This window comes from Pantoea sp. XY16 (assembly GCF_025153065.1).
In the GTDB taxonomy this organism is placed as follows: Bacteria; Pseudomonadota; Gammaproteobacteria; order Enterobacterales; family Enterobacteriaceae; genus Pantoea; species Pantoea alfalfae.
In genome coordinates, this window is sequence record NZ_JANZNP010000014.1 from 1 (window position 1) to 57,671 (window position 57,671).

Annotated in this window: 47 protein-coding genes and 1 pseudogene (1 of these 48 running past the window's edge); 30 read left to right on the forward strand and 18 right to left on the reverse strand. The window is 52.0% G+C overall.

Annotated elements, in window-relative coordinates; translation table 11 throughout:
* The coding region (locus N1689_RS18250) for a S6 family peptidase (protein ID WP_260059690.1) at positions 1-2,942 on the reverse strand (2,942 nt) is incomplete at its 3' end.
* 692 nt (positions 2,943-3,634) lie between these two features.
* Positions 3,635-3,883 carry a DUF333 domain-containing protein gene (locus tag N1689_RS18255; protein WP_161736942.1) on the reverse strand — a complete coding sequence of 83 codons (249 nt, stop codon included), beginning with the start codon at positions 3,881-3,883 and terminating at the stop codon, positions 3,635-3,637.
* 619 nt (positions 3,884-4,502) lie between these two features.
* Here N1689_RS18255 and N1689_RS18260 point away from each other — a divergent pair.
* Together N1689_RS18260 and N1689_RS18265 are read left to right on the forward strand one after the other, a co-directional pair.
* Positions 4,503-7,430: an autotransporter outer membrane beta-barrel domain-containing protein gene (locus tag N1689_RS18260; protein ID WP_260059691.1), complete on the forward strand. Its 2,928-nt coding sequence runs from the start codon at positions 4,503-4,505 to the stop codon at positions 7,428-7,430.
* 58 nt (positions 7,431-7,488) lie between these two features.
* Complete coding sequence (locus tag N1689_RS18265) at positions 7,489-7,785, forward strand: NirD/YgiW/YdeI family stress tolerance protein (protein WP_260059693.1); 297 nt, start codon at positions 7,489-7,491, stop codon at positions 7,783-7,785.
* Positions 7,786-8,332: 547 nt separating this feature from the next.
* Here N1689_RS18265 and N1689_RS18270 read toward each other — a convergent pair.
* Together N1689_RS18270 and N1689_RS18275 are read right to left on the reverse strand one after the other, a co-directional pair.
* Positions 8,333-8,968, reverse strand: a complete 636-nt coding sequence (locus N1689_RS18270) for a LuxR family transcriptional regulator (protein WP_161736945.1) — start codon at positions 8,966-8,968, stop codon at positions 8,333-8,335.
* Between the two features lie 36 nt (positions 8,969-9,004).
* Positions 9,005-9,595 (reverse strand): helix-turn-helix domain-containing protein, encoded by a 591-nt coding sequence (locus N1689_RS18275; protein ID WP_161736946.1) that lies wholly within the window; start codon positions 9,593-9,595, stop codon positions 9,005-9,007.
* A gap of 1,047 nt (positions 9,596-10,642) precedes the next feature.
* Here N1689_RS18275 and N1689_RS18280 point away from each other — a divergent pair.
* From N1689_RS18280 to N1689_RS18330, 11 genes are all read left to right on the forward strand, one after another.
* Positions 10,643-10,960, forward strand: a complete 318-nt coding sequence (locus N1689_RS18280; RefSeq protein ID WP_161736960.1) for a hypothetical protein — start codon at positions 10,643-10,645, stop codon at positions 10,958-10,960.
* Positions 10,961-10,969: 9 nt separating this feature from the next.
* The gene (locus N1689_RS18285; protein ID WP_260059695.1) at positions 10,970-11,191 is read left to right on the forward strand and encodes a hypothetical protein; all 222 of its coding nucleotides are present in this window, start codon (positions 10,970-10,972) and stop codon (positions 11,189-11,191) included.
* A gap of 104 nt (positions 11,192-11,295) precedes the next feature.
* Complete coding sequence (locus N1689_RS18290; RefSeq protein ID WP_161736962.1) at positions 11,296-11,826, forward strand: fimbrial protein; 531 nt, start codon at positions 11,296-11,298, stop codon at positions 11,824-11,826.
* 61 nt (positions 11,827-11,887) lie between these two features.
* Positions 11,888-12,625: a molecular chaperone gene (locus tag N1689_RS18295; RefSeq protein ID WP_161736963.1), complete on the forward strand. Its 738-nt coding sequence runs from the start codon at positions 11,888-11,890 to the stop codon at positions 12,623-12,625.
* 26 nt (positions 12,626-12,651) lie between these two features.
* The gene (locus N1689_RS18300) at positions 12,652-15,237 is read left to right on the forward strand and encodes a fimbria/pilus outer membrane usher protein (protein ID WP_260059700.1); all 2,586 of its coding nucleotides are present in this window, start codon (positions 12,652-12,654) and stop codon (positions 15,235-15,237) included.
* 12 nt (positions 15,238-15,249) lie between these two features.
* On the forward strand, positions 15,250-16,311 hold the full coding sequence (locus tag N1689_RS18305) for a fimbrial protein (protein WP_161736965.1): 1,062 nt from the start codon (positions 15,250-15,252) through the stop codon (positions 16,309-16,311).
* A gap of 56 nt (positions 16,312-16,367) precedes the next feature.
* Entirely contained in the window at positions 16,368-17,030 is a 663-nt protein-coding gene (locus N1689_RS18310; protein WP_260059703.1) for a response regulator transcription factor, read from the forward strand.
* 39 nt (positions 17,031-17,069) lie between these two features.
* Positions 17,070-18,392, forward strand: a complete 1,323-nt coding sequence (locus N1689_RS18315; RefSeq protein ID WP_161736323.1) for a TolC family outer membrane protein — start codon at positions 17,070-17,072, stop codon at positions 18,390-18,392.
* A 25-nt stretch (positions 18,393-18,417) separates the two neighbouring features.
* The gene (locus N1689_RS18320) at positions 18,418-19,677 is read left to right on the forward strand and encodes an HlyD family secretion protein (protein ID WP_161736322.1); all 1,260 of its coding nucleotides are present in this window, start codon (positions 18,418-18,420) and stop codon (positions 19,675-19,677) included.
* Positions 19,678-19,694: 17 nt separating this feature from the next.
* Positions 19,695-21,878 (forward strand): peptidase domain-containing ABC transporter, encoded by a 2,184-nt coding sequence (locus N1689_RS18325; protein WP_161736321.1) that lies wholly within the window; start codon positions 19,695-19,697, stop codon positions 21,876-21,878.
* Complete coding sequence (locus N1689_RS18330; RefSeq protein WP_161736320.1) at positions 21,871-22,302, forward strand: DcrB-related protein; 432 nt, start codon at positions 21,871-21,873, stop codon at positions 22,300-22,302. Before N1689_RS18325 ends, N1689_RS18330 begins: the two co-directional genes overlap by 8 nt.
* A 76-nt stretch (positions 22,303-22,378) precedes the next feature.
* On the opposite strand, the gene N1689_RS18335 is transcribed toward N1689_RS18330, so the two are convergent.
* Positions 22,379-22,876 carry a FidL-like protein gene (locus tag N1689_RS18335; RefSeq protein ID WP_161736319.1) on the reverse strand — a complete coding sequence of 166 codons (498 nt, stop codon included), beginning with the start codon at positions 22,874-22,876 and terminating at the stop codon, positions 22,379-22,381.
* On the reverse strand, positions 22,873-23,706 hold the full coding sequence (locus N1689_RS18340; RefSeq protein WP_161736318.1) for a transcriptional regulator: 834 nt from the start codon (positions 23,704-23,706) through the stop codon (positions 22,873-22,875). The genes N1689_RS18335 and N1689_RS18340 overlap by 4 nt, the downstream gene beginning before the upstream one ends.
* 318 nt (positions 23,707-24,024) lie before the next feature.
* Here N1689_RS18340 and N1689_RS18345 point away from each other — a divergent pair, with 318 nt between their 5' ends.
* From N1689_RS18345 to N1689_RS18355, 3 genes are all read left to right on the forward strand, one after another.
* Positions 24,025-24,639 (forward strand): TetR/AcrR family transcriptional regulator, encoded by a 615-nt coding sequence (locus N1689_RS18345; protein WP_161736317.1) that lies wholly within the window; start codon positions 24,025-24,027, stop codon positions 24,637-24,639.
* A gap of 237 nt (positions 24,640-24,876) precedes the next feature.
* A complete protein-coding gene (gene fabF / locus N1689_RS18350; protein WP_222925656.1) occupies positions 24,877-26,160 on the forward strand; it encodes a beta-ketoacyl-ACP synthase II in 1,284 nt (427 codons plus the stop codon).
* 239 nt (positions 26,161-26,399) lie between these two features.
* Positions 26,400-27,287: an ROK family protein gene (locus N1689_RS18355; RefSeq protein ID WP_253418603.1), complete on the forward strand. Its 888-nt coding sequence runs from the start codon at positions 26,400-26,402 to the stop codon at positions 27,285-27,287.
* A 104-nt stretch (positions 27,288-27,391) separates the two neighbouring features.
* On the opposite strand, the pseudogene N1689_RS18360 reads toward N1689_RS18355, so the two are convergent.
* From N1689_RS18360 to N1689_RS18370, 3 genes and pseudogenes are all read right to left on the reverse strand, one after another.
* A pseudogene (locus N1689_RS18360) lies at positions 27,392-28,341 on the reverse strand (Rpn family recombination-promoting nuclease/putative transposase).
* Between the two features lie 330 nt (positions 28,342-28,671).
* A complete protein-coding gene (locus tag N1689_RS18365) occupies positions 28,672-28,794 on the reverse strand; it encodes a hypothetical protein (protein WP_254920079.1) in 123 nt (40 codons plus the stop codon).
* 8 nt (positions 28,795-28,802) lie between these two features.
* Positions 28,803-29,588, reverse strand: a complete 786-nt coding sequence (locus N1689_RS18370; protein WP_161736314.1) for a MipA/OmpV family protein — start codon at positions 29,586-29,588, stop codon at positions 28,803-28,805.
* A gap of 129 nt (positions 29,589-29,717) precedes the next feature.
* Here N1689_RS18370 and N1689_RS18375 point away from each other — a divergent pair, with 129 nt between their 5' ends.
* The 4 genes from N1689_RS18375 to N1689_RS18390 all read left to right on the forward strand — a co-directional run bounded on the left by N1689_RS18375 (position 29,718) and on the right by N1689_RS18390 (position 35,847).
* Complete coding sequence (locus tag N1689_RS18375) at positions 29,718-30,413, forward strand: response regulator (protein WP_222925660.1); 696 nt, start codon at positions 29,718-29,720, stop codon at positions 30,411-30,413.
* The gene (locus tag N1689_RS18380) at positions 30,410-31,579 is read left to right on the forward strand and encodes a cell wall metabolism sensor histidine kinase WalK (RefSeq protein ID WP_161736312.1); all 1,170 of its coding nucleotides are present in this window, start codon (positions 30,410-30,412) and stop codon (positions 31,577-31,579) included. The genes N1689_RS18375 and N1689_RS18380 overlap by 4 nt, the downstream gene beginning before the upstream one ends.
* Positions 31,580-31,672: 93 nt before the next feature.
* Positions 31,673-32,806, forward strand: coding sequence for an efflux RND transporter periplasmic adaptor subunit (locus N1689_RS18385; protein WP_260059715.1), 1,134 nt, complete (start codon positions 31,673-31,675; stop codon positions 32,804-32,806).
* The gene (locus N1689_RS18390; RefSeq protein ID WP_260059716.1) at positions 32,803-35,847 is read left to right on the forward strand and encodes an efflux RND transporter permease subunit; all 3,045 of its coding nucleotides are present in this window, start codon (positions 32,803-32,805) and stop codon (positions 35,845-35,847) included. Before N1689_RS18385 ends, N1689_RS18390 begins: the two co-directional genes overlap by 4 nt.
* 62 nt (positions 35,848-35,909) lie before the next feature.
* Here N1689_RS18390 and N1689_RS18395 read toward each other — a convergent pair whose 3' ends face one another.
* Both N1689_RS18395 and N1689_RS18400 read right to left on the reverse strand, forming a co-directional pair.
* Complete coding sequence (locus N1689_RS18395; RefSeq protein WP_013356609.1) at positions 35,910-36,155, reverse strand: hypothetical protein; 246 nt, start codon at positions 36,153-36,155, stop codon at positions 35,910-35,912.
* Positions 36,156-36,226: 71 nt separating this feature from the next.
* Positions 36,227-37,132, reverse strand: coding sequence for a LysR family transcriptional regulator (locus tag N1689_RS18400; protein ID WP_161736309.1), 906 nt, complete (start codon positions 37,130-37,132; stop codon positions 36,227-36,229).
* Between the two features lie 104 nt (positions 37,133-37,236).
* Between N1689_RS18400 and budA the strand changes: the two genes are divergently transcribed.
* The 8 genes from budA to N1689_RS18440 all read left to right on the forward strand — a co-directional run bounded on the left by budA (position 37,237) and on the right by N1689_RS18440 (position 45,484).
* Entirely contained in the window at positions 37,237-38,019 is a 783-nt protein-coding gene (gene budA / locus N1689_RS18405; RefSeq protein WP_161736308.1) for an acetolactate decarboxylase, read from the forward strand.
* Between the two features lie 14 nt (positions 38,020-38,033).
* Positions 38,034-39,713 (forward strand): acetolactate synthase AlsS, encoded by a 1,680-nt coding sequence (alsS, locus tag N1689_RS18410; RefSeq protein ID WP_161736307.1) that lies wholly within the window; start codon positions 38,034-38,036, stop codon positions 39,711-39,713.
* Between the two features lie 21 nt (positions 39,714-39,734).
* Positions 39,735-40,508: a (S)-acetoin forming diacetyl reductase gene (locus tag N1689_RS18415; RefSeq protein ID WP_260059718.1), complete on the forward strand. Its 774-nt coding sequence runs from the start codon at positions 39,735-39,737 to the stop codon at positions 40,506-40,508.
* Positions 40,509-40,712: 204 nt separating this feature from the next.
* The gene (locus N1689_RS18420; protein ID WP_161736305.1) at positions 40,713-42,167 is read left to right on the forward strand and encodes a flagellin; all 1,455 of its coding nucleotides are present in this window, start codon (positions 40,713-40,715) and stop codon (positions 42,165-42,167) included.
* A gap of 337 nt (positions 42,168-42,504) precedes the next feature.
* A complete protein-coding gene (locus tag N1689_RS18425; protein WP_161736640.1) occupies positions 42,505-43,818 on the forward strand; it encodes a CitMHS family transporter in 1,314 nt (437 codons plus the stop codon).
* 165 nt (positions 43,819-43,983) lie between these two features.
* Positions 43,984-44,823, forward strand: coding sequence for an MBL fold metallo-hydrolase (locus N1689_RS18430; RefSeq protein ID WP_161736639.1), 840 nt, complete (start codon positions 43,984-43,986; stop codon positions 44,821-44,823).
* A gap of 158 nt (positions 44,824-44,981) precedes the next feature.
* Positions 44,982-45,233: a YoeB-YefM toxin-antitoxin system antitoxin YefM gene (gene yefM / locus N1689_RS18435; protein WP_222925667.1), complete on the forward strand. Its 252-nt coding sequence runs from the start codon at positions 44,982-44,984 to the stop codon at positions 45,231-45,233.
* Positions 45,230-45,484 carry a Txe/YoeB family addiction module toxin gene (locus N1689_RS18440; RefSeq protein WP_161736637.1) on the forward strand — a complete coding sequence of 85 codons (255 nt, stop codon included), beginning with the start codon at positions 45,230-45,232 and terminating at the stop codon, positions 45,482-45,484. Before yefM ends, N1689_RS18440 begins: the two co-directional genes overlap by 4 nt.
* A 73-nt stretch (positions 45,485-45,557) precedes the next feature.
* Here N1689_RS18440 and N1689_RS18445 read toward each other — a convergent pair whose 3' ends face one another.
* The 4 genes from N1689_RS18445 to N1689_RS18465 form a co-directional block, all read right to left on the reverse strand.
* Positions 45,558-48,095 carry an excinuclease ABC subunit UvrA gene (locus N1689_RS18445; protein ID WP_260059719.1) on the reverse strand — a complete coding sequence of 846 codons (2,538 nt, stop codon included), beginning with the start codon at positions 48,093-48,095 and terminating at the stop codon, positions 45,558-45,560.
* 220 nt (positions 48,096-48,315) lie between these two features.
* The gene (locus N1689_RS18450) at positions 48,316-48,708 is read right to left on the reverse strand and encodes a type II toxin-antitoxin system HigA family antitoxin (protein WP_222925669.1); all 393 of its coding nucleotides are present in this window, start codon (positions 48,706-48,708) and stop codon (positions 48,316-48,318) included.
* Between the two features lie 354 nt (positions 48,709-49,062).
* The gene (locus N1689_RS18460; protein ID WP_260059720.1) at positions 49,063-50,526 is read right to left on the reverse strand and encodes a YsnF/AvaK domain-containing protein; all 1,464 of its coding nucleotides are present in this window, start codon (positions 50,524-50,526) and stop codon (positions 49,063-49,065) included.
* A gap of 276 nt (positions 50,527-50,802) precedes the next feature.
* A complete protein-coding gene (locus N1689_RS18465; protein WP_260059721.1) occupies positions 50,803-51,372 on the reverse strand; it encodes a pyridoxamine 5'-phosphate oxidase family protein in 570 nt (189 codons plus the stop codon).
* Between the two features lie 253 nt (positions 51,373-51,625).
* On the opposite strand from N1689_RS18465, the gene N1689_RS18470 reads away from it, so the two are divergent.
* Complete coding sequence (locus N1689_RS18470) at positions 51,626-52,204, forward strand: GNAT family N-acetyltransferase (RefSeq protein ID WP_260059722.1); 579 nt, start codon at positions 51,626-51,628, stop codon at positions 52,202-52,204.
* Positions 52,205-52,263: 59 nt separating this feature from the next.
* On the opposite strand, the gene N1689_RS18475 is transcribed toward N1689_RS18470, so the two are convergent.
* The 3 genes from N1689_RS18475 to N1689_RS18485 all read right to left on the reverse strand — a co-directional run bounded on the left by N1689_RS18475 (position 52,264) and on the right by N1689_RS18485 (position 56,858).
* Entirely contained in the window at positions 52,264-54,393 is a 2,130-nt protein-coding gene (locus tag N1689_RS18475; protein ID WP_260059723.1) for a bifunctional diguanylate cyclase/phosphodiesterase, read from the reverse strand.
* Positions 54,394-54,820: 427 nt separating this feature from the next.
* A complete protein-coding gene (locus N1689_RS18480) occupies positions 54,821-55,060 on the reverse strand; it encodes a transcriptional regulator (RefSeq protein ID WP_161736630.1) in 240 nt (79 codons plus the stop codon).
* 415 nt (positions 55,061-55,475) lie between these two features.
* Positions 55,476-56,858, reverse strand: a complete 1,383-nt coding sequence (locus tag N1689_RS18485; RefSeq protein ID WP_161736629.1) for a methyl-accepting chemotaxis protein — start codon at positions 56,856-56,858, stop codon at positions 55,476-55,478.
* A gap of 347 nt (positions 56,859-57,205) precedes the next feature.
* On the opposite strand from N1689_RS18485, the gene N1689_RS18490 reads away from it, so the two are divergent.
* A protein-coding gene (locus tag N1689_RS18490) for a GGDEF and EAL domain-containing protein (RefSeq protein WP_222925675.1) crosses the window boundary here: on the forward strand, positions 57,206-57,671 show its 5' portion. Its footprint extends 1,316 nt past the window's final position; the window shows 466 of its 1,782 coding nt (coding positions 1-466); it begins with the start codon at positions 57,206-57,208; its stop codon lies off the right edge, out of view.

A 57,671-nucleotide genomic window follows, 5' to 3' on the forward strand; every position in this document is an offset into this window, starting at 1 on the left:
GCTGGCGTCGGTTCCGGCTCAGGGGTAACTTCCGGCGCTGGTGTCGGTACCGGCTCAGGCGTGACTTCCGGCGCTGGCGTCGGTTCCGGCTCAGGCGTGACTTCCGGCGCTGGCGTCGGCTCTGGCTCTGGGGTAACTTCCGGGGCTGGCGTCGGTTCCGGCTCAGGCGTGACTTCCGGCGCTGGCGTCGGTTCCGGCTCAGGGGTAACTTCCGGCGCTGGCGTCGGTTCCGGCTCAGGCGTGACTTCCGGCTCAGCCGACTTGTTACTTTCCAGCACCCACAAAACACGGTTGTTATCGTCTTTCACCTGATAATTGGGGGTGTAAACGCTAAATCCGCTGTAGCTGTCTGCAAAAGAGAAATAGCTGTGAGACGTGCCAGCAGGTGCATCAACCATCACCAGATCCTGGGTCAGCGCAACGTCCTCTTCACTTCCGATTAGCAGACTTACGTCCAGCAGGTTGTCGCCACCACTCACCGAATTTTTTACAATCAGTTTGTCGCTTTCCAGTGTGGAGGGTTTAACGCCTAACATCAGATTTAACCCGGTCGCATTCAGCGTATCGACATTCAATGTTTTGGCGCTCCAGTTGCCCGAAGGCACCATTGAAAGTGTCGAACCACGTTTCGCCAGAAGTGAACTGACATTACTGTTGCCGGTCATCGTCCAGTTCGCAGTGGCATCCAGCGTCATAAGGTTGCTGCCCGTTGATGTCACGGCCCCCTGATAGTTAACCTTCCCAAGATAAAGTGAGGCGTTGTTCGCCAGCTGAACATCACCTTCCACTTCACTGGCGGGCAGCAGTGCCAGTGCATCCGCGCTTCGCAATGGCTGACTGCAGGAAACATCATCAGAATAGATGGCAGAATAGCAACGCCAGCTTTTCTCGCCTGCCAGCTCGCTATCGTTATAGCCAAAAGAGAGCGTTGACGAATCAGCAGCAACAATGTTGGCTTTCACACCAGCGTATTCTCCCACCTGGAAATGCGCACCAGTACCTACATTGATCTGATCGGCTTTAAACAGTGAAGTGTTCCAGTCGTCATCAATGACAACGCCTCCCGCATGTGGAACCGGCTGACCAGATAACACCACCGTACCGCTATCAACGTTGAGATTGCCGTTCAGGTTCATACCGCCGGTCAGTGCGGTAATCGCGGTGGCGTTACGCGGTAGAATGTTAACGTTCATCACGCCATTCAGCGCATTTTCCAGCGTTTCACCCAGAAAACCGCGGAACACCTGAACGTTCAGCTGTGTCAGGCGATGATTGATGGCTTCATCCGCATCGGTACCCAGATACGTCCAGATAGAGGTTGAGCTTTTATCAGTAGGGAAATAACCATAAGATGTCGTATTTAACTGAAAATACTCCGTATCTTTAGTGTAGGGATTTTTGTAAACATAAACAGATCCCGGCGTACCTGTACGATTGCTGCCGGTATAGCTGTAAAAAGGAACATCTGCGGCGGTATAGCCGGTAATATTGAGCGTTGCTTCATTATCACTGTGGTTAATCAGCGTAGCGCCGCTGTCGGTATGGTTGATCTTTTTAAAACTCAGCGCGTTACCATTTAAATCTAAACGACCACCGCGGTAACCAAAGAAAATCTGGTCAGTCGCGACCTGATTTTCATCGTTCAGTATAACGGTTGGCCGCCCACTCACTAAAGTGACTGACGAAAACGCCTGTTTATTGCCCGAGGCATCAGCTTGTTGATCGAGGATAACGGTACCCTCTCCCACATTCAGCGAACCCGGGTTTGTACCTACAGCATTGATATGTAGTGTACCTGCGCCGATTTTATGCAGCGCATCGCTTGCCAGGCCATTAACCTGCCACAGGACTTGTTTGTCTGCGTCAACTTCAACACCGCCGCCTGCCCAGGTTGCATTCACGCCCTCTTCTGAAGCCACGGTATAGTTATTAGAAAACTGAAGTTTACCTGCGCCCATATTGATTGGTGTATTCAGCGTAATCAGGCCGCCAGCGCCGTTGAAGCGCAGATCTTTGGTGGCATCAAGTTCTTCATTAGTAGACTGAGAAGGGGCAATACTCGCATATTTTTTATCAAGGCCACTCCATGACCAGGATGCATTATTTTGGGTTATGCCCTGGGCGTCCCAGAGAATGGAGCCTGCACCGGCAATGTCTGTAACATCTGGCGAGGTATTGATAGCGCTAATGGTCTGAATATACCCATCAGGGATATATTCCCACATAATAGTACTGCCATAACCTGCCGCAGTGGTTCCACCATGTAATACGCCCGCCACTTTCCATTTCTGATCAAATTCGTCAAAGGCTAAAATCGGGCTGCCGCTATCACCGCTCAGGGTACCAATCGCGAGCGGCGAAGTAAGTGGATTGTCTGGACCGTAATTAATCGCGCGCAGGGTTCCGGACGGCGTCGTTATCGTATCCGCATTAATGGTGCCGCCGCTTACCCAGTTGTAGGCACCGCTCAGCGTAATCTGTGTTGTTTGATCCTCACTGACCTGACTTTGTGTCCCCCCCCCGGTTCGGGTATACCAGGAAAAGCGTGACTTATCCGCAGTGCGCATAGTCGTCTTATCGAGCACTTCTGCTGGCGCGGCCTCTGTAACAACTTTATTTAAACGCGGGAGGTGAAAATCAACATCTGAGATCGTTGATTCATTGCGGTTAATTAGCTTATAGGTGGCGCCATACTGTGCACCGTTGCCAAATTTCAACGACTGATAGCCGGTGTTGTGACGGGCACTGGCAACATACGAGGGTGCTACCAGCGTGCTGTAGCCATAGGTCGCTACCATACCGAAATCAGGCATGGCGAAATCAAGATAGCCTGATAAAGAACCATCCATTTTATAGACAGGTATATTTGTCAGACCAACCGAATAATTTCCCAGGTTTTCAGCGAAATCACGATATTCCTGTACATCAATATCGTGTCGCATTATGCCCGCATAAGATTTGGTGCAGATAAAGAAGGTGCAACATAACGCTGCGCTTCCAAAATGTTTCAATGGATTATCCTCATGAGGCTATTATTATTTAAGAGAAACACCTTAATTAATGAAATAGTATCATTATGACAATCGGTAACAGAATCTGAGTTTTATATAGATATTGATTCAGATCAAATAAAGGAGGCAGGTTAGCGTAAAATTTGTGATAACTCATTGTATTAAAAGGCTATAAAAACCCATTATCAAATTGGATTACAAGCTTCAGATTTAATATTTTTCTTGAAAACCATGTCAGGACAATTGCCAAATGAGATCAAAATAGATATAAAAAAACACTTACTGATAAAAAATAATTTATTAATTCAGAAAAGTCACTTCCTCTACCTTGATATTAATTCTTACCTAAAAAATCTTATAATACTTTGTAGAAATAATATTCATTATCATTCATGGGATTAACCAATTCAGTGTCTGGTGTACATAAAACACGCGGTTAACCCCATTCATGGAGTCAGAACGACACGAGACATCCGTAGCAGTCCACAAAAAAGGACTGCGATAAATGATCGGGTGTCTTGCAAAGATTTAGCCAGCATTGAGCTAAGACAGAGCCTCAGGTTAATTATCTTTGCATTTCAATGGCTTTCGTTAACCCTACTGGCGGAAAAATTGAAAAGTGATTATTGCGGATGATCGCGATGATACAACGCCCACTGCTCAATCCTTTCTCCTGAAGGTAACAGGCAGTAGAGTGTGCTGGTGCTCAATGATTCATCCTTTACCTGCTGTCCGCCACGCTGCAGGCACCATTGACTTGCAGGATTTTGCATTACCAGGCGCTGTGGCTCAGCATGATGGGGCGTGCAGGCACTAATGTGTAGCGTGGCCAGCATCAGGGAGCCAACTGTTATTCTGTTTATGATTTTCATATAACCCTCTCTCAGCATCAATTTCAGGTCGGTGAGACTTCGCTTCTCATGCTTACAACGCTTATGGCACAAAGCGCAATAACGATTAGCGCATTAATTAATTCGCTCTTTGTCATACGTTTTTCATCGGCGATGGCTTCAGATTCCTTTCTGACCAGTTTATGGAAAAGTCTGGTATGTATCTGAGCGTGTAATAATGATAGCACCCACGCGCTAAACCCTCTCTTAACAACACCTATTGCTACCAGCATTCTCATTACTGACCTGCGAAACACAACAAATAAACACCAAAAGAGAATGACTGTAATAATAAATAACAAGACTTCCCGAGTGACAGTTAGCACATAATCTTAATTTTCAATGGAAATTCCTTTGTGGTGCTTCGATTCTTTTAACCTGTTGTCAAAAGACGCATACTTTCACTCTCTTTACATAATTAACGCCTGACCTGCATAATCCTGCCGCCCTAAGTAAAAATGCTGTTATTAATGGATTCTATTAACAAGACATTTAATTCGTATCGGGCCTGAGAAGCGTATGAAGTGCGAAATGGCATGCCTGTTTAACACTTTCAGAGTCCCCCGGCCCTTTAATAAAACCTTAAGGAAGAGTCACAGATATGAATAATAATACTGACTTAAATAAACGCGTAAAAGCGATGGTACTGGCGGGTGGTATGGGTATGTTGCCTCTGGTCAGTCCGGCGGCTATTGTCGGAAGCCAGAGAGGCGGAGATATTACGCTGGCAGATGGCACCACATTAATCGCCGATCAATCATCTGGCGATGGTTATTATGGCATTCTTGTAACAGGTGCAACCGCTGCTGAAGTGACAGCCGGTTCGGGCAGCACAGTTACGGTGAAAGACCCTGAGCATTACGCTAAGGGAATTTTCATCCAGGCTGCGAACAGTCACTTTACTGCTGATAAATTAATTCTCAATGTTTCAGGAATATCCGCAGTGGCGATGGAGCTCAGTGGAAAGCAGGTTACTGCCAATCTGGGATCAGGTAGCTCCGTCACATCGATTGGATCAGGTATTGCTTACGCAGAGGGGGTGGTTGTAAGCAATCAATCCTCGTTGCAGGCCGAAGCATCGAGTATCAGTACCCAGGGCACCAACGGTATTGCACTGCGCGTCAGCGGTTACGGGTCAAACGTTGATTTAGGCCGTGACAGTAGTATACAGACCAACGGGACCAACAGTCATGGCGTACAGGTGGATACACTGACCGGTGATGCGATGAATGGTGCCGCAACGCTTAAAGCGGAAGCGCTGACCATTAATACTCTTGGCGACACCTCGCAGGGCATCAATATTCAGGATAATGGCTCGGTTGATCTGGGCAGCCACTCAACCATTATCACCACAGGTCAGACTTCTGCAGGCATCTGGAGCCTGGGTGAACTGACTGCCGATCATCTGACAATCAGCACATCTGGCACGACTTCTCCTGGCATTTCAGCCAGAGAAAATAGCCTGATAAATGTCGGCGCATGCAGCGTGATCTCATCAGCGCAGACTGGCGGCCTTGTTGCAATGGATAATAATGCCATCCTCAACTTTTCAGGCAGTGAAGAGGAACGCAACATCATTCAGTCTGGCGGTTATGGCGCATCCGCGCAATCGACAGGTGCAGTGATCAATCTGGCAAACACAGATATTGTTCTTAAACAATCAGATATGGTCGGCAGAGGCCTTTGGTCTCTGGGGGGAGGCGTGATTAATGGCGAAGACATCAGCATCACCGGCCCTGATACAGGAATCGGTGTTGTCGCCTGGAATGGTGGCCAGACCAATCTGACAGGCGATCTCTCTATCAATATGGCCTCTCCGGACGGAGTAGCAATAGCAACACTCTACGCCGAAGGGTTTGCCCCGGGCGTTATTACTTCTCAGGGGAAAGCGGAAATCACCGGCAGCGTGGTATCGCTGGGGGGCCTGATCGATCTTAATTTAGAGCCGGGTTCACTGTGGTCCGGTAGTGCTACCAGCGATAATGTGAATGGCGGTCATTTAAACGTCAGCCTCACTAACAGCACATGGAACGTTAGTCAAACATCTAATCTTGATAACCTGACATTAAATAACTCACTGGCAGACCTTTCAGCAGCAACAGACGATGCGACCTACTCCACTCTGACCATTGCTAACCTGAGTGGTAGCGGCAACTTTACCCTTCGTACCAATCTGGTCGGCGATGGTGAAGGGGTAAATAATACTGGCGACAAAATCGTGGTGACCGAAAGCAGCGCAGGTGAATACGGTCTGAATATTCTGAACCGCGGCAGTGCCATTACCACAGGAAATGAAGTGCTGACCGTTGTTGAAACTACCGATGGTATCGCGACGTTCAGGGGCAACACCGACGTTGAACTGGGTGGCTATGTCTATTCGGTCAACAAACAGGGAACTAACTGGGTTCTCTCATCGCCAAAAGCGCCTGAAGCGCCTGCTGCAGATGAGCAACCCACTATTCCAGCGGATAACAACATTCAACCTGCTTCTGATGAGAAACCCTCAGCAGACCAACACCCCGTAGCCCCAACGGATAACAACATTCACCCGGCTTCAGATAAAGACATTAAAGAAAATGGAAATCCTACACAGCCAGCAGAACAAAATCACAATTCAACAATCACCACCACAGCGAATGCAGGCGCCAACTTCCTTAACATCGGTTATCTGATGAATTATGCCGAAATGCAGACTCTGATGCAGCGTATGGGTGATGTGCGCCAGGGAAAGACGAGCGGCAATGTCTGGCTGCGCGGAATGGATGGGCGTTTTAGTGGTTTTGCCAATGGCAAGCTGAGCAACTTCAGCATGAATTATTCAGGCTATCAGTTTGGGGTAGATAAACGCCTGTCCGATGATCTGCCGATTTATCTGGGCTTGTTTATGGGAGCAACAGAGGGCTCGCCTCATTATCGTGCTGGCGATGGCACGACTAAATCTGAACATTTTGGTATCTACGGCACATGGCTGAATGATGCAGGCTTCTACCTGGATGGCGTACTGAAATTCAACCGCCTGAGAAATCAATTTGATGTCAGCGATACGCAGAATAATCGCGTATCCGGACATGGTGTCTCATCAGGCCTGAGTGGATCACTCGAAGCCGGCAAGAAGTTCAGCTTCTCTGACGACCTTACTGGCTTTTACCTGGAACCACAGTTTCAGCTGACTGCCGGTCATCAGGATGGAACCTCTGTACAGGCGTCGAATGGCCTCAACATTAATCTCTCAAGTTACAAATCCATGATGGGAAGAGCCAGCGTACTGGCAGGTTATGAAGTCAATCAGAGCAACTACAAACTCAATGCTTATGTCAAAACAGGTGTTTTGCGCGAGTTTGACGGGGATGCTGCTTATGCTCTGAATGGTTCAGATGAGCGCCTCTCGTTTAAAGGTAATGGCTGGAATAACGGTATCGGTGTCAGTGCGCAAATCAGTAACCATACCCTTTTTATTGAAGGAGATAGGGTAAATGGAAATCGCTTCAACCAGCGCCAGGTTAACGCCGGTTATCGTTTTAGTTTTTAGTCAATAAACCAACAAATGATGGGTATTAAAGGAGACGTAAATGAAGAAAATATTATGAATGATCCTGGCCTTCATCACTTCAGGCTCGGCATATGCCCGGCAGGAAGTCACGGTCGCAGTGGCGAAAACCCTGCGCGACGATCGTCAGGTTACGCTCACGGGAACGATCACTGGCAGGGCCGATGATGATCACTACTGGTTAAAAGACCCGACTGGCCGCATCCGTGTCGATATAGACGATGATGATGACGATGATCGCTATCTGATTGGTAAAAAGGTACGGGTCAGCGGTGAAGTTGACCGGGATGATGGCTACAGCGAAATCAACGTAGATCGTGTTTATATTCTGAAATAAACATCTGAAAAAAAAGCCAGTGGCAGCACTGGCTTTTTACTTGTCTTAACTTATCAGAAGCTTCAGGTTCCTTACCGTTTGTAAAAGTAATTAGTACAAACAGTGTACCCATGTACCGATAGCGCCTGAACGTCATTATTTCTCAAAACCATTGATTTCAAATGCTGGTTAGCCATCCGGCTGAGCATTCACGCGTTTGTCCGGAAGATTTCTGTGTACTTATGTGCGTTTCTTTGAGTGTCAGCGCTGACTAAGAAGGATAACGGCTTCCCACGCCTGACTGAAACGCATCGGGAAGATGAAGTACGGGTGCAGCAACCACATCGTTACTGTAAATACAGATAACCTTCCCTGACATGAGTGCCGTTACCCTTTTAAAAGGGATGACCAGGGATTGATTTTTTCGCGGTTCTTTTTTCACATAAACCTCTCAACCCTTAACGACCAGAAGACAGCCTGTGAATGCCGTTATGCATCACAGAAAACCCGGACATCAGAATTAACGCTGTAATTTGCAGGATCACGGACATATGAGATGCATAAGGAGTTAAAATTTTGCAGACTCAATAACCCCCTTATAAAGCTCAAGCAGCGTCAGATCATTGATGAAGGCGTTAAAGGCCATATCACCACTTAGCGAAAACTTCTTCATGACATTGTATTTATGTGCATAAATTGTTTTAGCGGAGAGATTCAGCCGTTTAGCTGTCTGCCCTACGCTATACCCTTTCTTAAGAAAACTTAGCACCTGCAGCTGGACTACTGTAATACGCGCGAAATCGCAATGTGAGCAATCCGTGGGTACAAATCCTCTGGCGCTCCCCTGATTTCCCAGCCAGAACCGGATGATTTTATCAGCAATATCGCGAACAGAATCCCTGCGCGAAATGATAATCAAAGAACGATAGCAGAGAGGCAAATGCTCAGGAGTGATGTCTTCAATATCGTCAACAAAGACCATTAAAATGCTACCGGGCTTCCGATCCCGGTAGGCAGGCTGACACATATAAAGGCGCCACTGTGCAACACTAATCAGTATAAAGTCCGCCTGACATAAATTTTTCGCGTCATAGGCGGGTAAGAATTCTACTGACGTATCTGATAACAGTGCCTCCTCAATAATTTTGGAGATGCCCAGCCGAAAGAAGTAGTTCTCATTTGTACAAACGACTTTAAAATGCATTTTTCCCTTAAGCATCCCAAAAGTTAAATAAAAAAATCAGGTAAACTTGCCATTAACCAGGGTCAGTTCACCTTTCTCTTTTAATTCTTTCAAAACCCTGCAAATGGAGCTTTTTGAAAGATGAGAACTGTTTTCAATCAGGTAAAGTGCCGAAAAGCGCTTCTTAAGATGCGGTGGCAATTTTTCCCAGCGACCAATTAAAGAAATCACTTCATCATATGAGTTATTCTTGGGTAGCTGAATGTAGTTCATCAGGTCTGAGTACTGGCCCGAAAGAATGGACATGGCATCGTTAAAGAGGTCTTTCTCAAATACCAGTCGCCAGAACACATCGTAATCAATGAAACTGACCTTCCCATAATCGATTCTTTCCAGATAGACAGGAGGTTCATCGAGTGCCGGTGTGACACCGACAACAAAGGGAGCAGACAGAATATTTAAGACCTTATTTTCACTCTTTAATTTCAGTAAGAAGTCACCATCAAGAATGAACATTACACGGCGTACATTATCTTTAGTGAGATGATAACGACGCTTACCGCGTGAAATCTCATCTGGATTAGCAACCTGGGTGTACCCGGCCAGCGCATCGATGATCCGCTCATGATTCTCAGTCACTCTATACATAATAATTAACTCAATCTAACTAACACGAAGTTAGTGATTAGTAGAAAAATTAGTAAAAATCCGTTTGTTATAGTCTCTTTTTTTCGCCTGGTGTATTTCTGATCTCTGGCCTTCCCCCGGATATAAGCCATAGAAGAGGTCGTTATTGGTTTCACTATAGTAAAACCATTGCGATAAAATTCAACACCACAAACATGCAAAAAGGAAGAGCATTAAGCCAGCGAATGGCATAACAACCAGATATTTCACCGCTTTAAAGTCATTTAATCAGTAATTCAAACTAACAAGTAGAGACTTACTGATAGGGTTATAACTTTTTTCTTAAAAAAGGAATCAATCATAACCATATGGAAATTAATGTTATAAAAACACCGTATTAAAAAAACAAGTACGCAGTGGCATTTTAAAAACCTGTAATAATCTTCACATGGTTACTCATAATAGAATCATTGTTAATTCCTCCGTAAAAATAAAAAAAACCAACACAGCACCTGATGGCATAAATTAAACCATAGCATTCCCATAACAGACATTTAAATCGACAAATTATTAATATATAGATTTAAATTCTATTTTTTTATATTTTTTAAGCATTATACTCCATTAATGGATAAGGCTCTAAGCGCCAGGATTTTACCTTACGCTTCATATGAATCTCACTTACTCAGAATCAGGCTGTTTTAAGAAACCCCTATAGATTATTCTCAAAGCCTTTACATCGCAGAATGTGTACCATTCTCACCGCCTGAAATTGATAGTGCCGCCTCAACGCAAGACACCTCAACAAATATGAAGAGAAATAACTTATCCATAATATGAACAACCTCACCCCACCCGTCCAAATTATAAAGAATGTAAAAAAAATGTAATGAATTCAAACTTTATATAGCCAGTGAAAACCGCACCAAAAATCAATTATGGATACTTTACTATTTTATTTTTTATGGCCTCCGAATCTAATAACGCCGTTCGCTTGAAGCGGCATTTTAAAAAATTCATTACTGAATAACTGAATAACTGAATAATTGATTAATCGTGGAGATATAAATGAGAGAGTTAACATCTGTTGAAATGCAGACCGTTTCAGGCGCAGGTTTTTTTGATTTCATCGGTTCAGTCGTTGTAGGTGCAGCTGCAGGTATTACTGCTTTCGGTCTCAAATGGGCCATGAGTGGCGGTAGTGCGGGCGGCTTATTGGGCGTTGGCTTAGTTTCAGGAGCTGGCGGCCTGGTTATCGGTGCCGTTGTAGGTCTGGTTGATGGCGCACTTTATGGTGCAATGAATGGCTGGGAAACAACTGCAGGCTGGTTCAATAACATCGTGGAAAACCAGTTTGACCTGGGCACGCCAGTAATTACTGCATAAGGAAAAATCATGCGTGAATTGAAAACTAATGAAATTGAAGGCGTCAGTGGCGGCTCATTAACTTCCGTAATTTTAGATTTCTTCAAACAGATTGGCGGAAGCTCCAAAGAAAAAACTGAGTGGGTACGTCCGGAATCAATACCAGAAGCTAACCCGGTTAGCGGTACTGCTTTTGGCATGGGTGTTGTCGGTGTTGCTGCGGCCGTAGTTTTCGGCCTGCTGATGTTCTGATTTACCAGGAAGGCGATAGACTTCCGGAAAGGAATGGGCGCTTGTCATAAAACTCAATCGCTCATAATTAAATGTTGTTCACTATTTTATACAAAGGAAAGTATATGAAAAAGGTATATATGGTTGCTATGGGTCTGCTGCTGACAGCGGCGCAGGTTAATGCAGCAGAAGCTTCAGATGGCACCCTTAACTTCACCGGTACCATTGCATCTCAGACCTGTACCGTAAGTGTTAACGGCGGAAGCAGTACTGCCACAGTTACCCTGCCGAAAGTAGCAGCCGGTGTATTAAATGCGGCAGGTGCCGTTGCGGGCAACACTCGCTTTACTCTGGCGCTGAGCGACTGCTCTGCAACAACGGGCGATGTCTACGCTTACTTTGAGCAGGGCGCTGGTGTGAACGCCAACGGTCGCCTGACTAACACGGGTACCGCTACCGGTGTTGATCTGCAACTGCTGGACAGCGCCAACAAAGCCATCAATGCAGGCAGCACTGAACAGTCTACCTCTCCTGCCACTGTCGCTCTGACAGCAGGGGCTGGCACCCTGTCTTACTCAGCTCAGTACTATGCAACTGCTGCTGCAGAAGCGGGTACCGTTGCATCAACAGTAAACTATTCAATCAATTACCTGTAATTGATTATGGTGAGGGCAGTGCCCTCACCACTCTTCCCCTTTCATCACTTCAGTTAATATCATGAAAAAAAAAAGTTTTAAATTTTTAATCTCCTGCTTGCTCACTTGCGCAATGACTTCGTCTGCCTTTGCCAGTGTGACCATTATTGGTACCCGGGTAATCTACCCTGCCTCCGAAAAAGAGGTTACCGTTCGTCTGGATAACCGCGGCGATCGTCCCGCACTTGTTCAGGCATGGGTTGATAACGGCAACCCTGACGAAGCAGTAGATAAGATAAATGTTCCTTTCGTTTTATTACCTCCGGTTTTCCGTATGGAAGCGAATAAAGGGCAAACGTTACGTATTGTTTTTACGGGCGCCAATTTGCCAACCGATAAAGAATCTATCTTCTGGCTTAATGTCCTTGATATACCTCCTCGAGATAAAAGCCTGGCTAACCAGAACCAGTTGCAAATGGCGATCCGGAGTCGCATCAAGATTTTTTATCGTCCAGTTCAGTTTGATACAGCGCAGGCCAATAAAGCTGCGTCAGGGCTGGTATGGCGCCACGGTCAAAAGCCTAATTTTCTTTCCGCAACTAACAACTCACCTTTCTACGTTAACGTCTCACAGATTAATGCAGAAGATAACTCAGGTCATAAATTAGCCAGTGAAAAAGGGGAAATGCTGGCACCAGGCGAAACAAAAGAATTCCCGCTGAAAGGCATGAGCACAAGTCAAATAAAAACAACATTTAATTATCAGTATCTGGACGACTTTGGTGCAGCACGTAAGGTTGAAAGCAAAATAAACGAGTAGCTTTTGGTAATTATCCAGGGGAAATTATGATGGCAAGGACGGTATTTTTTAATAAATCAACTGGCAAAATTTGTTATCGCTCTTTTTTGGCGCTGTTTCTGACCGCAGCAACTCAGTCAGCGTTTGCTGAAACTGCTTATGATTTCGATGAATCATTTGTAAAAAATTTAGCTGGCGTAAAAGTAGATGTTTCCCGCTACGCAACAGGTAACCCCATTGATCCCGGCGTCTACACGCTGGATATCTTTTTAAATGGCCGTCAGATTAGTCGGGAGAATGTTCAGGTTGTACGTGAGGGAGCAGGTACTAAGGCCTGTCTTTCCTATGATCTGGTAAAAAGCCTTTCCATTAAAGATACGGTATTCAGCTCTGAGCAAGCTGAAGAGTTACGTTCAGGTAAGCAATGTATAGCACTGGAAGATGTGGTTAAGGAGAGTCATGCCGCAATCAACTCCGCTGATATGCAGATGGACATCTCAATTCCACAGATTTATCTGCTGCGCTCAGCACGTGGCTATGTCGCTCCAGAATTCTGGGATAAGGGTGAAACGGCGTTAACACTTAACTATGATACCAACTATTACCGCTCTGTTAACGACGGACGTGAATATGACTCTTTTTATGGCAGAGCGCTGGCAGGTTTTAACCTTGGCGGTTGGATGTTTCGTCATGATGGCTCATTAAGCTGGCGACGCCAGCAAGGTAAGGAGTCTCATCATTATAATGCCATCAACACCTATGTTCAGCGTGATATCCCGCAACTGAAATCACGCTTACTGTTAGGTGAAGGTAATACGAGTGGCGAGCTCTTTGATACCCTCTCATTCCGCGGTGCACAGATATCGACTGTCGATCAAATGTGGCCTGATTCACAACGTGGTTACGCACCTGAAATTCGTGGCGTTGCGCGTACTAATGCTCAGGTAACTGTATCGCAAAACGGCAGTAAAATTTATGAGACAACCGTTTCGCCAGGCCCCTTTAACATCTCTGACCTCTACCCTACCGGCTACGGTGGCGACTTAGATGTCACTGTAAAAGAAGCTGACGGCAGCGAAACGCGTTTTTCAGTACCTTATGCAGCTATGACGAGACTGAAGCGCCCGGGCATGACGTTCTACTCTGTGACGGGAGGTGTGTCGCGTAAAGACAACATGGCTTATACGCCTTCTGTTTATCAGGGCACCCTTCAGCATGGCTTTACCAATAGCCTGACCGGTTATACCGGTATTCTGGGATCAGATAACTATATCTCAGCGCTGTTAGGCGGTGCATTTGGGTTACCGATCGGCGCTATCTCTCTTGATATCACCGGTGCTCAGACAAAATATGGCGATGAGAAAAAACAGGGTGTGAGCTATCGTGCAACCTACAGTAAAAAAGTTTCTCAGACTGACACCAACTTTACCCTCGCAGCGTATAGATTTTCGTCATCAGGCTATTACAGCTATGACAATGCCCTGCAAATTAATAACTATTATAAAAAGAATAAAACTAACGGAGCACAATATCTCTCCCGGCCTAAACAACGCTTTTCACTGACTGCCAGCCAAAATTTTGGAGAGTCATATGGGAATATCTATCTTACTGGTTTCGTTCAAAATTACTGGAACAGTACCGGTACAAACACCCAATTTCAGTTAGGCTATAATAATAGAATTGGTCGCGTGTCCTATACATTATCAGCAAACCGATTATTATATTCAACCGGTGGGCATGACACGCAACTCTCACTCGACTTCTCTATACCACTTGGTAGTGAAAGTAAAAATTATGTAACCGGAAGCGCCACACATAATAAAGATGGTGTAACTGCGCAAACTGCAGTTAATGGCGTACTAGGGGAGAATGATCAATATAGCTATAACGTAGGTGCTGCACGCGATATCGATAATAAAAAATCAGGTTCGATCGGTGGTCAATATCGTTCACCTTACAGCATGCTGACAGCGTCATATACCAAGGGAGAGGACTATTATTCAGCCTCAGCAGGTGCCAGCGGAACTGTGGTTGCCTTGCCTGATAGCATTAACTTTAGTGCCTATCAGTCAACTACGTATGCTGTAGTCAGTGCCGCTGATGCGGAAGGTGCTCGGGTGCTTGGTTATCCAAATATAGTGTTAAACGGAAGCGGCAGAGCAATAGTACCTAATCTTAACCCGTACAGGATAAATGAACTGGCGATTGATCCGAAAGGTATTCCGCTTGATGTTGAGCTGGAGTCAACTCAACAGCGAGTTATTCCTGTTGAAGGTGCTGTAGTCAGACTGGACTATAAAACCACTAAGGGAAAACCACTTTTAATAAGGGCAAATCAGCCTAATGGCAATGCCTTACCTTTTGGTGCATCAGTTAATGATGAAAATGGCAATCTGGTAACTACTGTTTCACAGGGTGGTCAGATTTACGTCAGGCTGAATAAAGATGTCAGCCGCCTGCATGTTTCATGGGGGAAAACGGCAAATGACAATTGTCTGGTTAACCTTGAATCTGGTGCCGTTCAGTCCAGTGAGAATCAGACACTGGCGAGACTGACGACAACCTGCAGTAGCGATCAAATGCAGCCGGTACGGTACGCTTCTAATACCGACAACAAAGATACACAGGGTTAATGAGGTAACATCATGTTTTTAATTTCAGGAAAGAAAATAATTCGCCTCATTGGCTCAGTTTCATTAATGTTAAGTTTGATGCTGATGGCTACTTTTAATGTTAATGCAGCGGGCACATCAACGGATGTCACACTGACGTGTAAAATGACCAAATCCCTTTCGGTGGTCGACGTTATGTCATTAGGCATTAATATTTCAGCAGCTGTACCGGTGGGTACGATCGTTTACAGCGGCACGGCAACGGCTAACTTCAAATGTGCGCTGGACAATTTGCAGCAGTTCGTAGATGGATTATCCGGTGAAGTCTATTTTAAGCGCAAAGCGATTGACGCGGATGCACTGGGCTATGGATTGACATTATATACCGGCTATGGCGGTGACATGGGTACCGAGGTGGCAAACATTCCAACCGGGATAATGATCAGTACTTATGCTTTAACCAGCGGTGGGACCGTGGGCGCCTATACGGATGTTTCTCTGGACGTGCCTTATCAGATCGTTAAGACATCTAATTCTATGACACCATCAAAGTCACTCAAAAACTATGTAAACCCCTTTGATGTCGGTTCGTTAGTATCTGGAAGAGATGAGACATTCCAGTTTACCAATATTAAAACAGGTATCACAGTTAAAGATCAGACTTGCTCAGTCGCCGGTGATACCAATCTGCCTGTACCATTAGGTAGTTACACGACAAACCCCAGTAGCGGTTTAGGATCAGGAATCGGCCAGACTAGCGCTACAACCGCGTTTAATATTCAGCTTAACTGTGAAGCACTTCTTTCGGGTTCGTTTGATGTGATGATGCAGTTGGATGGTGACGCGTCTGGCGGATTATCCGATTTGGGTGTGGTAGCACTTAATTCGACCTCAACAGCGAGTGGTGTCGGTGTACAAATCCTTAATGAAAATCAGCAGCCGATTGCACTTGCTACTCCATTTAACATTGCGACTTATCCGCTCTCATCTGCATTAATCACGGTGCCACTCTATGCACGTTATTATCAGACGGCTGCGAAAATAAATCCTGGCACGGCCAATGCAGTAGCAACGTATACGCTTAGTTACCAGTAATCAGCAGGGCTCTGCGGAGCCCTTCTTCATATTTTATCTACAGAAAAGGATTATCTGTGAATAAACCTAGGGAAAAAAACAAGCTCAGACTTGGTGTATCAGATGAAAGCCCATTTATTCTTTACTCCATTCAAAACATACTCGTAAAGGAGTTTTTAGAACTTGATATTGTTGCTTATCCGGTTGAAGCTTATCATTTACTGTCTGTTATCAGAGAGGATATGCCAGATATATTAATAACGGACTTTTGCTTTAATTTTGAGCGTAATGATGTCAATGGCGTGAGGAAAATAGAACAGATACATAAGCAAAATCCGGATTTAAAAATTATCATTTTTACTGCACAAAACAGTCAGGCTATTTTGAAAAGTATATTACAAATCCCGGTCAATGCCATTGTGCACAAACGAGATGACATTCGTGATTTGGTCAAGGCATTCAATTGGGTTTGCTCATCCAATTCCGGAATATACTACTCAGAACAGATGAAGAATTTAATGCTCTCTGCACCCGCAGATCCGACACAAACACTTTTATCGCCTTCAGAAGTAGAGGTTATTCGATTGTTCGCCATTGGATATAGCCTGATGGAAATAGCAAAAGCGCGTAAACGTAGCATAAGCACCGTTGCAACACAGAAATACAATGCTATGCGTAAGCTTCAGCTGCAATCAAATACAGATTTGATTAAGTATGTTTTTGCACAGGAACTCATTTAACTCCCCTAGCACAAAAAATTTTTATATACAGCGAAAATCATGAACTTTCATAATCTGAATATAGCAGTACTGGCACTCACCTGTGCTCCATTTTGTACATTCGCAACTAACCTGCAGCAAGCTGCTCAGGCTGCATTGAGCTATGACTCTGCACTACAATCCAGTCAGATGACCAGTGCAGCAGATAAACAAAAATACTGGCAAGGTATGGCCGGAATGCTGCCAACATTAACCCTGGAGGGAAACTGGGATCGTCAGGAACAACCTGATAAGAAATATCAGAGTGGGGTAACCAACCACAGCTACGATCTCAGCGTCAGACAACCGCTGTTTGATATGAGCAAGTATGCCGGATGGCGTAAAGGTGTTGCTATTGCCAACACGGCTGAAGCACAGGCAAAACAGGCTGAAGAGAAGTTACTTAGCGCTATCAGCAATGCTTATTTTACGGTGCTTTATCAGCAGGAAGTTTTGCAGGCCGCAAAAGCCGCCAGTCATAACTTTAAGCAACAAGAGCAAAAACTTCAGACCGGCTTAATCAATGGACAGAATACCCGCACTGAACTGGACGAGGCAAAAGCTAACTACGCTCTGGCACAGGCTAAGGAAATAGAAGCTGGCAATCAGCTATTGCTGGCAGGCGAGGCATTTCGCCGTTTATCAGGTATCAGTCCGGACACTGTAGAACCGGTGAATTTTCAGTGCCTGAAAGCATCGCCCTATTCTTCTCTGACCGATGCAATTAATGCCAGCCAGCAGCGTAATACTGATATTAAAATTGCGCTTTTTCAGAATGATCAGGCAGATGCAGATGTTCTTGCGGCTGACGGCGCACACATGCCCGTGGTCTCGCTCTATGCGCGATACGGCAAGAACTGGAGTCGTAATGACGACGACGACAATATTCTGTATGACGCAATCTTCGGGACGAACTCAAAGAGTAATAACCTGCAATATGGCGTAAACGTTTCTGTTCCGTTGTTTGCCGGCGGCAGTCAGGTTTCACAATCTTTTGAAGCAGCTTATCGTCGTCAGGCAGCAAAGTATTCCACGATGGAAGCACAACGCAAAGCGGCAACCGATACCCGTTCTGCCTGGCTTAGCCTGACCAATGGCAAAGCCTTAATCAGTGCTCAAAAGAATGCCGTCGACTCAGCACGTGAAAAAGTGGTGTCGGTCCAGTATGGCCGTGAAATGGGCTTCCGCACCGTTAACGATGAACTGGATGCTCAGCAAAAATATTACACCGCACTCAAAGATCAGGCTGAAGCACGATTAAGTTATCTCAATGCCCTGATCAATCTGGCGCAAAGCACCGGATCGTTATCACTCGACATGCTGAATTTTTTTCAGTGCCGTTAATCCCTTAATTATGATGAATCTATAAATGGAACAATCACTTTTCCGTCAGGAGGCGCTTGATGCCGCTAACCGGGGTAACCTGGGTATAGTGGCACTTTATTGTCCGCCCTATCGCTGGCTTGTTATTTCTGTGGTGATTTTTATTACTGCCGTTACAGCCCTGTTTTTCATTTTCGGCAGCTATACGAAATATGAATCTTCTACCGGAGAACTGCTGCCTGAGAATGGCATGTTAGTCGTTCCTCCGCCTGTAAGCGCAACCGTAGTGGATATTCCGGTTAAAGAGGGACAACTGGTCAACAAAGATGATGTTCTTATGGTGTTGTCATCCGAAGTCTCCACACAGATGGGACAGACGCGTCAGGTTATCGCCGAAAATCTGGTGGCTCAGCGGGAACGACTTCAGCAGGATCTTCAGACGCTTGCCAAATTACATGACGTCGAAATGAAAGGGTTATCCGACACCATCGCCAGTCTGAAACTCCAGCAGGAACAGCTGAGACTTCAGCTGACACACCGTCGCAAGCAGGTGGCGTTAGCGAAACTGCAACTGGATAAACTCAACGCTATGCACCTGGAAGGGTACGCCTCAAATCGTCAGCTGGAAGAGCAGGAATCCAATCTGCTCGACAGTCAGGCACGTTACCAGGAGTACCAGCGTCAGCTGCTGGACACGTCGCAAAAAATTGTTCAGGCGGAGCAGCAACTACATGAAAAGCCGCTGGATGATGAGAAAAAACGCAACGACATCGAACGGCAACTGGCAGATAACCGTCAGTCAATGGCAGAGAATGAAGCGCGCCGATCCATTGAGCTTCGTGCGCCGAAGAGTGGTTATGTCGGCATGATCATGGTCAAAAATGGTCAGATGCTAAACGCCGGTCAATCGGCAATCGCGATTCTGCCTCACAATACTAATCTTGTTGCCCGCATCATGGTCAATACGCAATCCATTGGCTTTATCCAGCCAGGTCAGCGTGTTGTGCTGCGCTATAAAGCCTTCCCTTACCAAAAATTTGGCCAGCAATATGGCAAGGTGATCGAGGTTTCGCGAACCGCCCTCTCTCCTCAGGAAGTCTCCACCTTAACCGGTAAAAATAATGTTCAGGAACAGCAGTACCGGGTTCTGGTCTCTCTGGATAAACAAACTATTTCTGCTTATTCGCAGAATGAAAAACTGAAGCCAGGTATGGCGCTGGATGCCGACTTTATTGTCGACAAACGTCGTCTCTATGAATGGGTACTGGAGCCGATTTTCGCGCTGGGACACAAAATTTCTCTCTGATTTAGAAGGTCTGTTCTGTGTTGTTATTAGAGAAACTCAATTTTAAATGGTTTAACCGCTTACCGATAATTCGTCAGTCACAGGCAGCCGAGTGTGGGCTGGCTTGTCTTGGCATGGTGGCTAATTATCACGGTCATCAGATCGACATGATCACGTTACGTCGCCAGTTCGCCACATCACTCAAAGGTGCCACTCTGGCAGATGTCATCGCTATGGCACAACAGCTCAATATGACTTCCCGCGCACTGCGAGTAGAAATGGAAGAGCTGTCTAAACTGCGCATGCCCTGCATTCTGCACTGGGAACTGAACCACTTTGTAGTGTTGAAGAAAGTACGCGGCAATAAGATCACCATTCACGATCCCGCGCGCGGGATCCGCGAACTGACATTTAAAGAAGCATCGACCGCCTTCACCGGCGTCGCGCTGGAGTTGGTTCCCTCTTCCACCTTTGAAGTAAAAGAAGAGAAAGAAAGCATCTCCATGATGAAGCTGGTGGGCAGCGTGACGGGGGTAAAGTCTGCCTTTGCTCAGGTGCTCATTCTCTCAATCGCACTGGAGCTATTCGGCGTCCTCGGCCCCTTCTTTATGCAGTGGGTAATGGATATGGTGCTGGTTTCTGCTGACTATTCTTTGCTGTCGCTGCTCGGTGTAGGCTTTATCATGATCGCGCTGTTTCAGACTATCGTTACAGCGTTGCGCTCATGGGTAATGAGCTGGTTCTCAAGCCAGCTCAGTGTGCAGTGGACCGTAAACGTCTGTCACCATATGTTAAAACTGCCGCTGGAATGGTTCGAATCACGCCACGTCGGAGACATTCTCTCTCGTTATGGTTCGCTTAATACCATCCAGAGTACGCTGACTTCCCGTTTCATCAGCACCGTACTGGACGGTGTCATGTCAATCGTCACGGTAGTGATGCTTTTCATCTATAACGCGCAACTGGCGTGGCTGGTCATTGGACTTTTTCTCGCCTATGCACTGCTACGTTTCATGGCTTACGATCCGGTTCGCCGCGCCAATGAAGAACAAATCATCAGCTCGGCCCGTACCCAGTCGTCTCTGCTTGAAACGCTGCGCGGGATCCAGGCAGTTAAAACCAATAATAAACAGGTGCCCCGCCTCTCGGCATACATGAACTTTCTGGTGGATACCACCAATAAAGGCATCGTGATACAGAAGCTCAATATCCTGTTCGGTTCGGCTCAGGGACTGCTAACCTCAGTGGGCCGTGTAGTTCTGGTCTGGCTTGCTGCGCTGCAGGTCCTGGATGGCAACTTCTCTGCCGGTATGCTGACCGCCTTTATCAGCTTTTCCGATCAATTCATGAGTCGTGGTTCAGGTTTGATCAATGCCATCATCGATTTTCGTATGCTGAGAATGCATGGTGAACGCCTGGCCGATATTGTTCTGTCTGAAACAGAAGCCAGTTCTGAGGGCAATCGAGGTCTGGTTAGTAAAGAAACCGACAAGGAGACAGACGTACCTCAGGATATCAGGCTTATCAATATTCGTTTTCGCTATGCGCCGACTGAACCCTGGGTTGTCGATGGTGCGAATCTGGAGATTAAAGCGGGTGAGAGTCTTGCCATCGTGGGGCCATCCGGCCAGGGCAAAACTACGATGGCCAAAATTATTCTTGGCCTGCTACAGCCGGAAGAAGGCACCATCACCGTGGGTGGCATGGACATCACTCAGACCGGACTTGAACATCACCGTAATCGTATTGGCTGCGTAATGCAGGATGACATTCTCTTTTCAGGTTCAATCAGCGAGAACATCAGCTTCTTTGATAACGAGCCCGATCACGCAAAAATTACCCGCGTGGCCCGTCTGGCTCAGATTCATGGCGATATTATGAAAATGCCGATGAATTATCAAAGCCTGGTAGGTGATATGGGCTCGTTTTTATCGGGTGGCCAGTTACAACGTATCCTGCTGGCGCGCGCACTCTATCGTGAACCTAAAATCCTGGTACTGGATGAGGCCACCAGTCATCTGGATATTTATAACGAGGCGCAGATCAACAATGCAATTAAACAGATGAAGATCACCAGAATCATCATTGCACACCGTCCGGAAACTATCCGAAGTGCCGATAAAATCGTCCTGTTAAATAACGGTACGCTCAGCGAAGTCACGGCAGAGCAGTTATTTGGGCAGACAAAAACCCATAATGAAACGGAGATTACCCATGGATAAGACTATTTGCCGCTTCACTGAAGGCACAATTACCTTGCCGGAAGGCTACTGCGAGCGAACACTGAATACGCTGGCTGATACACGATCTGTTCTGCCACCAATCACTATTTCCCGTGATAAGTTAGGCGATCATAACAACCCGGAAGAGTATATCCTTAGCCAGCTCGCTATCCTGCAAAAACAGATGAAAGACTGGCAACAGGAAGCCCATCAGCCAGTGGTTTTGGGGGATAACCTGACTACGGGAATCATGATCAGTTATGACTTCCTGCGACCAGATAATCTTCGTCTTTATCAGAAACAGGCTTTATTCACGCTTAATATGGAAGATATATTGATTTTCTCTCTGTCGAAAGCGAGCCCCATAACCTCTACCGATATGCAGCTTTTCTCAGATACCCTGAAAAGCTTCCGTACCTGGTAATCTGCAGTGTACAGATAAAATAATCCGGAAGAGCATGTGCTCTTCCGGATTGCGTTTCAGCTTTCAGTCGATGCGTTCAGTAACGTTGACAGGTGAAGAGATAGGAGAGCGGCCCGCCAACCAGATAGGCCTTTTTATCGACCCTGATGATATCAAGCTGAAGATAACCAGGATCGAGAGTGATCTCAGCCAGCAGCAGATTAAACACGGCATCCGGCGTTGTATCATTAGTCGAAGTAATAATTTCTCTTATTTTGTAGCGGTAAGTGTCACTATCAATTTTATTACCGGCACTGAGCGCAATACGTCGATTAACCGTTGTTACTTCATCACCAAAAGTTACCTGCCCATTCAGTAATAAATATCCCGAATCTGAATTAATAAAACGTAAATCCTGGGAAACAGCAAACTCAATTTTTTTATTATCGTTGCGACTAAGATCGTAGCGGCTAAATGCTGAGCAGCGGAAAGGCAGCTCGTTTGTCCGGAGTTTAAAATAGTTAATGCCTGCAAAGATCCCCAGCAACAGCATAGCCAGCGTTAACGTCAGCGTAAGAGTGGCTTTTCGTTTCAAAACATTCTCCAGTCAAGATAGTAGAAGTTTTCGCAGGAAACGATATGACCACTGCTGTTCAGGTTACATGTGGAAAGAATGGTCCGGCCATAATCTTTAGTTGTGAATGCCGTGTTTTTATCGAAATAGATGCGCCGACCTGGTACACAGGATTGATTATTCTCTTTAAGCATTTCAAGAATTTGTTTATCCAGTGACTTTTGTTCGAACACATCTAATCCCGGAATAATAACCGCTTCGCAACCGCCTTCCAGTTTGATGTTACTCATAGAAGCACTCTTTTCAGCAGGCTGACGTACAGTGAAGTACCATAAAGCACTTCCAAGCAGCACCAGCATGATTAGGGCGAACAGGAGCTGTCCGAGATTCAGAGCCGATTTTTCAACAACATGCTCTGCGATAACAGGATTGGGTAGCATGGGCTGACTATCTGCGACAGATACCACCTGCTCCGCTGACATTTCATCAGCCTGAACCTGCGTCTCAACAAAAGCCGGAGAGGATTCGCGTTCTATTTTGATTTCAGTATTAAGTCGGATGCCAATTTTCGGAATGGTGATGATCAGGTTTTCACAGCCATACGCTGCAAGCGCTCTGCGCAGAATGCTCAGATACTGATTCAGATTGCTGTTTGATCCGCGCAGACCATATTTATCCCATACTTCGGTCAACAGGGTATCGCGCGACAGTATCTCACCTTCAGAATTCAGTAACTGTTCAAACAGCCGACCCGATGAAATACTCAGGCTCAGCGTTTCCTGAGTGGGAAGATGGCTTAGCGTACAGTCATCTGAATTGTAACTAATCTGATCATCGATAATGTAAATCATTAAGAAATCACTGAATTTGCGCTCATTTCCGACAGTATAATTCAGCTTATTTAAAGAAGCACTAAAGAGACCTGATAACCGGCCTTAAAGGCAAACTCCCCGGAAGAATGCAGGCTTCAGACTCACATTAATACTAATCAGTTAAGACAATATTAGCCTCAACCTCGCCAGCCTGGAACCTGTGCGGGTTAAGTGCGGTCAACCCTCTTAATTTGTTGTGAACCATAGATTTTAATCGCATCACGGCCTAAAATGTGACCATCCCTAACAGTGGTCACTGAATTTTTTAACCCACCTTTAATCTGCCAGGTTCTGACAATGACTCAATCCGTAACAGAAAATGGCACACGAGGCCCGCTCGGGCACAATGTGCGTGACCAGATTGTCGATGCTGCCATGCAGCACTTCGCGCATTATGGTTACGAAAAAACCACCGTCTCCGATCTCGCCCGTGCTATCGGCTTTTCAAAAGCGTATATCTACAAATTTTTTGAATCAAAACAGGCGATTGGTGAAGTGATCTGCTCTACCCGGCTGGCGATGATTATGCAGCACGTCGAAGCCGCGATCGCCGATGCGCCTGGAGCCTCGGAACAACTGCGGCGACTGTTCCGCACGCTTTCCGTCACCGGCACTGAACTCTTTTTTCACGAACGTAAACTGTATGACATTGCTGCCGTTGCGTCGCGTGACCGATGGCCGTCAGCAATGGCACACGAAGTGCGACTAACGAACCTGATCCAGCAGATCCTGCGACGGGGTCGTGAATCCGGTGAGTTTGAACGTAAAACCCCGGCAGACGAAGCGGCGGAGGCAATCTATCGGGTGATCAAACCCTATGCCAGTCCGGTACTGCTGCAATACAGCCTTGATGACGCTGAAGAAGCCTCCGCCCAACTGGCAGCGCTGGTCTTACGTAGCCTTGCGCCCTGAGCATTGCGCACGCTATGACTATTGACTTATTTAGTCACAAGATCAACGATAGTACTCTGTCTGGTTATCGCTCAGGATTCTGATGCTGATAAGCTTATCTCTGTCTGCTGTATTACATCCCTGCGTTCATCTATCGCACCACCCTACGCAGCGTCTCACTCTTCGCGCTTCAGGCGTATATCCATCGTCTGCGGCAGCATTTCAATCACTGTCCGGACTTTCTACGGGAGTAATCCAATGAGTCACTTAGCCTCATCACAACGCATTGTCATTACCGGCGCGGGCATCGTCTCGCCACTGGGTTGTGGCGTTGAAACCGTCTGGCGGCGATTAACGGCAGGGGAATCAGGTATACGTACCCTGCCCGATACGCTTACTGCTGGCACCGGTATTTCAGTAGGTGGCAGCGTGCCGGGCATCGATGAAGATCCGCTGGCAGGTTACGACCCGGAGGCGTTCATTGCTCCGAAAGAGCGTAAAAAGATGTCGCGCTTTATCGAATTCGCGCTGCTGGCAGCAGAAGAAGCGCTGAATCAGGCGGGCTGGCATCCTGAAGATGAGGCGGCGCGTGAACGTACCGCGACGATTATTGCTTCAGGCGTCGGCGGCTTTGGTGCGATTGCCGACGCGGTGCGCACTACCGACGCGCGCGGTCCGCGCAGGCTCTCACCTTTTACAGCGCCTTCGTTTCTGGCCAACATGGCCGCCGGTCATGTCTCGATCAAACACCGTTTCACCGGTCCGCTGGGCGCGCCCGTTACTGCCTGTGCGGCGGGGGTTCAGGCGATTGGTGATGCAGCCAGGCTGATCAGAAGCGGTGAAGCGGACATTGCTATTTGCGGCGGCTCAGAAGCGGCGCTGGATCGCGTCACGCTGGGCTGTTTCGCGGCTGCACGTGCGCTATCTGTGGGCTATGAAGATCAGCCGCACCATGCCTCACGTCCGTTTGATCGTGACAGAAACGGCTTTGTGATGGCCGAAGGTGCAGGCCTGCTGGTGATTGAGTCACTGGCCCATGCCAAAGCACGCGGCGCGACACCGCTGGCGGAGATTGTCGGCTATGGCACCAGCGCCGATGCATACCACTTAACCGCGGGTCCAGAGGATGGCAGCGGAGCTGCGAGGGCGATGAGAACCGCCCTGCGCCAGGCGGGCATCAGCCCGGAGGATGTCCAGCATATCAACGCGCATGCAACCTCAACGCAGGTTGGCGATCACGGCGAGCTGGCGGCTATTCGCGCAGTGTTTGGCGATGATTCACCGGTCGCGATCGCCTCAACCAAATCCGCCACCGGCCATCTGCTGGGTGCGGCAGGCGGCATTGAGGCGATATTCACCCTTATGGCGCTGCGCCAGCAGATTATTCCGCCGACGCTGAACCTCCATCATCCTGATGAAGCCGCAGGCAATCTGGACCTGGTGGCACTCAATGCACGTCCCACCGCGCTAACTTATGCCATGTCGAACGGATTTGGTTTTGGTGGCGTCAACGCCAGTCTCCTGCTGCGTACGTGGCAATGACTGCAGAGTGACAATTAAGCCCGCGCTGCCAGACACCCTCTCAGCGCGGGTAATACATCAGACGTTCTGAAAAAGCGTACACAGCTATTCCCAGTGTCCTGTGTTTATCAAAACACCCTCTGTACACCACTCACTTTATAAATCTGTACCTTTCCTGACAAAATTGCCGTTGCCTGGCCGTCAGCCCTTTTCTTTCAGCACTACAATTAATCGGATGAAAACAACTTCAGAGAACGTTGATGAAAATTGCAGCCTTCGATATTGGTGGTACCTCTTTAAAAATGGGTGTGATTGACGATCAGGGAAATATTCTGACCAGCGATAGTGCTGATATTTCCCATAACGCACGCGATAAAATACTTGATGAGATCCTGGCCTGGCTGGAGAAAAATCCCGGTTGTGCGGGTATTGCCGTCAGCACACCTGGGTATATTGATACAGACGCCGGTTATATTGCCATGGGCGGCACCATACGTGACTTTGACGAGTTTCATCTGAGCCAGTGGCTGACAGAAAAAACGTCTCTGCCTGCTACCGTCGAAAACGATGCACACTGTGCGCTGCTGGCGGAAAAGTGGCTGGGGAAAGCAAAAAAGCTCAACGATTTCCTGATGCTGACAATAGGCACCGGGTTAGGCGGAGCGGCCTTTTGCAATGGCGCCCTGATTCGGGGTGGACGCAACCGGGCTGGCGAGTTTGGTTGCCTGCTGACTTCGCGCCCCACCAGCAGTAATATTGAACGCCACACCATGAGCCAGAGCTGTACCATGACGGCTCTTCGGGAGAATTACAGCCAGCTCATCGAAAAATCTTCCGACGACGTCACGGGTAAAGATGTCTTTGACGCATACGATCGCAAAGAAGAAGCCGCGCAGCAGGTGGTGAATAAATTCTACCAGGATCTTGCAGCCTGCTTATATAACCTGTTCAGCGTATTCGACCCGCAGATGGTATTTATCGGCGGGGGAATTACTGAGCGCGAACCTTTCCTCGAGGAACTGGCAGAGCAGCTGGCAAAATATGATCCTGATATCCGCATAAATGCCGCGACCTACGGCAACGACTCCGGCATGCTGGGCGCAACCTGGAATTTCCTGCAGCGCCAGCCAGAAGAAAATGGCTTGTAGTTCAGGGCTTATGCAGGTTACTCCTTTCTGATAATTATGATGATTTATCTGGTGCGGTATTTAAAACGATAACCCGGTCATGACCGGGTTTACTCTTGTTTATATTAGTGTCGTATTTGCGCCAGATCGTCTGACGTCAGGCCAGTCATTTCTAAGACAGTTTTACGATCAAGGCCGTTTTGTAGCATAGTGCGCGCAATTTTCAGGGTAGCTTCACGCTGTCCTTCAGTACGACCTTTCTCAATACCACGCCGCACACCAAGCTCGATACCTTCGGCGCGCCCTTTTTCGATCCCTTTTTGTTCAAGCTGCTGTGCGATGGTCATCAGTGCGCCTCCGTGTTGTGGCACCCGCTGTGCCAGTTCGCGAACGAAAGCTTCGTAGTCAGCTGACTCACCAGCCTGCAGTAAATAGTGTATCAGCGTCATCACCTGGGGTGAAGAAAGATAATCGGCCATGAATAGCGTGACCAGATGGTCAGTCAGGCTTGCAATGTCGCGTTGATGAATATGTTTCTGTAAAAGCGTCAGGGCGGCCATACTGCGATGAGTCATGATCTCGTCATCCGGGATGACCGTAATGTCCACCAGCGGGAAGGCGCCTCTATAAAGACTTTCCGCCACTACCGGATCATCAAATTCGTCGAACCAGCGGGTCGACCACGGATAGGGAGTGCGCTTACCGGTATAGAACAATACAGGTATGACTAAAGGCAGCTTTTTATGGCCAGCTTCACGGTGGCGCTGCATAGCAGCTACCGCATAACGTATCAGGCGGAATGCCATATGCCTGTCAGGGGTGGATGGGTGTTCAATCAGAACATGAATATATCCGTCACCGGTTGAGGTTCTGAGGCTATATAAAACGTCACCGAAGTATTGACGCAAATCGTCTTCAACAAATGATCCGGACTCAAGCTTCAGTGTGGTGAGATCGCAGATTTTAAGCATTTCTCCGGAAGGTGGATCTGCATAAAATCTCTGGCAACATCCGGATGCGTAAGAAACTGTCGAAAAGTAGCATCATGAGGTGTAGCACTATTTTTATTTTTCATCAGTTCAGCCCCTGTAAATTCCATGCGCTGCTTCCACAGCGAAGAGGCTATCTTAATGGATCAGATTTTAATTTATAATATTTAAATCTTGCTCAAGTTATATAGATCAACCACACCCATGCTCTTTTAAAAAATTTATTAGCAAGATGAATTACGAGGCAATCTAAATTAATCACCTTGATCAATTTATATAGCGATAATTAAAAAATCCGGATGTACCCGAAACTTCTTACGCTGACCATTAATGTCTGAACAGCTTTACGAAAAGTTAATTTTCTATTTAAGTCACGGCATAACCAGCCCGATCACGCTGTTTATACCGCCCGCTCCCTATCCCCGTCCCGGCGCATCCAACAGGCTAAGCGCCACGCCTGTCAGGGTATAGACCACTACATACAATAAAATCAGTGCCGCAAGCAAAAGACGGTGGCTGCGCATCTCACTTTTCTTCATGGTGCCATTCAGAAGGTGTAGCTCAATGCCAGGGTGGCCGATGCGCCGTTGTGCCGTGCAACAATGGGGCTATCTGAAGCATGCTTATCCAGCCAGCTGTAGTCACCGATCACGCTGGCGGCCCAGGCAGGCGTGAACTGATGACTCCAGGTCAGGCTGGTGTCGGTGCCATAAAATCCCCCCGCGGCGTCGTAGCGTTCAAACCCGCTACGTGCACTCTGCCTACTGCTCACGCCATACCAGGTATTCATATAACGCGCATCGCCAGCCAGACCTGCCACCTGCAGTGCCACCGTATCCTCCTGGGTCTGCCAGGGGATCAGGGTCACAGACGTCCGGTATTGCGCGCCCTGACTATCACTTAATGGCAGCGTCGCTTTGCCCTCCAGCACCAACCACGGCGTTACCGACCATCCCAGCGCCAGCGCGGTGTTCATTGTTGCGTCGATATTTCCCATGCCCCTGAGCCGGTCATCACCGTCGCGCCACGATGAATTACGGTCAGAGCGACCCAGCCCGTAGCCCAGCGTATGTTCCAGATAAAGGCCGTTATCCGCCTGCAGATCGTAGCCAATGCCTTTCTGTGAGTCTAAAAAGAAGGCTCCATCGCGCGCCTGGATCACCGGCATCAGCTGCCAGTGCTGCTTATCGGCGCCGCTATAGCGTGGTGCATTGATACCTGCGATGCCCAGCGTGACGCTTGGGGGCGGCGTAGTCTCATCAGCCATGGCAGTCGCGGCACAGAATCCTAGCGAAAAACAGACCATGTGCAGCGTTATTTTTCCGGTTATCATCACGTTTCCTCATTATCACATCAGGTGCGGAGCTGAGGGGTTCAGAGCCGCGTCAATAGCCGGAGTATGCGGGGCGAGTGTCAATTAACGACCAGGGATTTATGAAGAAACAGTCAAGGTGATCCGAAAATGCAGTCAAAACGTGTACTGATTATTGAAGATGATGCTGATGCGGCGGGTGTACTCGAGGCCTACCTGAAACGTGAAAATTATGAGGTCATGATTGCCGGTGACGGACCCGGCGGGCTGGAAACTGCAGGACGCTGGCAGCCCGATCTGATCCTGCTGGATATTATGCTGCCCGGCATGAACGGCACCGAAGTGCTGGCCGCGCTGCGGCGGCGTGATGATACCCCGGTAATCATGGTGACGGCGATGGGTGACGCGCCGGACCGTATCGGTGCCCTGCGCTATGGCGCAGATGACTACGTGGTCAAACCCTATCATCCGGGCGAAGTGGTGGCGCGCGTTCAGGCCGTGCTGCGCCGCAGCCAGAGTCATGCGCCCGCCGCAGAATCGCTACGTTGGGCGGGTTTGGTGGTTGATCCGCTGGCACTCACCGCCGTGGTAGAGTGTGACAGTGATGCACCGCGCCGCCTCGATCTGACGCCCACCGAATTTTCCCTGCTGGTCACCCTGATGCGTGCGCAGACGCGGCCTTTTACCCGCCTGTTTCTGCTGGAGCATTGTCTGCCGGAAAGCGATGCACTGGAGCGTGTAGTCGATACCCACGTCTATAACCTGCGCCGTAAACTGGAGGCTGCAGGCATCTCAGACGTCTTACCGGCGGTTCGCAGCGTCGGTTACCGGTTCAGACAGCCATGAAGAACAATACGCATACCTCACTGTGGCGCTGGATCTGCATCCGGGTGCTCTTTCTGGCCATCGGCAGCGTGATCCTGATCGCCGCCTGTATGTGGCTGCGCTTTGCGGTGCAGGCGTTCTGGGTCTACTACCGGATGCCGCCCGCGCTGCTTGATGAGTTCACACAGCTACGCCATCATCCCGCCAGCGATCCGGCGCGCTTTCATCAGATTGTCGATCAGTGGTGGGGGATCAACTTTTCCGATCCTTCGCTGGCATCATCTGACTGGCTGATCGTGCTGATCCTGGTGGTGGTCACCATCCCGTTTATGGTGATGATGGCGCTGCGTTTCGCCCGTCCGCTATCGGCGCAGTTCAGCCAGCTGGCGACGGCGGCGCGTGCGGTGTCGAAAGGCGAATTTGGCCGGACGGCGGCGGTAGTGAAAGAAGCGCCGCAGGAACTGGTGCGATTTACCGAAGATTTTAACCAGATGACGCAGCAGCTGGCGCGTTACGAGCGAGAGCTACGCACCTCGCATGTGGCGATGGCACACGAACTTCGCTCGCCACTGACGGCGGCGATCGGCCGCCTGCAGGGCATTCTGGATGGCGTCTTCCCTGCCGAGCCGCAGCAGCTGGCAATGATCATGAAGCAACTGACACAGCTCAGCCGCCTCACAGACGAACTGCATCTCTTGTCGCTGGCGGATGCCGGGCAGCTTACTCTCAACCGCGAGTGGTTTAATCTCAGCGAGTTACTACGCGAGCGCTCCGGCTGGCTTCTGCCGCAGGCAGAACAGGCGGGGATTGCCATCAGCGTGACATCACCCAACGATCTGCGGCTGTATGCCGATACCTTCCGGCTGGGCCAGGTGGTGACCATCATTTGTGAAAATGCGCTGCGCTATGCTGCCGACGGTGGCGCGTTGCTGATCACCGCCAGCCAGAACGATAAGGCGATCATAATGACCTTCCGCGATTATGGTCAGGGTGTGGAGCCGGACTTCCTGCCGCAATTGTTTGACCGCTTTACCCGTGCTGACTCTTCACGCGCCCGCCACTCCGGCGGCAGCGGTCTGGGACTGTCAATCGCCAAAGCGATCGTCGAGGCGCACGGCGGATCGCTTTACGCCACGCTACCCGCCGACGGCGGTCTGTTGATCGGGATAACGCTGCCGGCGAGATAAATTGTTCTGGCTTGACCATTTCTTGATGGTTCATGGAACATTTCTGGACACAGGCCGGGTTCAATGAGCACAACTCATTAAAGGAACCCGGTTATGACAGACTTCTTATCGGATGCTGCCCGCCAGGTGTGGCGTCATCTCTTCAGTGTTCACATCTTCGCGCCGATCGTGTTCGTGCTGCTCGGCGTATTCATCATGACCGGCTGCCGGGACAACAATGTTGCCCCGCCAGCCGCCCCGCGCCGCCCGGTCAAAACGATGATCGCCCCACCGCTCAGCAGTGACGCGTCACGCGTGCTGACTGGCGAAATCCGCGCTCATGAAGAGGTCGCGCTGGCCTTCAGGCTGGATGGCCGGGTGGTGAACCGCGCGGTTGAGCTGGGCGATCGCGTCAGCGCCAGGCAATCGCTGGCCGCGCTGGAAAACGATCAGCCTCGTAATCAGCTGAGCAGCGCGCGGGCCGATCTCGACAGCGCCCGCGCCGCCGAGCGGGTCGCCGCGCTTAACCTGCATCGGATGCGGCTGCTGATGCCCGGCGGAGCCATCGCCCGCAGCCAGCTGGATAGCGCTCAGGCAGACTGGCAGAGCGCGCAGTCCCGCTGCCTTAGCAGCGAAGCGGCGCTGAAAAATGCCCAGGATAACCTCAGCTGGACTCAGCTGACTGCGCCGGCAGCAGGCCGGATCACCGCCATCACGGTTCAGCCCGGTCAGGTGGTCAGCGCCGGACAGACTGTCATGACGCTGGCAGCCGGTGATGCACGCGATGCCGTGTTTGACCTGACAACACCTGCTCTGTTGCGAGCTGACGACCGGACTGCGCTGAAGGTGACGTTGCTCGCTGACCCGGGCATCCAGGCCAGTGGCACGATACGTGACATCAGCCCGCAGGCCGATTCACAGACCCGTACCTGGCGGCTGCGCATCTCAATGAATCAGCCATCGGAGGCGATGGCTCTGGGAGCCACCGTCACCGTCACGCTTCCCGATGCGCAACCGCCGGTCATCGCCCTGCCCGCCAGCGCCCTGACCCGCTTCGCAGATAAGCCCGCGCTGCTGGTGGTTGATGCGGCGTCACGCCTGCAGCTTCGTCCGGTGGTGCTGGCCCGCTTCAGCGCACAGCAAATCTTTGTCTCTGCCGGGATCCGGCCAGGTGAGCGCGTTGTTACCGCTGGCGTCGGCACCCTGCAGCCCGGTGAAAAAGTGACGCTGGCTCCGGAGGGCTCATGAAAAAAATGACTGGCTTTAACCTCTCCGGCTGGGCGCTGGCGCATCAGCAGCTGGTGATCTTTTTCATGTTGCTGGTGATGGCGGCGGGTGTGCTGAGTTATGAACGCCTGTCACGCAATGAAGACCCAGCGTTTACTATCAAAACCGCCGTAATATCTGCCCAATGGCCCGGCGCTGACGTGAATACCACCGTGCAACTGCTGACTGACGTGCTGGAACAGAAGGTGCAGGAGATCCCGTCGCTGGATGCGGTCGAGAGCGAAACCCGCGCCGGACAAACCGTCATCTATGTCAACCTGCGCGATGACACGCCGCCCTCTCAGGTGGCCGGCATCTGGTATCAGCTGCGTAAAAAGATGCATGACGTTGCCCCTTCACTGCCCCTGGGCGTGCAGGGTCCTGCCGTTAACGACGAGTTTGACGACACCTTTGGCACCATTTATGGCTTCACGGCAGAAGGTTTTACCGCCAGAGAGCTACGCGATCGGGTCGATAACCTGCGTCGCAATCTGGCCAGTCTGCCCGACATCGGTAAAACCAGCCTGTTGGGTGTACAGGAGCAGCAGGTGGTTATCGCCTTTTCCCCGCGCAAGCTGAACGGCATGGGCCTTGATTTACAGCAGGTCAGCGACGCCATTAAAGCCCAGAACGATGTCGTCCCGGCGGGCAGCCTGCGTACCGACCGCGAGAATATTGCGCTTCGGGTCAGCGGCACCCTGACCTCGGTTGAAAGCCTGAAAGCAATTACCCTGCATATCGGTGAGCGTTTTATCCCGCTGAACGATCTGGCGACCATCAGCCTGCAACCTGCTGAACCGCCGACGCCCACCTTTAGGGTCAACGGCGTGCCGGCTATCGGGCTGGCGATCTCCATGGCCGCCAGCGGCAATATGCTCGATTTCGGTAAACAGCTTAACCAGCGCATGCAGACACTGGCCGGACAGTTACCACACGGCATCACCATGACTCGCATAGCCTATCAGTCTTCCGTGGTGAAACAAGCAGTCAGCGGCTTTGTCCGGATACTGGGCGAAGCGGTTGTCATCGTGTTAGCTGTCTCCTTCGTTTCGCTGGGACTCCGTGCCGGTCTGGTCGTGGCGGCGGCTATTCCGCTGGTGCTGGCGATGACCTTTACCGGCATGTTGCTGGCGGGCATCGGGCTGCAGCGCATCTCGCTGGGCGCGCTGATTATTGCGCTCGGGCTGCTGGTGGATGACGCCATGATCACCGTCGAGGCGATGGTGGCGCGACTCGAAGCGGGCGACAGTAAGTGGCAGGCCGCGACGTATGCATTCAAAACCACCGCCTTTCCGATGCTGACCGGTACGCTGGTCATGATCGCCGGTTTTATTCCGGTCGGGTTTGCCGCGTCCAGTGCCGGGGAGTATTGCTACTCACTGTTTGTGGTGATTACCCTGGCGCTGCTCTGCTCGTGGGTGGTTGCGATCATCTTCTCGCCGCTCACCGGCTGCTGGCTGCTGTCAGCGAAGCGCATCAAAACCCACCAGCCGCCGGGCTTAATGACGCGCGGCTATCACGGGCTGCTGGAGGTGATTCTGCGCCACCCGCTGATGACGATTGGCGCGGCGCTGACGGTCCTGCTGGTCAGCCTTTACGCCACCACCTTTATGCAGGGTGAATTTTTCCCGGCGTCAGACCGCCCTGAATTGCTGGTCAGCCTGACGCTGCCCGCCAGCGCGGCCCAGCCGGAAACCACGCGCCGTACTGCACAGCTGGAACAGATGCTGCGCAGCGATCGGGATGTCGCAAACTTCACCAGTTACGTCGGCTCTGGCGCAATACGCTTCTATCTGCCGATGGATGTGCTGCTGGATAATGAAAACATCGCGCAGCTGGTGGTGGTGGCGAAAAGTCTGGCGGTACGCGATCGGCTGCGCAGCAGGCTGGAGAAGAAACTGGCCGCGGATTTCAGTGATATCACGACGCGCGTCTCGCCGCTGGAGCTGGGTCCGCCGGTGGGCTGGCCGCTGAAATATCGCATCACCGGCCCGGACAATGCCCGGGTGCGGCAGGCTGCCAGTGATCTGGCAGCGCTGATCGCCCGCTCTCCGCTGACCCGCGAGGTCAATCTCACCGCCGGGGAACCGGAACGGGTCATGACGCTGGCGGTAAACCAGACCGCCGCCCGCGCCGCCGGCCTGTCGTCCGACACCATCGCCTCCGCGCTGAACACCCTGATGTCCGGCAGCGTGGTGACTACCCTGCGCGATCGCAACCGGCTGATTGATGTGGTGCTGCGCAGCAATAATACGGAACGGCAGAACACGGAGACGCTGGAAGGATTGATGATCACCAACGCCAGCGGACAGAAAATTCCGTTGCGCCAGGTAGCGACCCTGAACTGGGGCGTGGATGATCCGGTGATCTGGCGCCGTCAGCGACTCTCATACATTACCGTGCAGACCGATATTGCACCGGGTCAGCGGGCTGAGCACGTCTCGCAACAGCTCGCACCTGATGTCGCCGCCCTGCACGCCTCACTGCCAGCCGGATACGGTATTGAGGAAGGAGGCGTGGCGGCGGAGTCGGACAAAGGCAATGGTTCGGTGTTTGCCCTGCTGCCAGTGACGATCTGCGCCATGCTGGTCCTGCTGATGATTCAGCTGCAACGCTTCTCAGGCATGTTGCTGGCGCTGAGTATGGCCCCGTTTGGCCTGCCCGGCATCGTATCTGCGATGCTGCCGGCTGGCACACCGCTGGGATTTGTGGCGCTGCTGGGGATTATTGCGCTGGCGGGGATCATCATCCGCAACGCGGTGATTATGATCAGTGAAGTGGATGCGAACAGCCGCGCCGGCCTGCCAGATGATGACGCTATCCGGCAGGCCGCGCATCACCGGGCGCGTCCCATTCTGCTGACCGCCTGTGCTGCGATCCTCGGCATGATCCCCATCGCCCATCAGGTTTTCTGGGGGCCGATGGCGCTGGCGATTATTGGCGGTCTGGTCAGCGGCACGCTGGTAACACTCACGGTGCTGCCCGCCGCGTTAAGTCTGCTCATGCAGCGACGTTCAGGTTAAAACTGTCACATAAAAAACGCCCGGCGATCCCGTGCTGAGAGCCGCGGCCTCGCCGGACGCGTTCAGTTCATCACCTCGACCAGAATCAGCGGGCACTTTCTGACTTTGCAGGCCTGACTGTAGGCCAGTGAGCAGACCGAACAGAGGTCGCGCACGTCAGACTGGTACTCATACTCCATGAAATAGCGGAACTGGCCGCCCGCCGAATCTGTTCTCCAGAATCGCTGCGGCTCCAGAATTTCATCCAGTTGCCTGAATGTCAGGGCTGACGGGTTGTGATACCCGACTCTTACGCGGTATGTAGTCATGCACCGATTATTCGCATCCCGGCCACGGGCCGCCAGTTGGTTATTGTTTTCAGTTCAATAGCTGGCGCTTATCAACCCGCTTCGTCTGGTGTCGCAGGCGGTTCGGCCAGCAGCGCCAGCAGATGCAGCACCGCTTTTGATGGATGATGCCGACGCCAGGCAAAGGCAACATCAGTAAACAGCGTGTTGTTTTCGATATCGCAGAAGCTGACCTCCGGGTTATCGACGCAGCGCAGCGACTCTGGCACCAGCGCAATCCCGCAGCCTGCCGCCACCATACCCAGCGATGTGGTGATCTGTGGCGCCTGCTGAAAAGTGTGACGGGAAAAGCCGGCCCGCAGGCAGGCCGTGACAATCAGCTCATACAGGCTAGGCGAAACGTCGCGCGGGAAGATTATCAGGGTTTCATCCGCCAGCGCGGACAACGCGACTGTTGGCGTACCGCTTAGAGGATGGCAGCGCGGCAGTGCTATCAGCATCTTCTCGGTGGAGATCACGCGCAGATTAAACGCTTTGCTGCTTTCGCACGGCAGCCGGATAAAGGCAGCATCCAGTAACCCCTCCTGCAGATCCTGCATCAGCAACGACATGTTCTCTTCACGCGTCAGCAGCTCCATCGCCGGATAGCGTTCCGTAAACTGCCGGATAAGGGTGAAGATGCGCGGATTAAACGCCACCGAGCTGGCAAACCCCAGCGACAGCTGACCGCTGATCCCGCGGGCAATACCTCGCGCGTTCTCCAGCGCCTGATCGGCCAGTTGGACAATTTGCTGCGCATCCGCCAGAAACGCTTCTCCTGCTTCAGTAAGTTCCACTCCGCGCGTCAGCCGTTTCAGCAGCGGTGTGCCAATCTCCTGCTCCAGCCGCAGTATCTGCTGGCTCAGGGGTGGCTGAGAAATCCCCAGCATTTCAGCGGCTCGGGTGAAGTGAAGCGTCTCGGCTACGGCAACAAAATAACGCAGGTGGCGCAGTTCCATATCAAAAACGTCTCAAAGTTAACAGGTTTCGCTATTGGACCCACCGACTGAATCGGTTCACCATTAGGTTAACACGGCTTAACGGTTAATCGATGAGGCATGAAATGAGCAATTGTGTAACTGATTGTTCCTGTGAGGATCAACTAAAACATACTGTCTTAACGCTTTCTCAGGATGCACCAGAAAGCGTTATCTATCAGACCTCTTTAATGAGTGCGCTGCTGAGCGGCGTCTACGACGGCAACGTCCGCATCGCTGACCTGATGCGTAAAGGGGATTTCGGCCTGGGCACGTTCAACCGGCTGGATGGCGAGATGATTGCGTTCGACAGCAAGGTTTATCAGCTGCACTCAGATGGCAGTGCGCATCCGGCCGACCCGGCACAGAAAACTCCGTTTGCGGTGATGACCTTCTTCAGGCCGCAGCACCAGTTTGAGTTTGACCGGCCCATGTCGCGCGAGGCGATCCATCGGGTGATCGACAGCGAAATCACCTCCGATAACCAGTTCTGCGCGCTGCGCATCAGCGGTCGTTTCAGCCACGTCGACACCCGCACCGTGCCGTGCCAGTGCCGCCCGTATCGCTCCATGCCAGAAGTGCTGGGCGATCAGCCGACCTTTGCCTTCAGCCAGCGCGCGGGCGAGCTGATTGGCTTCCGCACGCCGCAGTATATGCAGGGCATTAACGTTGCGGGCTATCACGAACATTTTATTACCGACGACCGCGAAGGCGGCGGCCACATTCTCGATTACGCGCTGGAACAGGGCACCCTGACCTTTGGTGCCATCAGCAAGCTGGTCGTGGATCTGCCGCAGGACAGTGACTTTCTCAATGCCGACCTGAACCCCGCCAATCTTGACGCCGCGATCCGTGCGGTAGAAAGCTAATCAGAGGAATGACGATGAAAACTCCAACCGATACGACTCTCTGGACCTGCGGCGCTGACCTGGTGGTCGCGCAGCTTGAGGCGCAGGGCGTACAGCACGTCTTTGGCATCCCTGGCGCAAAGATCGATAAGGTTTTTGACTCCCTGCTGGATTCCTCCATTCAGACCATCCCGGTTCGTCATGAAGCCAACGCCGCGTTTATGGCCGCCGCAGTAGGCCGCCTGACAGGCAATGCCGGTGTGGCACTGGTCACCTCCGGACCGGGTTGCTCCAACCTGATTACCGGCATGGCCACCGCCACCAGCGAAGGCGATCCGGTCGTCGCCATCGGCGGCCAGGTGAAACGCTCGGACAGCGCCAAGCAGGTTCACCAGAGCATGGATACGGTGTCCATGTTTCGCCCGATCACCAAATATGCGGTTGAGGTGACCGATCCCTCTGCGCTCTCTGAATGCCTGTCGAATGCATTTCGTCACGCCGAGCATGGCCGGGGCGGAGGCGCCTTTATCAGCCTGCCGCAGGATATTGTCGACCAGCCGGTGACCGGCAAAGCACTGAGCAGCAAAGGCCGTCCGGTGCTGGGTGCCGCGCCAGACGCGATGATCGACACGGTCAGCCAGGCCATTGCCGGGGCGAAAAATCCGGTCATCCTGCTGGGATTAATGGCGAGCCAGCCGGAAAATAGCGAAGCCATTCACGATCTGCTGAGCCGCAGCCACATTCCGGTCACCAGCACCTATCAGGCGGCGGGCGCGATCAGACAGGATCACTTCTCACGCTTTGCCGGTCGCGTCGGACTGTTTAACAACCAGGCGGGTGACCGGCTGCTGCAACAGGCTGACCTGATCATCACCATCGGTTACAGCCCGGTAGAATACGAACCGGCGATGTGGAACAGCGGTAACGCCACCCTGATTCACATCGACGTGATTCCGGCAGAGACCGACAACCGCTACCTGCCGGACGCCGAGCTGGTGGGCGATATCGCCGCCACCGTGCGTAAACTGGCAGCACGCATTACCGCGCCGCTGCAGCTGACAGCAGAAGCCGCCAGCATTCTTGAAGATCGTCAGCAGCAGCGCAAACTGCTGGCGATGCAGGGTGCCAGCCTCAATCAATTTGCCCTGCATCCGCTGCGTATCGTGCGCGCCATGCAGGACATCATTAACAGCGACGTCAGCCTCACCGTCGATATGGGCAGCTTCCACATCTGGATCGCCCGTTATCTCTACAGCTTCCGTGCCCGCCAGATCATGATCTCCAACGGTCAGCAGACCATGGGCGTAGCGCTGCCGTGGGCGATTGGTGCCTGGCTGGTCGATCCGCAGCGCAAAGTGGTATCGGTTTCAGGGGATGGTGGCTTCCTGCAGTCCAGCATGGAGCTGGAAACTGCCGTCCGGTTAAAAGCCAATATCCTGCACATCGTCTGGGTAGATAACGCCTACAACATGGTGGCAATGCAGGAAGAGAAAAAATATCACCGCGTCTCCGGTGTCAATTTTGGCCCGGTCGATTTCAAAGCCTACGCCGAAGCGTTTGGCGCTGCGGGCTTTGCGGTGACCAGCGCAGCAGAACTGGAGCCGACGCTGCGTAAAGCGATGGATGTTCAGGGTCCTGCCGTGGTGGCTGTGCCGGTCGATTACGCCGACAACCCGCTGCTGATGGGTCAGCTGCATCTGAGCCAGCTTCTTTAATCTCGTAAAAAGGAAATGAGGATGAAAAACAGAGTGGCATTTGTAACCGGCGCAGGCCAGGGCATTGGTGAAGCGATCGCCCTGCGTCTGGCAAAAGATAGGTTGGCGGTGGCCGTAGCCGATTTCAATCAGGAGACTGCCCGCCTGGTTGCGGAGAAGATCAATCAGCAGGGCGGTAAAGCGATTGCGCTGAAAGTGGATGTCTCGCAGCGCGATCAGGTGATGGACGCTGTTGAAGAGGCGCGTCGCACACTGGGCGGTTTTGACGTCATCGTCAATAACGCCGGTATTGCGCCCTCGACGCCGATTGCTGAGATCACCGAAGCGGTGGTCGACAAGGTCTACAACGTCAATGTCAAAGGGGTGATCTGGGGCATGCAGGCCGCCATCAAGGCGTTTGCGGCTGAAGGTCACGGCGGCAAAATCATCAACGCCTGTTCGCAGGCGGGTCACGTCGGCAATCCAGAGCTGGCGGTCTACAGCTCCAGTAAGTTTGCCGTGCGTGGCCTGACACAGACCGCCGCGCGCGATCTGGCACCCGCCGGTATCACGGTCAACGCCTTCTGCCCGGGCATTGTCCGAACACCGATGTGGGAAGAGATCGACCGGCAAATCTCTGAAGCCGCCGGAAAACCCGCCGGTTACGGCACCGAAGAATTTGCAAAACGTATTACGCTGGGACGGCTTTCCGAGCCGGAGGATGTGGCCGCCTGCGTTGCTTACCTCGCCAGTCCCGACTCCGATTATATGACCGGTCAGTCGCTGTTGATTGACGGCGGGATGGTGTTTAACTAATCTCCCCTCGCCTGCTGCGTCTCTGCGTAGCAGGCTTCTTTCCTGACCTGGCGAACCGTTAATTTATTTTATCTGAAAAGCAATTACCCATCAGCCAGTTGCCTTCCTGTCCCCGTCTTTGCGCAGTTTTTGTCGCCGCAGAGATTAAAGCTGCTTATCACCCTGCCGATAAAACAGAGACTCCTCTCCCTGTTCGAAGCGACCATGTTAACGATCAACCATAACGAAACCGCCGCCATTACGAACAAATTGCGGTACGGTATTGACTCCGTTCTGGGACGAACGGTTGAACGGCTATCATCAGGGATGCGGATTAACAGTGCTAAAGACGATGCGGCAGGTCAGGCGATTGCCAACCGTATGACGGCCAATGTCAACGCCGACGCGGTAGTGGCACGCGGCCTTAATGACGCCATCAGCTATTCCCAGACCGCCAGTGGCGGCCTGGGCACTATCGTCGATCTGCTGATTCAGGCGCGTACGCTGTCGGTCCAGGCCGCTAACGGTACGCTGTCGGACGCGGATCGGCAGAGCGTCAACAACCAGTATCAGCAGATAATGGCTGGCATCAACGATGTTGCCGATCACACCGAAATTTTTGGGCGTTATCCGCTGGCAACCGATAATCCCGATCTGCCGCCTGCGAAACTGGGTAACGTTGACCCTATCAACGTAAAATTCCCGATTCCGGGCAAGAGTTACTCATTTACCTCGGGTGTGATCCCACTGGCCTATATCCCGGCAGGAGCAACGTCGATAAGCATTACGATTGACTCGCTGGGTCAGGATGACGATCTCCAGCTGTTTACCCGCGACGGCAAGCATCTGGCCGGTACGCCGCTGGACGGCAGTGCGCCTGATTACACCTGGGTCAGTAAAGGCATTACAGATCCGACAACGGCACAATCCCGCCTGCTGACCAGCAATAATGGTTTCTCCACTGGCGCGACCTATGACAGCGCACAGCTGCTGGAAGGCGGCACGAGCTGGGCGCTGGCGGGCAGTAACAGCAGCAGCTACAACGGGATGAACATCACCTACAGCGGTGACGGCGACCGTTATGAAGATGTCGCCAGCGGCGATTTCAACAACGGCACCAATACCGGCACCCGGCTGGAGCGCATCTCGCTGGACACCGTCAGCGAAGATTTGATTGTGGTGGTGGTCGGCAACGGCTCCTTCACCGGTAGTCTGACCTGGGGAAACCTTCCGGAACCTAAAGGCGTGCCTGCAACGCCGCCACATGAGAGTCGTCCTCTCGAAGTGATCACCAGCGCCGACTATGGTCAGCCGATCCAGTCGGATAGCATTCCCGCTACGCCGTCAGATACCAAAACGCTGGGACTGAACAACACTACCCTGCTGACCAGTGGCGACATCGCCACCACCATGAAGGCGCTGGATAAAGCGCTGGAGAAGATCAGCGGCTATCAGTCGCTCTACGGTGCAAAAATAAACCGTTACGAATCCAATCGTAACGTGTTGTCACAGCAGGGCGTGGATACTTCAGCGGCTCGCAGCCGCATTCAGGATGCAGACTATGCTGAAGAAGCGAGTCAGCTGGCGCGCAGCCAGATTATTCAGCAGGGACAGACAGCCGTCAGTAAGATGGCCAATAAAACCCCTGAGATGATTATTCAGCTGTTAGGCAGCCAATAACGTTAACCGGCTGAGCATCATGGCTCAGCCGGTTACCCTGTTTCTCTACCACTCTACTACCCGCCTGATTCAGCCCCAGCTGGCCCGAAACCCCGGTTACACTTCATCACCCTTTGATCTCAGTCACACAATCTCGTTTAAGAACCGTTTAAAGATGATCGTGATCACCCTTCTTTGTTAAAGAAATGCTAAATACTGACAACTATTTATTATCATCTTTGAATGCAGGGTTAATTAAAACAACAGGTTAATCATTACCACGCTAAGTAATTACCTGAATTTTCCTGCCGGCATGTAACTTTTTCATTACTTTTCCGCCATTGCGAGGGCTGTTAATTTGCTGACGATACTGGGTTTTTCCATGGTTGTTTGCTTCATGTATCTGATCATGACCAAACGTATGTCAGCCTTGATTGCGCTGATCTTGATACCAACCATATTTGCGCTGATTGGCGGTTTTTACGCAGGCCTGGGTGCCATGATGCTGGATGGCGTCAAAAAGCTGGCTCCGACCGGTGTAATGCTGACCTTCTCCATTCTCTATTTTGGTCTGATGATTGATGCCGGACTGTTTGACCCACTGGTGCGCTTTATTCTTCGGATGGTGCGCGGTGACCCCCTGAAAGTGCTGGTCGGAACGGCGGTACTAACACTACTGGTTTCTCTGGATGGTGACAGCTCTACCACTTACATGATTGCCATTGCCGCATTTCTGCCGCTCTATCACCGGCTGGGCATGAACGTGCTGATGATGACCTGTCTGGTCAACCTCGCCAGCGGCATCATGAACCTCTCTCCCTGGGGTGGCCCGACAGCGCGTGCCGCGGCGGCACTGCGTATTGATGCTCTCGACATCTTTATTCCAATGCTGCCCGCGATGCTGCTCGCCTGCGTCAGCCTGGTAGCGATGGCGGTGCTGTTTGGCCTGCGTGAGCGTAAACGATTAGGCGTGATGACCATGAAAGATCACCATCTCGACAACATCGAGCTGGGTCTGGGCGATGCCGAAGAGTGCGCTGCCAACCGTCGCCCGAAGATGTTCTGGCCTAACTTTATCCTGACCACCGTGCTGCTGGTGCTGCTGGTGATTGGTTTAATGCCTATTCAGATCCTGTTCATGCTGGCGTTTGCCATTGCAGTGATGCTCAACTATCCCACGCTGGAGGAGCAGAAAGCCCGTATCAGTTCCCATGCCGGTAACGTGCTGGCGGTGACCGCATTAATTTTTGCCGCCGGTATTTTCACCGGCATCCTCTCCGGCACCGGCATGGTTGACGCCATGGCGAAGAGCCTGCTGGCGGTAATCCCGCCCAGCTTCGGACCTTACCTGGCGGTGTTTACCGCGCTGGTCAGTCTGCCGTTTACCTTCTTTATGTCGAATGATGCCTTTTACTTCGGCATTCTGCCGGTTATTGCCCAGACGGCGGCCAGCTACGGTATTACTGCAGAAGAGATTGCCCGCGCTTCTATTGTCGGCCAGCCATTCCACCTGCTGAGTCCGCTGGTGCCGTCTGTCTACCTGCTGGTGGGCCTGGCGAAAGTCGATATCGGCGACCACCAGCGCTTTGCCATCAAGTGGGGGATTCTGGTCAGTCTGGTATTGATGGCGGGCGGTCTGCTGACCGGTGCTTTCCCGCTGTTCCACAGTTAATTTTCTGCTTTCTGGCGGATAACCGGCTTTTTTTGCCCGGTTATCCGCTTCACCGCTCCGCCTGTTGTTTCAACCCGCTCTACACTCTATAGCCAGGCTGATGTGCTGCGTGCCGGACAGGCCGTAGTCTCTCAGAGATTCTGCCGATGACCCTATGGAGGCCCGATGAAAATTCACCACCTTAACTGTGGCTGTATGTGCCCGCTGGGCGGCGCGTTTTATGATGGATTCAGTAAAGGCCTGAAGGCGCACCTGGTCTGTCACTGCCTGCTGATTGAGACAGACCGCGACGGGCTGGTGCTGGTCGATACCGGCTTTGGGCGGCAGGATATCCATACGCCCGGCAGTCGCCTCTCGGGCTTTTTCCGCGCCTTAAACAATATTCAGCGGCGCGACGATCTCACCGCCTTGTCACAGGTGAAGGCGCTGGGCTTTCGGGCTGACGATGTGCGCCATATTATTCTGACCCATCTCGATTTTGATCATGCTGGCGGACTGACCGATTTTCCGCAGGCGCGTATCCATCTGATGCAGCAGGAGGTCGATACCGCCCACCAGCGTCACAGCTGGCTGTCGCGTGAGCGCTATCGTCCCGGACAATGGGGCGGGATCAGCAACTGGGAAACCTATCAGCCGCAGGGGGAAACATGGTTTGGTTTTGAGGCGGTTAATCGCCTGCGGGATTTACCCCCGGAGGTTCTGCTGGTGCCGCTGGCGGGCCATACGCCGGGTCACGCGGGCATTGCCATTCAGCAGCCCGATGGCTGGCTGCTGCACGGCGGCGACGCCTGGTTCTACCGCGGCGAAATGCGGCAGCCGACGCGCCACTGCACGCCAGGATTGCGTTTTTACCAGTGGATGATGGGCATAGATAATGTGGCCAGACGGCACAACCAGCAGCGACTGCGTGAACTCTCCTGCCAGCGCGGCGGCGAAATCACCTTTTTCTGCAGTCACGATGCGCGTGAGCTGGATGCGTTGCAGGTCAATGCGCCGCTGCGCTGATGGGTTATCTGACTGCCTGTTTCTCTGCGAGAAACACCGTACCATCAGTTTCTCAAGAGAAAACACGTCGGTGATGGTACCCCAGTCTTCTCACCTGACTTCCCTGTCATAGCTTATCATTGTACAATGACTTGTATTACTTACTCTGTGGAGGTTCTATGAGAGCAATCAGTTACAGCGAAGCCCGACAAAATCTGTCTGCCACTATGGTTCAGACGGTTGAAGATAAAGCGCCGGTATTAATCACCCGCCAGAACGGTGAATCCTGCGTGCTGATGTCGCTTGAAGAATATAACTCACTGGAAGAGACAGCCTACCTGCTGCGGTCACCTAAGAATGCTCACAGGTTAATGGATTCCATCGAAAGCCTGCAAAGCGGTAACGGGACTGACAGGGATATTATTGAGTGAAACTGACCTGGTCCGAAGAAACCTGGGAAGATTATCTCTACTGGCAGGATACCGATAAAAAAACGGTCAAAAAGATTAATGAGTTGCTAAAAGATGCCAGCAGGACGCCTTTTGAAGGCAAAGGAAAACCCGAGCCATTAAAGCATAATCTTGCAGGCTTCTGGTCACGCAGAATTACGGCAGAACATCGGCTGGTTTATGCCGTCAGTGGAGACGCTTTATTAATCGCCTCATGCCGTTATCACTATTGAAGGGCTCATAAGCTTACCCCTGAGCCCTTATAGTGCAGCCGTTTCAGCGGCGGCGTCATTCAGTGCAATCCAGTTACGCCGGATCGCCTGTCCTCTTTTTCAGCTGTGCGGAAAGCCAGGGCGCAGTCAGACTCTCAGCCGATGTGCTGACCGTTTCCGGCGTACCGCATGAAACAATCCTTCCGCCTTTAAGACCGGAGCCAGGTCCCAGATCAATCACCCAGTCCGCTTCAGCCACGATGCGCATGGTGTGTTCCGCCATCACGACGGTGTGGCCGCGCGTCACCAGTTCATCCAGCACAATCAGCAACTTATCCATGTCAGAGGGATGCAAACCTGTAGACGGTTCATCAAGCAGATAGAGCGTAGCTGTCCGCTGGACACGCTGCAGCTCCCAGGCGAGCTTGATGCGCTGACACTCACCGCCAGAGAGTTCCGTGGCGGGCTGACCCAGTGTCAGGTATCCCAGCCCCAGAGATCGCAGAGCCGACAGCGAACGCTGGATCCCGTCATACCCGTCAAACACCCTGGTGGCGTCGTCTACGGTGAGATCAAGCACATCCGCTATGGTCAGGTCGTTCCACTTCGCCTCCAGCGTTTCGGGGTTGTAACGGCGTCCCGCACAGACCGAGCAGGTTGCGGTGGCGCTGGGCATAAAGAGCAGCTCAATCGAAATCTGTCCCTGTCCCTCGCACGCAGGACAGCGACCCGCGGGCAGATTGAAGGAAAACCGGCTGGCGCTGAAACCTCTGGCTTTCGCCTCGGGGGTTTCTGCAAACAGCCTGCGGACGATATCGAAAAAGCCGGTGTAGGTGGCCAGATTGGAGCGTGGCGTCCGCCCGATAGGACGCTGATCGATTCTGACCAGACGGCCAATGGCGTCATTTCCGCTAACAACCTGCCCCTTAACGTCCGGGACCAGGTCCTCTTCCTCACCCTCTTCACTGTCAGATGTTTTATCAAAACGTCCGAGCATTTCCGGAAGCACGCGATTCAGCAGCGTCGATTTGCCGGAGCCGGAAACACCGGTAACCGCCGTCATTCTCGCCAGCGGGATAGCGATATCCACGCCGGTAATATTGTTGCAATGGATCTGCTCAAGCCTGAGCCAGCTCTCCGCGGGCCGGCGCTGGCGCAGTCCGGTATAGCTGCGGGAGAAGAGATAGCCAGAGGTGGGTGAAGCGTTGACGTCTTTGAGGCCTGCCGGTTCACCGTTATAAACAATCTCACCGCCATGCGTACCCGGGCCGGGACCGACTTCGATGAGCCAGTCCGCCTCGGCAATGAGATCAATATTATGCTCGACGACCACCAGCGAGTTACCTGCACGTACCAGGTTCTTCAGGGATGCGAGCAGCGCTTTGACATCATCGGGATGCAGACCAGCAGACGGCTCATCCAGCACGTAAAGCACACCAAACAGCCGCGATATCAGCTGGGTGGCCAGACGTACGCGCTGCAACTCGCCGGATGAGAGCAGCGTGGTGCGGCGTCCCGGTGCCAGATGCCCCAGACCCAGCGTCTCAAGCTGTTCAAGCCGCATGCAGATATCTGACGCCATCCGGATAACGGCTTCCCGCAGTGCCGCCTCGGCAGGCAGATCTGATGATGAACCGTCTGCATAAGGCCTCAGCCGTTCAGCAAGTTCAGATACCGACAGCTCACTCAGGCTGGCAATGTCATAACCGGCAAAGGTCACGGATAGCGCGTTCCGGTTTAACCTTTTGCCGTGACACGCTGAACAGGGTGTGACCGTGACAAAGCGCGCCAGCCGTTTTTTCGTCGTCTCGCTGCCATTGGAATAGCTCTGCAATACGATTTTTGCTGCGCTGGTGTACGTGCCGGTATAAGCGGGCTCTTCGCCCGCCGCCAGCGCGTTTTCACGCTGTTCAGCATTCAGACCGACAAAAATCGGCACCGATGGCTGTTCGTCAGTCAGCAGTATCCACTGCTGGTCGCGGGCTGAAAGCGTATTCCAGGGTGCATCGACATCGTAGCCGAGCGTCTCAAGGATGCTGCGCAGGTTTTTGTTATGCCAGCCTCGGGGCCATGACGCGATAGCCCCCTGGCGGATACTCAGTGAGCTATCCGGCACCATCGACTCGGTTTTAACGGTGTGCACTCTTCCCAGCCCCTGGCAATGTGGACAGGCACCCTCAGGATTGTTAGGCGAGAAATAATCGGCGGTCATAAACGGCACACCGTCAGGCCTTGTGCCCGCACGAGAAAACAGCAGACGCAGCGTGACGGAAATACGGGTCAGGCTGCCCACCGTTGAACGCTCCTGCGCGCCAGCCCGGCTTTGCTGAAGCGCCACTGCGGGCGGAAGTCCGTCAATGTTATCTACATCTGGCGCAGCGGCCTGATCGATCAGGCGACGGGCATGGGGTGAAATCGACTCGATAAACCGGCGCTGGGCTTCTGCATAAAGCGTGTCAAAGGCGAGTGAGGATTTTCCGGAGCCTGAAACCCCGGTAAACACCACCATGGCATTCCGGGGAAACCGCAGCGACACATCCTTGAGATTGTGTGTTCTTGCACCCTGTACTGAGACATAAGGATCAATGTGCTCGTCAGCGCGATAAGTATGGGCGTTGTCTTGTTCTGTCATGGTGTCCCTGTTTGATGATGCACGGCAGATTAACGACAACCTGCCGTTAATAACTGAAAATTGCAGAGGCTGACCCGGCTTTCGGGCTATCCGGCCCGTTACGAGCCAGAAACACCAGCAAGGGTAGTCAGGGATTTCAGACAGCACAACGCGGGGGCAACTGATTCAGGGCTGTAAAAAAGAACAGCACATAAAAAAGCCCGCGCAGGGCGGGCTTTAGTTACCGGACGCTCATCCTGTCGGATTGAGCTGCGCCTGCGAGTGATGCGAGCGGAATATTGAACATTTTATGCAGGTTCCGGATCATCGGCAGCGTCAGCGCACGCTTATGATTCAGTACCTCATAGACGCGGTTCATGCGTCCAATTGCCGACACCAGGTTTTTCGCTGTTAGCCCCATCTGCTCCATGCGGAATTTAATCGCCTCCACTGGATCAGGTGCCTCAATCGGATAATGTTCCTGCTCATATTTTTCGATAAGCAGGATCAAAACTTCCAGAAAGTCACCGGCTTCACTTCCCTGTTCTGGCTCATTGTCGAACAGGAGAGATACGGCGGCCAGACCGGCTTCATAATCTGCTTCACTGTGAATCGGTTTGATTTTATAAGTCATCACATTTTTACCGTATTTGCGTTTACCCTGCCGTATTCAGCATGCGTTCCTGCAAACTTTATGTAGACCGCCTGAAACCTGTAAACCGTACGTCGTTTTATCTTAAGATGATGGCTGTATCATTGCACGCTCAGCAGAAACCAAGCACATGAGCACAAAAATCGCGTCCAGGTGTTCAGCGCCGGTTGTGAACGTTTCGCTGGCAGGCAGGCACACATAATGGTCATTTCGGGCCAAAAAGACTGAAAGGCGATCCCGCGCCGGAGATTTAATTCAAAATTACTCTACACGTAAAAAAAACCCGTCAGCGACGGGTTTTTTCAGACCTGAAAGATGAATATCACCGCGACAGCATTACGGTTTTTTAAACTTATCTTCGACCTTCTCTTTTGCTTCGGCGATTTTATCACCGGCTTTTTCCGCGAAACCCTCTTTATGCGCAGGTTCGCTGCCTGGCGTTACCGGACGGCTGTCGTCAGCGTGCGCCTGACGCGTGCTTTCAAGTAACGGATCGGCCACAGTACGATTCCCGGTCAGCCGGTCTGCGCCGAGAGGATCTGTACTGGCATGGTCAATATCCACTTCCTGACGGCGTACCGAATCGTTAATGGTTTCAACCCGATCGCTTGTCTCTTTACGTAACACCACCTCTTCAATGATCTCCGCGGTCTTATTAATCACGGGCTGCTCATGCGTCTCTTCCACTTCAATCGTTTTTTCAGACCAGTCAACATGAGTAGGTGATCCTGATTCATTCACCGGACGACGGAAGATTGCGGCGTGCTGCTCATGCAGCGAGACATTTTCTGAGACCTGATCGGTGACAGTGTAGCGGCGCACGCGGGTTGAACCTTCGCTAACCAGTCGTTTACCTACTTCCAGTCGCTCTTCGGCCAGACGCAGCACATCCTCGTCACTCTCATCACCGGTCAGGGCTGTACGCGCCGCGCTGCGCTGGGCAGGATCGGTATGGAGCGGATCGATGGCACCCTTATCCTGAAGCGTTCCACTGGCGGGCGCTGTCAGGCCATCATCAGTCGCATAGTCATCAGGCCGTGCGGCACTGCGCTCGGTAAGCTCTTCATGGGCATCAAGGATGCCCAGGGCACGAGGTAACTCATCTTCATCGGCCCGCAGCGACAGCACTACACCGCCGGTACGCATCGCATCTTCATAGACTTCAGCCTGATCCTCTTCCAGCGTGTTGCCAAACAGGCGCTGCCAGAAGCCCGGATGACGGGCTTCATGACCTTCAGTGCGCAGCCGCTCACCGGAGATGATATCAATGTCATCATCCAGGAACCCGGCCTTAATCAGGTTACGCTTTGCACCTTCTGCCAGTGAGATATTGCTGAACATTGTTACAATTGTTTCACGCGCCATGTTGTGTTCCTCGGTGATGGATTCGGATGGCTCTGAATAGGGTATTCGGGTCAGATGAGCCTGCTGCCGGCGCAGGGAGACAATCTGTTCTATCTCCACCTCGCTGACGACTTTGCGAATGTGCCACTCCTCTTTCAGCACCAGATGACGAACGATCTCGATTTCCTCTTCAACGACGGGAATGATCAGAACGCCATTTTCTTCACGGATCTCCGGCATCTCAGCCAGCCGTTCCGATTTAGGAATGCGTTCTATTTCCGCCGTCTGATGCCGGAGCATCAGCGCAATCTTCTGCTGATGCTCAGTGACCTGTCGGGTAACCCTGACATGACCGTCGATGACCCGCTGTTTCGAGACCTCAACGGTTTCCTCCGCCAGACTTAGCACCTGGTCGCTACCCTCTGACCCTGGTTTTTCAGGAGGTTGATTGTTCATGTTTAACCTGCCTGTGATACAGAGCGATCATTTGTACTTTCCCTGACCTTGAGCATAAGTGACTGCTTTTCGGTTAGTTAAAGCCTGGCACAAACAATGACAAAGGAAAGTAAAAAGCAGAAATATGCCGCGATGTGAAGATAACATGGCGCTAAAATCGGATAAGCGATGCGGCAGATAAAAAGAGGATCTCAGGGTCAATTGCAGTGAAATCTCTGTTTTCAGGTAAGCCAAAGAGAAGGGGTCAGGCAGTGAGCACGCCTGGCGTGCCTCACCTCAGGGGTTGATCCATCCGCTTTCCTGCCGTTCGCCATGGGCAGGATAGTGAAACAGTGCGCGCTGATTTTCATTGCGCTGAAGCTGATACGCATCCAGCATGTTGACCTGCACAATCATTACGCCAAAACGCGATTCGCCAGTTTCCGCTGCCGTCGCGACAGGTGTCTCGTGAGCGGGGGCCAGCGCTTCTCCCGGCGGCCCGGCGATATACGTCTGGCGCGTGTGCTGCGGTAACGTACGCCAGGCGTTACGGGCAACTGCACTTCCCGCTGCGTAACACTCAGCCTGTCCCACCAGCCGTAGCTGGAGGCGGCGCTCATGGCAATATCCCAATACGGTAACCTGGGGATTCGCCGCCATCTCCTGCCACTTTGGACTACGCACATCGGTATAAAAGGTCAGCGTCCGGCGTACATCATGGCACTCGCGCAGTACCACAGTACGTGACTGAGGCCGTTGTGCAGCATCCACGGTAGCGAGCGTCAGATAACGAAATCCAGCCTGCGGATCGGCGGCAGCCTCTGTCAGTGCTGCCCAGCAGGCTATTTCAAAAGTTTTCAGATCCATTGGAAATTACTCTCATCAGGGACAATGTCAGCCATCTGGCTAAAAGCGTAGCAATGATGTGAGCAGATGGCCTGCCCGCTCCGCTCTGACAGGAAAATATGATCCGCGAGTCGCCGGGTAAGATCGCGCAGGGTGAGACAGCCGCGGGATTGCGAAACGCCTTGCAAAGTCGCGAACGCGCGTGCCATCAGTCTGCCGCTCCGTGCTATCTTTGCGCCATCACCTTACCGTCTTGTCCGCAGGGAATGACACTATGTCTGCTGAAAATTCCGCTGAAGTTCGGCCAGAAATGCCCATTGATGTCACCTCGCCACGCCTGACCTATCGGCCACTGAAACAGGAAGACTGGCCCTTTTATCTTGCGCTCAGTCAGGACAGATCGGTGATGAAGTACATCAGCGATCCGCGCAGTGCTGAAGAGATCCGAACCCTGTCATTCGACGTACGCCTGCCAGCCTGGTACAAAGGCTGCACACACTGGCTTTGCCTGGTCATTGAGGAAAAAACGACGGGTCTTCCTGCTGGCTTCTGCGGATTTATCGATCGTGGAGGAGGTGTTGCGGAGTCCGGATTTATTCTGGCCACGGAGGCACAGGGCAAAGGCTACGGCAGCGAGTCGCTGCATGCCATTATCGCCTTCTGCTTTGAGCAACAGGGTTACCGCAAAATGACCGCAACGGTGACGGCTGGCAATGTCGCCTCTCGCCGCACGCTGCTCTCCGCAGGCTTTATTCAGGAAGGCACTCTGCGGCAGAATTTCTTCCTCAATGGTCAGTGGCAGGATGACTGGATTTTCGGATTACTGAAACAGGCGTACCGGCCCGTTCGCTGACCCGGACAGACAGACGGGCGTCGATCGTCCCCTTTCTTCGACTGCCAGGGTCAGAGGGTTCAGGGTAATGTGACATCGTAACCGCTGGCAACAGCGGGCACAGAATGCTCCTCGCCGTACAGCATCGCTTCAAAGTCCGCCGGTGTCAGTGGCCGGCACAGGCCATTGCCCTGCATAATGTGACATCCGGCTGACGTGACAAAGGCGATCTGCTCTTTGTCTTCAACCCCTTCAGCAGCCACCCGAATACCCAGACTTTTGCCGAGTGCGGTGATAGATCGGAACATCATTCGCACCCGCATGCTGGAGTTGAGCTCGTGCGTCAGCGACTTGTCGATTTTGAAACCTGCCACAAAGCTGTGGCGCAGCAAATTAATGGCCCCCAGCGTGCGTCCATAATGATCAATGATAAATGAGGCACCGGTCCGGCGCACCGCTTCAACCTGAACCGGCATATCCTGCACCAGCACAGCCAGCAGAGGTTCATCCACTTCCAGCTCAACAAAACCCGCATCGCCGCCGGCACTCTCGCGTATAACGGTTTCCAGGCTGTTCCCTGTCAGCTGACGCGGAAAAAGATTGATGCTGACGCGAAGCTCGGGGGATCGCACCTGCCACTGCCGGACCTGTGCCAGGGCACTGCGGATGATCCATTCCCCCAGCGTTACGGAAAGCGGGCTTTTAACCAGCATGCCGATGAAGTCGGCAGGCAACAGCAGCCCACGTGTCGGGTGTTGCCAGCGTACCAGCGTCTCGCAACCCACCAGCTTTCCACTCTCCACGTCGAAGCGGGGCTGATAGTAAAGTGTGAACTGCTGCTGCCGCACCGCCGTTTCCAGTTCGCGCTCGAAACGGCGACGCTGCTGCTCCGCTTCACGAAACTCGGGCATAAACAGGATACTGCAGCCTTTGCCTGAGGCTTTGGCACGGTAGAGTGCCAGATCAGCGGCGGACATCACCGCAGAGGGATCGCGACCGTGATCCGGGTAGGAAGCGATACCGGTGCTGGCACCGACCACAACCGGCGAGTCGTGATAGCGGAACGGCGTCTGTACGGCCGCAATCAGTTTTTCCGCCGTAATCGCCGCCTCAGCGCTGCCGCCCGCCAGCAGGATCACAAATTCATCGCCGCCCAGCCGCGCAGCCGTCACGGCACCGGTACACACCGCACGAATCTGCTCGGCAACGTGACACAGCAGCGCATCGCCTGCTGCATGTCCCAGCGTATCGTTCACCTCTTTGAAACCATCAAGATCGGTCATCAGTAAGGTGTAGGGAACGCCCGCTTTGGTCAGTTGCCCGACCTGATCCATGAACGCGCTACGGCTGGCGAGTCGCGTCAGCATATCCAGAGAAGCCAGCTCACAGAGACGCGCCTCACTTTCATAGCGGGCCGTGACGTCACGGATGATCATGCCCACCAGCCGCTCGCCCTCTTCACGCCAGCCCGAAAAAGAGACTTCTGCCGGGAATTCACGGCCGTCACGCGTGACGCCCCATATCTGCAACGAACGAGGATGAGAGATAGCCGCTTCGTCTGAGGTAATCCGGGCCAGCTCGTTACGGTAGTCAGTCTGGCAGCGCGCCGGGATCAGCTCGCTGACATACTGACCTCTCATCTCCTCTGCGCTGTAGCCGAAGAGAGCAGTGGCTGCCGGATTCCAGAAGGTGATGCCGCGCCGCAGGTCCGTACAGACAATGGCGTCGGGTGAGGTGGATGAGATTGCCTGAAGCCGCTGCTGACTGGTGTAGCGCAGTAACTCCAGACGATGCATTTCCATGCGATCCATCACCAGCGCAGCTATATCGGCCAGATGCTTCCGATCTTCTGAAGTCAGCAGATCGCGCGGATGCGTGTCGGTCAGGCAGACGGTGCCAATATGATGACCATCCGGCGTTGAGAGCGGGATCCCGGCATAAAAGCGGATAAAGGGGTAGCCATGAACCAGCGGACTGTCGCGGAAGCGGGGATCTTTCAGCGTATCGGGCACGCAGAGGATATCGCCCTGCGCCAGCGTATGGTGGCAGAAGGCGACGTTGCGCGATGTACCGGAAATATTCAAACCGTACCGTGAAGCGAAAAACTGTCGCTTCTCATCAATAAGCGATACAAACGCAACCGGTACGCGGAACAGTCGCGCGGCAAGCGTGGTAAGGCGATCCAGCGCATCGCTCGGCGGTGAATCCATCAGATGATACTGCTTAAGTGCATCAAGGCGAGCCGCCTCGGCATCATGATAAACTGGACGTTTCAGCGTAAATCCCCTCTGATGTTATCTGCTGTGGCCGGCATGACGCAGCATGAAGAGGACACGTTCAATCAGACAGGACGCGCAGAACTGGCTGCCGACCCGCTGCCGGAAGAAAGGCCCGTCAGTGAACTCTGCAGCAAAAGCCCGCCGCCATGAGCCCGATAAAGCCGGCATCGCAGACAGCGGGATGCCGGTTAATACGTTATGCCAGGCAGTGAGATCGTGACGGTACGATGGTTAATAACGGACCATGCCAGAACAATCCTGCCAGAGCAGATAAGACGCGCGAAATAATGCGCTTCGCTTAGCTCTTTATATCGGCCTGAAATACGTTAACTTCAGCGGAAAATAGCGGCAGAACGCCTTACTTTTTAAGCTTTGGAACCAGTTCGAAGTGCGGATGCTCTCCTGCCAGCAGCATCAGCAGTTCATATTCTCCCTGGCTGAGCAGGGCAGGATTTTTGGATGCTTCTTTGGTCTGCCAGACTCGCTGGCTAAGGTCGAAGCGTTCAGCTGCAATCTCCTGCGAAAGACCGGCCGCAAGACGCAGCTCACGTACGTTATGCTGAACGGCAACAGGCCGCTGTAAAATCTGATTTCCCATATGAAACGCTCCGCATACGGTGCCCCGGTGAGATGGCCAGACAACCGAATTCACCTGTGGCCAACACATAAATTTGAGTTAAGCTTTAAATGCGCGGCAATCCGTAATCGTCAGGAAAGCGTAAAGCTCAGGTAAAACCACAGGTATAAACTGTAATTAAATTTATTTCGTGAACCGGATAATTATTGCGCACTAAAAATAATCATCGCTGTTCTGAATAGTGATAATGCTCAGCCCGTGGTTAACATTCACCACCGTCTTTAAAAATGACCGTTTCATTCAGCGATAAAAAAAGAGTGAATATTAACGGCTATTTTATTTTACAGAGCCGTTATCTCCGGATGAATAAAATGGCCCATCAGGCTATGCCTGACCGGCATCCGCACAGCCTCTTGTTTTTCATCGGTATAACGCGTCAGTTTGCCACTCCGACAGCATGAAGCGGCAGGGTGAAGCGGGTAATGACGCTGCCCAGCGTTTCAGTCTGTCCACTGAGGCTGCCTGCTGTTGCCGAAACCTGCTGGACCAGCGTTGCATTCTGCTGCGTTACGCGGTCAAGTTCAGCCACCGCCACGGTGACCTGGGCAATTCCTTTGCTCTGCTCATCCGAAGCCAGCGCAATCTGTCCAATCAGTTCATTGACGCCACCGACACCGCGCAGCACGGCTTCCATAGTCGTTCCTGCACTCTCTGCTGCGCGTCGGCCATCATCCACGCGTGCCTCGGTATCAGCTATCAGCTCTTCGATCTCCTTCGCGGCTGCAGCACTTCGCTGTGCCAGTGAACGTACCTCACTGGCAACCACCGCAAAACCACGGCCCTGCTCGCCCGCACGGGCGGCCTCTACGGCGGCGTTGAGCGCCAGAATATTGGTCTGAAATGCGATGCCATTAATGGTGGTGGTGAACTCCCGGATTTTCTCTGATCCCTGTGCGATGCTGGTGATGGCTGCCGTCACCCGCTGAACCAGCTCCACGCCCTGATGGGTCGTATCCGTGGTACTGGCAGCCAGTTCACGCGCTTCACGGGCATTCTGTGCATTGTGACGCACGGTAACCGTGATCTCTTCCATGCTGGCGGCGGTCTGTTCCAGCGCAGCGGCCTGAGTGGAGGTCCGGTCGGAGAGATCGGCGTTACCCGCCGCGATGTCGCCAGCCTCACGATGAAGAATGGCTGCGTTGTCGTGAATAGCGCTGACCGTCTGCAACAGACTGTGCTGCATCTCTTTCACCAACGGCACCAGTTGCCCGACGCAGTTGCGACCCAGATCTTCCGGCTCACGCGTCAGATCACCTCCGGCAATAATTTTTAAATGACCGCGGATTTTACCGACCGGACGCACCAGATGGACGACCAGATAGCGGTCGCAGAACAGCAGCAACGCGAATGCTGCCAGCAGTGCCGCCAGCAGTACGCGCTCGAGCTGACGCCGGTCAGCGTTAAGAAGAGCCTGATTTTGTGCCAGCTGCTGCGTCACGCTATCCAGCTTCGCGCGGGTAACCGTTGCATACTCTGAGGGTGAGGTCGTAAGTGCTGCGCGAAAGCTATCCCAGTCAGCACTGGCCGGCGTTAAGGCGATCAGGCCATTTTTATCTGCGCCTGTTCCGCCCTGCATGACAAGAGCGCTGTGCGTCAGAAAACTTAGCTGCTGCGTCAGCACGGCTGAGCGATCGGTCTGACGAAAGATGTCCCGCACGATCTGACTGCTGTATCCACCTGCCAGCGCGACCACGCCCAGTGAGACGATCATTATCCACAGCACAACGCGGCGAATAGTGAAATGCCTGAGTGAGTTCATGAGGTTTTCCCCGATGTTGTCATTGGTGTAGTTAAAATTAAACAAAAATAAGTTATGTCATCTACTTTAATGCGTTATTATATAGCACGCTATGTTTGTGCTTACTATCCTGGCAGGATATTTCGTAAATTAAAAGTTTTTAACGACAAAATAATAGAATCGTCATTCTTAAAATATTTCGTTAAAGAAAAGTGATTTGCTATTCTGTTCAGGTCTGGCAGGCGGTGTAATAAAAAATAAATCGTCATGGCTCTTTCTTTTTACATAAATAGTCTGTAGTCATGACGCTATAACCTTCAATTTTTCTGTTTAATTTCGCTCCGTAACCAGACGGTGCGGAGGAATTCATGCTCATGAGCCTTAGCGGCGGCGACGATTGCCGTACGCGAACCCTGCACGCGCTGCGCAGTAACGACGAGAGTCGTGACGATGTGTTGCGACAGTTCGTCCGACTGGCCAGCCAGGCCATTGGTATTCCCGGCAGCTTTATCTCCGTTCTGGATGATGAGATGCAGCACGTCAAAGCGGCGCACAATTTCACACTCACTCATTCCACGCGACAGGACTCGCTCTGTCGGCACGCCGTGGACAGTGACAGCACCGTGGTGGTGCCTGATACCCTGCTTGATAGCCGCTTTGCTGACCATAAGCTGATTACCGGCGCGCCTTTTATCCGTTTCTATGCTGGCGTGCCGCTTAAAAGCAGTACCGGTCTGATTCTGGGTACGCTCTGCGTTACCGACACGGCACCTCATCGCTTCAGTGACGATCAGGTAACAATGCTGAAAATGCTCGCAGCGCTGGTGATGTCCT

Bases quoted from the DNA above. Each gene is read 5' to 3' on its own strand.
- N1689_RS18305 (WP_161736965.1), top strand. From the start codon at position 15,250: ATGTTTTTAATTTCAGGAAAGAAAATAATTCGCCTCATTGGCTCAGTT.
- N1689_RS18375 (WP_222925660.1), top strand. From the start codon at position 29,718: ATGCAGTCAAAACGTGTACTGATTATTGAAGATGATGCTGATGCGGCG.
- N1689_RS18445 (WP_260059719.1), bottom strand. From the start codon at position 48,095: ATGACAGAACAAGACAACGCCCATACTTATCGCGCTGACGAGCACATT.
- N1689_RS18260 (WP_260059691.1), top strand. From the start codon at position 4,503: ATGAATAATAATACTGACTTAAATAAACGCGTAAAAGCGATGGTACTG.
- N1689_RS18465 (WP_260059721.1), bottom strand. From the start codon at position 51,372: ATGGATCTGAAAACTTTTGAAATAGCCTGCTGGGCAGCACTGACAGAG.
- N1689_RS18355 (WP_253418603.1), top strand. From the start codon at position 26,400: ATGAAAATTGCAGCCTTCGATATTGGTGGTACCTCTTTAAAAATGGGT.
- N1689_RS18460 (WP_260059720.1), bottom strand. From the start codon at position 50,526: ATGAACAATCAACCTCCTGAAAAACCAGGGTCAGAGGGTAGCGACCAG.
- yefM (WP_222925667.1), top strand. From the start codon at position 44,982: ATGAGAGCAATCAGTTACAGCGAAGCCCGACAAAATCTGTCTGCCACT.
- N1689_RS18330 (WP_161736320.1), top strand. From the start codon at position 21,871: ATGGATAAGACTATTTGCCGCTTCACTGAAGGCACAATTACCTTGCCG.
- N1689_RS18430 (WP_161736639.1), top strand. From the start codon at position 43,984: ATGAAAATTCACCACCTTAACTGTGGCTGTATGTGCCCGCTGGGCGGC.
- N1689_RS18315 (WP_161736323.1), top strand. From the start codon at position 17,070: ATGAACTTTCATAATCTGAATATAGCAGTACTGGCACTCACCTGTGCT.
- N1689_RS18280 (WP_161736960.1), top strand. From the start codon at position 10,643: ATGAGAGAGTTAACATCTGTTGAAATGCAGACCGTTTCAGGCGCAGGT.
- N1689_RS18275 (WP_161736946.1), bottom strand. From the start codon at position 9,595: ATGTATAGAGTGACTGAGAATCATGAGCGGATCATCGATGCGCTGGCC.
- N1689_RS18480 (WP_161736630.1), bottom strand. From the start codon at position 55,060: ATGGGAAATCAGATTTTACAGCGGCCTGTTGCCGTTCAGCATAACGTA.
- N1689_RS18395 (WP_013356609.1), bottom strand. From the start codon at position 36,155: ATGACTACATACCGCGTAAGAGTCGGGTATCACAACCCGTCAGCCCTG.
- fabF (WP_222925656.1), top strand. From the start codon at position 24,877: ATGAGTCACTTAGCCTCATCACAACGCATTGTCATTACCGGCGCGGGC.
- alsS (WP_161736307.1), top strand. From the start codon at position 38,034: ATGAAAACTCCAACCGATACGACTCTCTGGACCTGCGGCGCTGACCTG.
- N1689_RS18295 (WP_161736963.1), top strand. From the start codon at position 11,888: ATGAAAAAAAAAAGTTTTAAATTTTTAATCTCCTGCTTGCTCACTTGC.
- N1689_RS18320 (WP_161736322.1), top strand. From the start codon at position 18,418: ATGGAACAATCACTTTTCCGTCAGGAGGCGCTTGATGCCGCTAACCGG.
- N1689_RS18450 (WP_222925669.1), bottom strand. From the start codon at position 48,708: ATGACTTATAAAATCAAACCGATTCACAGTGAAGCAGATTATGAAGCC.
- N1689_RS18390 (WP_260059716.1), top strand. From the start codon at position 32,803: ATGAAAAAAATGACTGGCTTTAACCTCTCCGGCTGGGCGCTGGCGCAT.
- N1689_RS18385 (WP_260059715.1), top strand. From the start codon at position 31,673: ATGACAGACTTCTTATCGGATGCTGCCCGCCAGGTGTGGCGTCATCTC.
- N1689_RS18415 (WP_260059718.1), top strand. From the start codon at position 39,735: ATGAAAAACAGAGTGGCATTTGTAACCGGCGCAGGCCAGGGCATTGGT.
- N1689_RS18285 (WP_260059695.1), top strand. From the start codon at position 10,970: ATGCGTGAATTGAAAACTAATGAAATTGAAGGCGTCAGTGGCGGCTCA.
- N1689_RS18300 (WP_260059700.1), top strand. From the start codon at position 12,652: ATGATGGCAAGGACGGTATTTTTTAATAAATCAACTGGCAAAATTTGT.
- N1689_RS18420 (WP_161736305.1), top strand. From the start codon at position 40,713: ATGTTAACGATCAACCATAACGAAACCGCCGCCATTACGAACAAATTG.
- N1689_RS18470 (WP_260059722.1), top strand. From the start codon at position 51,626: ATGTCTGCTGAAAATTCCGCTGAAGTTCGGCCAGAAATGCCCATTGAT.
- N1689_RS18400 (WP_161736309.1), bottom strand. From the start codon at position 37,132: ATGGAACTGCGCCACCTGCGTTATTTTGTTGCCGTAGCCGAGACGCTT.
- N1689_RS18265 (WP_260059693.1), top strand. From the start codon at position 7,489: ATGATCCTGGCCTTCATCACTTCAGGCTCGGCATATGCCCGGCAGGAA.
- budA (WP_161736308.1), top strand. From the start codon at position 37,237: ATGAGCAATTGTGTAACTGATTGTTCCTGTGAGGATCAACTAAAACAT.
- N1689_RS18255 (WP_161736942.1), bottom strand. From the start codon at position 3,883: ATGAAAATCATAAACAGAATAACAGTTGGCTCCCTGATGCTGGCCACG.
- N1689_RS18475 (WP_260059723.1), bottom strand. From the start codon at position 54,393: ATGGATTCACCGCCGAGCGATGCGCTGGATCGCCTTACCACGCTTGCC.
- N1689_RS18290 (WP_161736962.1), top strand. From the start codon at position 11,296: ATGAAAAAGGTATATATGGTTGCTATGGGTCTGCTGCTGACAGCGGCG.
- N1689_RS18485 (WP_161736629.1), bottom strand. From the start codon at position 56,858: ATGAACTCACTCAGGCATTTCACTATTCGCCGCGTTGTGCTGTGGATA.
- N1689_RS18380 (WP_161736312.1), top strand. From the start codon at position 30,410: ATGAAGAACAATACGCATACCTCACTGTGGCGCTGGATCTGCATCCGG.
- N1689_RS18345 (WP_161736317.1), top strand. From the start codon at position 24,025: ATGACTCAATCCGTAACAGAAAATGGCACACGAGGCCCGCTCGGGCAC.
- N1689_RS18370 (WP_161736314.1), bottom strand. From the start codon at position 29,588: ATGATAACCGGAAAAATAACGCTGCACATGGTCTGTTTTTCGCTAGGA.
- N1689_RS18365 (WP_254920079.1), bottom strand. From the start codon at position 28,794: ATGAAGAAAAGTGAGATGCGCAGCCACCGTCTTTTGCTTGCGGCACTG.
- N1689_RS18270 (WP_161736945.1), bottom strand. From the start codon at position 8,968: ATGCATTTTAAAGTCGTTTGTACAAATGAGAACTACTTCTTTCGGCTG.
- N1689_RS18340 (WP_161736318.1), bottom strand. From the start codon at position 23,706: ATGATTTACATTATCGATGATCAGATTAGTTACAATTCAGATGACTGT.